Genomic DNA, 57671 nt, shown 5'->3' with positions numbered 1-57671 from the left:
GCCGTAGTCCGGGTTGACCGGGCGGTCCAGCGCCACGCTGACCGAGGCGCGCAGTTCCTGCCCGGGGCGCACCGGCACCCGGTACCAGCGGTGCTCGGAGAACGCCTCCCGGTCGCTGTAGACGCCGGGGGCGAGCAGCGGCGCGCCCTCGCAGGCCGAGCCGCCGCCGACGACCGCCGGGGCGGCGGTGTACGTGTCCCGGGCGCGGTCGACGAGCTGCTTGATCCGGCCGGTCAGCTCGTCGGCGCTCTGCGCGGCGGTGTAGGTGCCCCCTGTCGCGCCGGCGATGCAGAGCAGCTGCTTGCGGACCTTCTCGTCCGGCGCCAGGCCGAGCGTGTCGACGACCAGGCGGGTGCCCTGGGCGGCCAGCTCGCGCGCCACCTCGCACGGGTCGGGTGGGGCGCAGGTGTCCTCACCGTCGGTGATCAGCACGATCCGGCGGGCGGTGCTGCCGGTGCCCAGGTCCTGCGCGGCGGAGCGCAGCGCCAGCCCGACCGGGGTGAAACCGGTCGGGCGCAGCCCGGCGACGGCGGCCTTGGCCTGGGTACGGTCCACCGGGCCGACCGGCACGATCTGCTGGGTGTCCAGGCAGCCCTGCTTCTTGTCCTTGCCCCGGTAGGTGGCGCCGAGCACCCGGATGCCGAGCTGTGTCTCGTCCGGCAGGGCATCGACGACCTCGTTGAACGCCTGCTGCGCGACGGAGATCCGGCTGCGCCCGTCGATGTCGCGGGCCCGCATCGATCCGCTGACGTCGAGGACCAGCTCGACCTTGGGTGGTTCGGCGACGGGTTCGGTGGTCTCGTCGTCGGCCCCGGCGGGGCTCGGCCCGATCATCGCGGCCGCCGCCAGCAGTCCGATGAGGACGGCCGTCGATCGTCTCTTGTTGATCACCGGGCGAAGTGTAGTGAGATCCACTTTGGAAGATCATCCGGGTCGCGGGTGCCCGCCGGAGGCCCGTTTCCGGCGTCCGCCGGGGCCGTCACCGTCGCGCTCGGCCACCCACCGTTAGCTGCACCATGTAAACCTTTCGGCCGGTGGTGCACTCGTCGGAAATCTGACCGGCCCGCACCCGTTGTGCCGTTGCCGGAGTGTGGTTAAGCTCTGTCTTGCGCGCCCCAATCGCCCGCTTCCCCCGTGGCAGGCGATCGGGGCGCGCTTTCTTTGCGTCAGGCGCCGCGCAGTGTCACGCGCCGTGCCGGGCGCCGCGCAGGCACCCGGCACCCCGCCTCAGATCCAGCGGCCGTCCAGCCACATCCGGGCCGACCAGTCCGCGTACGGCAGCACCCGGCCCACGAAGATCGGGTAGAAGTAGGCGAAACAGAGCGCCACGAGCAACACGTACGCACCCGCGATGATCCCGCCCACCAGCCGCCTGTCGTGGACCTGTTGCGGGTCCGGTGGCGCGGCTGTGTTCGACACCGGCGCGGGAGTGGCGATCGCGCCGAGCACGTAGACCACCGCGAGCACCAGGAACGGCACCGCCGGGGCGGCGTAGAAGGAGAACATCGTCCGGCCGTCGAGGGCGAACCAGAACCACGGCAGCAGGCCGGCGGCGGCGCTGAGCAGGATCGCGCCCGCCCGCCAGTCGCGCCGGGCCAGGCCGAGCCAGGCGGTCGCGGCGATCGCCGGCAGGAACGACCACCACAGCAGCGGCGTGCCCAGCAGCAGCACCTCCGAGGCGCAGCTCGGCGCGCCGCAACTGCCGTCCCCGGACCAGTGGAACGCCACTGGTCGGCCGAGCAGCAGCCACTGCCAGGGCCAGGACTGGTACTTGTGCGGATCGTCGAGCTGGGTGTGGAAGCCGTACGCGGCCTTGTGGTACTCCCACAGGTTGATCAGCGCCCCGATGAACGGGGTGTCGCTCAGCTCCGGGTTGTTCGGGTAGCGCTCCGCCAGGCGGTAGTAGCCTTCCTGCCCGAGCAGCCAGCCCGACCAGGTCGCCACGTAGGTCACGACCATCAGCACACCGGCGGCGAGCAGCCAGGGCAGCTCGTCGAGCACGGCGTCGCGCCACGGCCGGCGTACCCCGGACGAGCGGCGGACGCCCACCTCCCAGAGCAGCACCAGCAACGCGAACGCCGGTACGAAGTAGAGCGCGCTCCACTTCACCGAGCAGGCGCAGCCGAGCAGCACACCTGCGGCCAGCCGCCACCACGGCCAGTCCCGCCAGCCCGACGACGGCCGGCCGGCCCGGCCCGGCTGCGTCGGGTCGAGCCCGCCCTCCAGCGCCCGCGCCCAGCGCCGCCGCCGGGCGTCCCGGTCGAGCACCAGCGCGCCGAACGCGGCGAGCACGAACAGCAGCAGGAAGATGTCGAGGATGGCCGTGCGGGACAGCACCAGGTGATAGCCGTCGAGCGCGAGCAGCAGACCGGCCGCGCAGCCGAGCACCGTGGAGCGGAACATCCGCCGCCCGATGCGGACCAGCAGCAGCACCGACAGGGTGCCCGCCACGGCCGCGCCGAAGCGCCAGCCGAACTCCGGCGAGGTGGTGATCAGGTGGCCCGGCACCGAGACGCCGCTGTCCGCGTCCTGGTAGCCGAAGGCCCACTCGCCGATGCCGATCATCCACTTGCCCAGTGGTGGATGCACCACGTACGAGGGGCCGTTGTCCTTGTAGTTCCACTCGAAGCCGCGGTCGATCAGCCCGTACGCGTCCTTGGCGTAGTAGGTCTCGTCGAAGATCTTCCCGGGCGGGAAACTGAGCCCCACGAAGCGCAGGATCGCCGCGACGCCCACCACTACCGCTGTCGCCAGCCACGCCTGACCTCGGCCGATGCGATCATCGACGGTGGCGAGCCGGCGCCGCACGGCGGCGGGAAGCCCGCGCCCGGCGCCGTCGCCCCGGTCGGTGGTGGAAGGGTCCGGGTTCGCGCTCTGTGCTGTCGACGCACTCGTCACCCGGCGATCGTAGGCTGCGAAGGTGCCCGGTGGCGTCTGTCGTCTCCGAAATTGGTACGACCGTCGATGAAGGAGCGCACGCCGTGGGGGAAATGTCCGAGGTAGGCCGGCTCGTGTTGCTCGGCGCGCCGCTCGGCAACCCGGCCGACGCGTCCGCCCGGTTCCGCGAGGTGCTGGCCGCCGCCGACGTGGTCGCCGCCGAGGACACCCGGCGGCTGACCCGGCTGGCCCGCGACCTGGACGTGACGGTGCCCGGCCGGATCGTCTCGTACTTCGAGGGCAACGAGGAGCGGCGCACGCCCGAACTGGCCGAGGTGCTCGCCGCCGGCTACACGGTCGCGCTGGTCACCGACGGCGGCATGCCGAGCGTCTCCGACCCCGGCTACCGGCTGGTCCGGGCCGCGCTGGACGCCGGAGTGCCGGTCACCGCCGCGCCCGGGCCCAGCGCCGTGACCACCGCCCTGGCGCTGTCCGGGCTGCCCTGCGACAGGTTCTGCTTCGAGGGCTTCCTGCCGCGTACCCCCGGGGCCCGCCGTTCCCGGCTGCGTGCGCTCGCCGCCGAGGACCGCACGCTGGTGTTCTTCGAGGCGCCGCACCGCATCGCCGGCGCGCTCGCCGACCTGGCCGAGGCGTTCGGCGCCGACCGGCCCGCCGCGCTGTGCCGCGAGCTGACCAAGACGTACGAGGAAGTGGTCCGCCGGCCGCTCGGCGAGCTGGCCGAGTGGGCCGCCGAGGGCGACCCCCGGGGCGAGATCACCCTCGTCGTGGCCGGTGCACCGGCCACGCCCGCGGTCCGGCCGGACGACGAGACGCTGCGCGCGGCGGTGGCCGAACGCGAGGCGGCCGGGCTGTCCCGGCGGGACGCGATCACCGAGGTCGCCACCGCGTACGGGCTGCGGCGGCGGGAGGTGTACGCGGTGGTGCACAGCTGAGGCGGCGGGCGCCTCACCAGGCGGCGGCCAGGAAGCCGACGGTGATCAACGCGGGCCCGGCCAGCGCGAGGCCGACCGCCCAGCGCCGCTGCCGTTCGTCAGCGAGCCGGGTCGCCCCGGTCCACCTGGCGATCCCGGCGGCGCAGCCGGCGACCAGGGCCAGCCCCAGCAGCCAGCGCAGGTGCCGTCCGACCCCGGTGTCCGCGTAGGCGGTGGACCCGTCCGGCCCGGTCATCCGCGCCCGCAGCGAACTGCCGGTGTCGGTGCGTCCGGCCGGTACGCCGCTGACCCGTACCCCGTGGGCCTGGAACCGGTCGCCGTCGGCGAGGAAGATGCCCCGGCAGCGCTGGGTGAGCCCGCCGCCCGCGCACTGCGTGATCATCACGGTGCCGCCGGTCGAGTGCCCCACCGCCAGCCAGAACGGCCCGGCGCTCACCCAGGCGAAGAACGCGGCGAGCAGGCTCAGCGTCAGCAGTACGGCCAGCCCGGCGGGCGGGCTCGGCGGCGCGACCGGGCGGGCGCGTTCCCGCCGCGCCGGGTGCGGGGCGGGACGCGGGCGCGGCTCGTCGCGCAGCGGCGTGCCGTCCCAGTGCACCTCCTCGATCGGCGCCCACCCGCCGGACGAGGCGGCCTCGCGCTGCCAGCGCGGCTGGCGTACCGGCACGCGGTTCGGCACCGCGTCCACCGGCGCTCCGGTGGTCGGCTCCACCTCCACCGGCGGGTCCGCCGGGTCGAGCCGCGGCTGCGGGGCGACGGGCCCGCCGGGCGGCGCGGGCCGCGCCGCACGCCGGGTGGCGGCGGCCGACGGCTCGGGCGCCGCTGGTCTACTGGTCACGATGTTCATTTCACACCGGTACGTCGGGCTTGTCGGGCAGCTCACGCCGCGTGTCGGCGACAAATCGGACGTACGGTCGGAGCGCGCACCCCATTGGTTCGCGGCGCACCCACGTCAATCACTAGGCTTGCTGCTCATGAGTCACGTTCTCGCCGCGGTCGCCTGGCCCTACGCCAACGGCCCGCGCCACATCGGCCACGTATCCGGATTCGGCGTTCCCTCCGACGTCTTCTCCCGGTACATGCGGATGGCCGGTCACGACGTGCTCATGGTCTCCGGCACCGACGAACACGGCACCCCGATCCAGGTGCAGGCCGACGCCGAGGGGGTCACCCCGCGCGAGCTGGCCGACCGCTACAACCGGGTGATCGCCGAGGACCTGCGGGCGCTCGGCCTGTCGTACGACCTGTTCACCCGCACCACCACGCGCAACCACTACGCGGTGGTGCAGGAGCTGTTCACCGGCCTGTACCGCAACGGCTACATCGTCCCGAAGGTCACCACCGGGGCGATCTCCCCGTCCACCGGCCGGACGCTGCCCGACCGCTACATCGAGGGCACCTGCCCGATCTGCGGCTACGACAGCGCACGCGGCGACCAGTGCGACAACTGCGGCAACCAGCTCGACCCGATCGACCTGATCGACCCCAAGTCGAAGATCAACGGGGAGACGCCGGAGTTCGTCGAGACCGAGCACTTCTTCCTCGACCTGCCCGCCCTGGCCGACGCGCTGCGGCAGTGGCTGGACACCCGCGAGGGCTGGCGCCCGAACGTGCTGCGGTTCTCCCGCAACCTCCTCGACGACCTCCAGCCCCGGGCCATCACCCGCGACCTGGAGTGGGGCGTGCCGATCCCGCTCGACGACTGGCGCGACCGCCCGGACAAGCGGATCTACGTCTGGTTCGACGCGGTCATCGGTTACCTGTCCGCGTCCATCGAGTGGGCCCGCCGCACCGGCGACCCGGAGGCCTGGCGCAAGTGGTGGTCCGCCGACGGCGAGGGGAAGGACGCCGTCTCGTACTACTTCATGGGCAAGGACAACATCGTCTTCCACTCGGTGATCTGGCCGGCGCTGCTCGGTGGCTACTCCGGTGCGGGCGCCCGCGACGGCGAGCCGGGCGAGCTGGGCCGGCTCAACCTGCCCACCGAGGTCGTCTCCAGCGAATACCTGACCATGGAGGGGCGGAAGTTCTCCTCCTCCCGCAAGGTGGTCATCTACGTCCGGGACTTCCTGGAGCGCTACGACGCCGACGCGCTGCGCTACTTCATCGCGGTGGCCGGCCCGGAGAGCAACGACACCGACTTCACCTGGGCCGAGTTCCTGCGCCGCAACAACGACGAGCTGGTCGCCGGCTGGGGCAACCTGGTCAACCGGTCGGTGTCGATGGCGGCGAAGAACTTCGGCGCGATCCCGCCGGTCGACCCGGCCGGGCTCACCGAGGCCGACCAGGCGCTGCTGGACACCGCGAAGGCCGGCTTCGCCACCGTCGGCGACCTGATCGCCCGGCACCGGCAGAAGCAGGCCATCGGCGAGGCCATGAAGGTCGTCGCCGAGGCCAACAAGTACCTCTCCGAGCAGGCGCCGTGGAAGCTCAAGGGCGAGGACGACAAGCCCCGCATGGGCACCATCCTGCACGTCGCGCTCCAGGTCGTCAGCGACGCCAACACGCTGCTGACCCCGTTCCTGCCGCACTCCGCGCAGAAGATCCACGAGCTGCTCGGCGGCACCGGCGTGCACGCGCCCATGCCGGTGATCGAGGAGGTCGACGACCTCGACGGCGGGCCGTCGTACCCGGTGCTGACCGGTGACTACACGGTCGGGGCGCGCTGGGAGTCCGTACCCCTGGAGGTGGGCCGGCCGCTCGCGGCGCCGAAGCCGGTGTTCCGCAAGCTCGACCCGTCCATCGTCGAGGAGGAGCTGGCCCGCCTGGCCGGCTGACCACGCACGCGTGACCGCGGCCCCGGGGAGATCCCCGGGGCCGCGGTCGTCCGCCAGGTCAGGCGGTCGCCATGCTCGGCTTGCCGATGAACTCCATGATGGCCTTGTTGACCTCGGTGGGATGGGTCCACGGCGTGCCGTGCGGCGCACCCTTCAGCGTGACCAGCTTGGCGTCGGACAGCATGTTCACCAGCCGCTGGCCCGTCACCGGGAACGGCAGCACGTTGTCCTTGTCGCCCTGGATGATCAGCACCGGCACGTCGATGTTCGGCAGGTCACCGCGGAAGTCGGTCTGCCAGGCGTCCACCGAGTCGTGGGTGCCCTTGGCCGACGCCTGCGCGCCGATCTGCCAGTGCGCGTGGTACGCCTCGTCGCTGACCAGCTTCCCCCGGTTCTCGCTGGCGTTGAAGAACGCGTCGCAGAACTGGGTCAGGTAGGCGAACCGGTCCTGGATGATCGCCTTCTGGAACCCCTCGAACATGCTCTTGTCGACGCCCTCCGGGTCGTCGGGCGCCTTCAGCAGGTACGGCGCCAACGGGGCCATCAGGACCGCCCGGTCCACCCGGTCCGACCCGTACGCGCCCAGGTAGCGGGTCACCTCACCGGTGCCCATGGAGTGCCCGACCAGGATGGCGTTGCGCAGGTCCAGCTCGGTCATCAGCACGTCCAGGTCGGCGGCGAACGTGTCGTAGTCGTAGCCGCTGGCCGGCTGGGCGGAGTTGCCGAACCCTCGCCGGTCGTACGTGATCACCCGGTATCCGGCGTTCAGCAGCGGACCGCTCATCTTCTCCCAGGTCGCCCCGTTGAACGGGAAACCGTGGATCAGCACGATCGGCTGACCGGAACCGTGATCCTCGTAGTACAGGTCGATGGGTGCGGAGTTCTCCGTACCGACGGTGACGAAAGGCATGTCGGGATTCCCCCTCGCGCGGGTTTCTCGGACGCCCCACGCCTTCCCGACGTGCCCCCGTCTATGCGTGCCGGGCCGGATAGGGCAGGTCCGCCACCCGGTCGTCGGTCAGCTCGGCGCCCGGCGCCCAGACCTCGTACACGCCGCGTTCCAGACACTGCGCACCCGTCGCGGCCACCGCGTCCGGATCCGGGCGGCGCAGCCGCAACCGCAGCCAGCCGCCCTCCTCCCGCAGCACCAGGCACGGCACGCCGCGCCACGCCGCCGCGCGCACCCGCCGGGCCGCCGCGTCCACCGGGTACCGGGCCGCCCGGGTCATCGCCAGCACCCGGAACCCGCCCGGCTGGTCGGCCACCGCCTCGTACTCCGCACCCGCGTACGTGCCGACGAGCCGGGTGGAGCGCGGCGCGTCGCCGGTCGGCACGTACTCCTGGTCGGCGGAAAGCCCGGGTACCGCGGCGAGCAGGTGCCGCCACTGCGGACCGGCCAGGCGCAGCCAGCCCCGCTGCTCCGCCTGGTAGGTGTAGAGCACCACCTCCACCCCCTCGGCCGGGTAGGCCAGCAGCGTGGCGTTCGCCGGCATCGGCAGGTCGGCGAAGTCCCGGGTGACGAACTCCGGTACGAGCTGCGCGCTGCTCGGCACGAACCCGGTACCGAGCACCGGCGGCCCCAGCCGGTCCCGGGGCGGCAAGGCCATGAGCCCTCGGTGCGCCGCGCCCACCGGCACGTCGTAGTCGGCCGGGTCGGCGGCCCGCCAGCGCAGCGCGTACGCCACGTCACCGCCCTCGGAGTCGCCCCGCAGCACCGCCATCCCGGCCGGCGTCCGCAGGTGTGCCACGTCGTGCTCCCGGTAGCAGAAGCCGTGCGGCAGCCAGCCGCGCACGTACCCGGCGAGCTGCCGGGCCGAGAGCACCTTGACCATCCGGGTACCGGGCCGGATCACCGCCGACGCCCGTACCGCGGCGAGCGTCGGATCGGCCGCCGCGCCCGGCTGCTGACTGAGCTGGTGCAGGTACGCCCAGCCCCGGTCGCGGTGCACCGGCATCAGCAGCGGCGCGTCCGTGTCGTCGGCCGACCCGGCGCCCCCGTGCACCGCGTCCACCTCGGTGGCGTGCACGAACCGGCGCCACGGATAGCCGCCGCCCGGCCGGGGACACCACTCGAACCCGGGTGCCTCGTCGGCGCTGAACAACTCGTACGCCGCGCCCCGGGCGATCTCCTCGGCCGGGTGCACCCGGCCGCCGTACGTCACGCGCAACCCGGCCCGGTCGGAGGCGGGCCCGCCGGCCTGGTCGGTGACGGTCACTCCGGGACGCTAAGCCCGCCAGATGTGGGGCACGTGAACAGGCGGTGGCGGTCCGGGAACGCCGCCCCGGGCCGGTGTGTGATGCTGGCCGCGATGACCGAGCAGACCGAGACCCGCAAGCAGCGCGCCGCCCGCCGGGCCGGGGAGTTCCCGCCCGCCCCCGAGCCGCTGCCCGTACCCGTGCTGGACAGCCACACCCACCTCGACATCACCGTCGGCGAGTTCGGCACGCCTCCCGGCGGCGCCCCCGGCGACGACCCGGTGGCCGCCGCGATCGACGTCGCCGCCCGGGCCGGCGTGGACCGGCTCGTCCAGGTAGGGGTGGACGTCGACTCGTCCCGGTGGGGCGCCGACGTCGCCGACCGGTACGCCCCGGTGCTCGCCACAGTCGCGCTGCACCCGAACGAGGCGCCCCGGCTGGCCGACCTGGACGAGGCGCTGCGCGAGATCGAGACGCTCGCCGGCCGGGACCGGGTCCGGGGCGTCGGCGAGACCGGCATGGACTTCTTCCGTACCGGCGACGACGGGCGGGCCGCGCAGGAGGAGAGCTTCCGGGCGCACATCGCCATCGCCAAGCGGCACGGCAAGGCGCTGGTCATCCACGACCGGGACGCGCACGCCGACGTACTGCGCATCGTCGACGACGAGGGCGCCCCGGACACCGTGATCATGCACTGCTTCTCCGGCGACGCCGACTTCGCCCGTGAGTGCGTCCGGCGCGGCTTCCTGCTCAGCTTCGCCGGCACCGTCACGTTCGGCAGCGCCGCCGCGCTGCGCGAGGCCGCCGCCGTCACCCCACCGGAGCAGATGCTCGTGGAGACCGACGCGCCCTACCTCACCCCGATGCCGTACCGGGGACGGCCCAACGCGTCGTACCTGATCCCGCTGACGGTCCGCTTCCTCGCCGAGACCACCGGCACCGACCTGGACGAACTCTGCGCCACCATCTCCGCGACCGGCGACCGCGCGTTCGGGCCGTGGTGAGAGGATGCCCGGCGTGACCGGACTCCTCGGCCCGGCGGAGATCCGGGAACTCGCCGCGCGCCTCGGCGTCACGCCGACCAAGAAGCTCGGCCAGAACTTCGTGCACGACCCGAACACCGTGCGCCGGATCGTCACCACCGCCGGGCTCACCCCGGACGACGTGGCGCTGGAGGTCGGCCCCGGGCTCGGCTCGCTCACGCTCGCCCTGCTCCCGGTCGCCGCGCACGTGCACACGGTGGAACTCGACCCGGCGCTCGCCGCCGCGCTGCCGGAGACCGCAGCCCGCTTCGCCGGTACGGCCGCCGAGCGGCTCACCGTCCATCCGGCCGACGCGCTGCGGGTCACCGCCGCCGACCTGGCCGGCCCGGCGCCGACCGCGCTGGTGGCGAACCTGCCCTACAACGTCGCCGTGCCGGTCGTGCTGCACCTGCTCGCCGAGCTGCCCACGCTGCGCCACGGCCTGGTGATGGTGCAGAAGGAGGTCGCCGACCGGCTCGTCGCCGGTCCCGGCTCCAAGGTGTACGGCATCCCGTCGGTCAAACTCGCCTGGTACGCCCGCTCCCGCGCCGCCGGCAAGGTCCCGCCGAACGTGTTCTGGCCGGTGCCGAACGTCGACTCCGGTCTGGTCGCGTTCACCCGGCGCGAGCCGCCCCGGCCGGACGTACCCCGGAAGGCCGTCTTCGCCGTCGTCGACGCCGCGTTCGCGCAGCGCCGCAAGACGCTGCGCGCCGCCCTGGCCGGCTGGGCCGGCGGCGCGGACCGGGCCGCCGCCGCGCTCACCGCCGCCGGCGTGGATCCGGGCGCCCGGGGCGAATCGCTCACCGTCGAGCAGTTCGCCGCCATCGCCGCGTCGGCCCCGGACGCCCCCGGCGGCGAGCAGTAGGCTGGCGCCGTTGCCCGACCCCTCGCCGAGGAGCTGACCGTGCCGAAGCCGTTCGACATCCGCCCACGTCCGGTGGAGTCCAGCCGGTGACCGAGGCATGGCGACCGGGGGACGAGGACGGGCAGCGGCGCGGGGCCGGCGGCCCGGTCAAGGTGCGGGTGCCCGCCAAGGTCAACCTGCATCTCGGGGTCGGACCGCTGCGGCGTGACGGCTACCACGAGCTGAACACCGTCTACCACGCGATCTCCATCTACGACGAGCTGACCGCCCGTCGCGGCGACACGCTCACCCTCACGATGGAGGGCGAGGGCGCCGGCGAGCTGGCGCTGGACGACACCAACCTGGCGCTGCGCGCCGCGCACGCGCTCGCCGGTTACGCGGGCGTCGCCCCGCACGCCCGGCTGCACCTGCGCAAGCAGATCCCGCTCGCCGGCGGGCTGGCCGGTGGCAGCGCCGACGCCGCCGCCGCGCTGGTCGCCTGCGACACGCTCTGGGGCACCGGGCTGTCCCGCGACGAGCTGGCCGGCATCGCCGCCGACCTCGGCTCCGACGTGCCGTTCCTGATCCACGGCGGCACCGCGCTCGGCACCGGCCGGGGCGAGGCGGTCAGCCCGGTGCTGGCCCGCCCCACGTCCTGGCACTGGGTGGTGGCGATCGCCGACGGCGGCCTGTCCACCCCGGCCGCGTACCGGGAACTGGACCGGCTGCGCGACGCCGGAGCCGCCGGCACGCCGCTGGGCAGCACCGACGCGCTGCTCGCCGCGCTGCGTCAGCGCGACCCGCGGGTGCTCGCCGCCACGCTCGGCAACGACCTCCAGGACGCCGCGCTGACCATGCGCCCGTCGCTGGCCGAGACGCTCAAGGCGGGCGAGGCCGCGGGCGCGCTCGCCGGCATCGTCTCCGGCTCCGGACCCACCTGCGTCTTCCTCGCCACCGGTGAAGCAGACGCGGTCCGGATCGCCGCCGAGATCACCGCCGCCGGGGTGTGCCGGGAGGCCCGCGTCGCGCACGGCCCGGTCGCCGGCGCCCGCGTGGTCTGACGCCCCGTACCCTTGACTCAGGCGTCCCGGGCCCCCGGGACGCCTGAGTCATGAAGGGTGGGTCAGTGGCCAACATCGTCAACCTGGACCGGGTGTCCAAGGGGTACGGCGCCGCGGGGCCGCTGCTCACCGACGTCTCGCTCGGCCTCGACGACGCCGACCGGGTCGGTGTGGTCGGTCTCAACGGCGCCGGCAAGTCGACGCTGCTGCGGCTGCTGACCCGCACCGAGGAACCCGACGACGGCCGCGTCACGCACCGCCGCGACCTGCGGGTGGCCTGGCTGCCGCAGCGCCTGGACCTGGCCCCCGAGCTGACCGTGCGGGACGTCGTGCTCGGCACCGCCTGGCTCGGCGAGAGCATGGGCGCCGAGCACGAGTGGGCCGGCGACGCGGGCGTGCGCGCCATCCTCGACGGCCTCGGCATGCCCCACCTCGGCCTGGACACGCCGGTCGGCCCGATGTCCGGCGGGGAACGCCGCCGCGTCGCGCTCGCCGCGCTGCTGGTCCGCGACGCCGACCTGCTCGTCCTCGACGAGCCCACCAACCATCTCGACGTCGGCGGCGTCGACTGGCTGGCCCGGCACCTCGTCACCCGCAAGGGCGCGCTCGTCGTGGTCACCCACGACCGCTGGTTCCTCGACGCCGTCTGCACCACCACCTGGGAGGTCGCCGACCAGACCGTCCGGGCGTACGAGGGCGGCTTCGCCGCGTGGACGCTCGCCCGCGTCGAACGGCAACGCGTCGCCGCCGCCACCGAGGCCCGCCGCCAGAACCTGCTCCGCAAGGAGATCGCCTGGCTGCGCCGGGGTGCCCCGGCCCGCACCTCGAAGCCCAAGTTCCGCATCGACGCCGCGAACGCGCTCATCGCCGACGTGCCGGAACCCCGCGACACCATGTCGCTGCAACGGCTCGCCACCGCCCGGCTCGGCAAGCAGGTGTACGACCTCGAACACGTCCGGCTGCACGCCGGCCCGAAGGAGATCCTGCACGACACGACCTGGCAGGTCGGTCCCGGCGACCGGGTCGCGATCCTCGGCCGCAACGGCGCCGGCAAGACCACCCTGCTGCGGATGCTCGCCGGGGTGACCGGCCCCGACGGCGGGCGCTTCGCCGCCGGGCAGACAGTCCGGCCCGCGTTCCTGTCCCAGGAACTCGCCGAACTCCCCGGCCACCTGCGCGTGCTGGAAGCCGTCGAGGAGGTGGCCCGGCGCGTGCAGTTCGGCGACCGGGAGATCAGCGCCGCCCAACTCGCCGAGATCTTCGGTTTCGACGACAAGCGGCTCTGGACCCCGGTGAGCGACCTGTCCGGCGGCGAGCGCCGCCGCCTGCAGATGCTGCGGCTGCTCGCCGGGGAACCCAACGTGCTGCTGCTCGACGAGCCCACGAACGACCTGGACACCGACACGCTCGCCGCGCTGGAGGACCTGCTCGACTCGTGGCCCGGCACGATCGTCGTGGCCAGCCACGACCGCTACCTGATCGAGCGGGTCACCGACGTCGCGTACGGCATGTTCGGTGACGGCCGGCTGGTGCACCTGCCCGGCGGAGTCGACGAATACCTCGCGCGCGCCGCCGCGTCCGGCGGCCCGGCGCCCGCCGATCTCACCCCGGCCACGGCGGCGCCGGCGCGCGAGGGCATGTCAGCGGCCGAGGTACGCGTCGCGAAGAAGGAACTGAACCGGCTGGAACGGCAGATCGCCAAGCTCGAACAGAAGGAGGCGGGCCTGCACGAGCAGCTCGCCGCGAACGCCACCGACTACGCCCGGGTCGCCGAGCTGGACGCCCAGCTCAAGGAGGTACGAGCCGAGCGGGACCGCACCGAGGAGACCTGGCTGGCCCTCGCCGAGGAGCTCCCGGGCGGCTGACCTGCCGCCGGGGTGGGGGGTGTGCGGCGTCACTGACCGGCGTACGGGAGAATCACCGGTGGAACCCTCGTCCGAACGGTCTTTTGGAGACGCAGAGATGGCCCACACCCCCGTCAACCACCCCGCGCGGCCGATCTACCGGGCGATCGGCGGGCTCGTTGGTCTGTACTTCGTCGTCTTCGGCGGCCTCGGCATCATCGCCAGCGCCGGCAACGACTTCCTCGCCCAGGACGACACCAAGGTCCTCGGCCAGGGCACCAACATGGCGTTCTCGCTGCTGTCGGTGCTGGTCGGCGTCGTGATCCTGGTCGGCACCGCGATCGGTCGCAACCTCGACGTGGCGATCAACCAGTGGCTGGCCTACACGCTGATGGTGATCGGCCTGGCCGCCCTGGCGTTCCTGCAGACCGACGCCAACATCTTCAACTTCTCGATCATGACCGACGTCGTGGTCCTGACCCTGTCGCTGGTGCTCCTGATGGTCGGCATGTACGGCAAGGTCGGCTCCGACGACGAGCACGAGGCCTGGCAGAAGGCCCGCCTGGTGCTCTGATCCCGTCTCGTACCCGAAGGCCCGGCGCAGCGCGCCGGGCCTTCGGTGTTTTCCGGACGCCGACGGACATCCCAAGCGACAATTGCCCCGAATCAGTCACATGGCTGGAGGGCATCATGGCGCACTTCCCGGTGAACCACCCCGCGCGGCCGCTCTACCGGGTGCTGTCCGGGCTCATCGGCCTCTACATCCTGGTCTTCGGCGTCTTCGGCGTCTTCCAGACCTGGGGCGAAGGGCTGTTCGGCCGGGACAGCGACTGGGCGCTCGGCCTGCGCACCAACCTGGCCTTCTCGCTGGTCTCGGTGGTGTTCGGCGCGGTCCTGCTGGTCGGGGCGTCCCGCCGCGACAACCTCGGCCACTACATGAACCTCACCGCCGGGGTGGTCTTCCTGGTCACCGGCATCCTGATGATGTCGGTGCTCCAGACCCCGGCGAACTTCCTGAACTTCTCCATGTCGACGGTCATCGTGTCGCTGCTGTTCGGGCTGGTCCTGCTCGCCACCGGCCTGTACGACAAGGTCGGCACACCCGAGCACGCCGAGGAGGAACGGCAGCGCCGCTACCACCCCATCGGGGAACGCTCTCGGTGACCGGCGCCCTCGTCGCCACGACGGGCGCCGCGGCTCATTGGAGCGTCGGGCGACCGCCGTCGGCCTGGTCCGTCCGCGGGTCGTGGAGCGCGCGAAGCGCGTCGAGTGCGACAGCGGTGAGAACGCCACGGCCGACACCGGCGCGGCCGAGCAACTCCATCCCCCGGGTGACCGCGACGAAGTAGACCGCCAGTGACTGCACGTTCGCGTCCTCCGGGAGATCCCCGTTCTCCCGGGCGTGTTCCAGGCATCCGGCGTAGACCCCGGCGAGCTGCTCGATGCCGGCTTTCGTGACGGTCGAGAGCGGGTCCTCCTCGCCTGTCGACTCGACGAGCGCGCGCGTGGTGAGTGAGACCCGCCGATCGCTGCTGCTGAACTCGATCGCCATGCGGAGCATGTGCCCCCGGATTCGTTCCAGCGGCGAAGCGCCGTCGTGCCCGAGTGCTTCCGAGACGGCGCGCGTTGCCTCCTCCCGATCCTCGGAGAGCGCCCGGAGGAACAGTTCCCGCTTCCCGCCGAAGGCGTTGTAGAGGCTCTGCTTGCCCAGGCCGGTCGCCCGCACCAGGTCGTCGAGGGTCGAGGCGGCGAGGCCGTGCACGGCGAACACCTCGCTGGCGCTGCTGACGACGTCGCTCTCGACGAACTTGCGGGGACGGGCCACGGGGGAAGCCTACGTTATTGACCATCCGGTCAAAAACTTGCTAGCGTGGGCGGCGCGCATCGGCGAGAACTGTTCCCGCGGTGGCGCGACAATCGAGGACGGGCAGAATGAAGAGCAACGAAGAGATCGTTCGCGAGGCGTACCGGCTGGCGGAAGGGGATGTCCTCGACGGGCCCGGCTTCCGCGCCCTGTTCACCGAGGACGGAACGTTCAACGACATGCCCAACGGGCTGACATTCCGCGGGGACCAGATTCCGCAGGCGCTGACCGGCTTCGCCGGCGTCTTTCCCGACGTCCACCGCGAACTGCTCGACGTGCATGCTCTCGGTGACGTCGTCGCCGTCGAACTACGAATTCAGGGCACCCACCTCGGCGGTTTCCCCACGCCGGCCGGCGAGATCCCGCCGACCGGCAACCGGATCGACGTGCCGACCGCTGATCTCTGGCATCTGCGGGACGGAAAGATCGAAAGGTTCGACTGCTACAACGCGGCGAACGTGCTGCTCGCCCAGATCGGTGCCGGCCCCGACTTCGACTCGGCGATCGCAGCCGCCGCAGGGGCGTAGTGCCACCACCGCACCGCACGGCCGAGGATCCGGCTCACGTCCCGATCGGCCCCGGCTTCGAGGCCAGGTGCGACAACCCGTTCCAGGCCAGATTCACCAGGTGCGCCGCCACCGTCTCCTTGCGCGGCTTGCGCACCTCCAGCCACCAGCGGCCGGTCAGCGCCACCATGCCCACCAGCGCCTGCGAGTAGAGCTCCGCCAGCTTCGGATCGTAGCCCCGGATGGAGAACTCGCCCGCCAGGATGTGTTCCACCTGGTGCGCCACGTCGTTCATCACGCTGCTGAAGTTGCCCGTCGCGGACATCAGCGGGGACTCCCGGACCAGCACCCGGAAGCCGCTGGTCTCCTCCTCGATGTAGGTCAGCAACGTCAACGCGGCCTGCTCCAGCAACTCCCTCGGATGACCTGCGGTCAGCGCCGTGGTGATCCGGTCCAGCAGCGAGCGGACCTCCCGGTCCACCACCACCGCGTAGAGCCCCTCCTTCCCGCCGAAGTGCTCGTAGACCACCGGCTTGGAGACCTTGGCGCGCGCCGCGATCTCCTCGATCGAGGTCGCGTCGAAGCCCTTCTCGGCGAAGATCTGCCGGGCGATCGAGATCAGCTGCTCGCGCCGCTGCGTCGCGGACATCCGTACCCGGGAGGGCTTCGCCGCCGGCACGGGCCGCCGACGGGTGCGGTCGTTGCCGGAAACGTCGGTCACCCGTCCATCCTGCCAGGCGCGACGCTCGCGGTCAGACCGGCCGCTGTCGTACGCACGTTCTAATCTGCGCCGGTGACCGACCCCCTCGCCGCCGAGGCGCGGCGCCTACGCGTGGACGAGCAGCTCTCCGTCGCCGAGATCCGGGCTCGCCTGGGCATCGGCCGCGACCGGGTGTACGCGCTGCTGCGCGGCATCCCGCCGCCGGCGTGGACCCCGCCGGCCACGCGCCCGGGACGACGCCCGTGCCGAAGCCCTGCGGCTGCGCACGGCGGGCCGGTCGGTCAATCAGATCGCGGTGCGGCTCGGGGTGGCGAAGTCGACCGCCTACCAGTGGGTGCGGCACCTGCCGCTGGATCCCGACGACGCGAGCGCGCAGCGGCGCCGCGAGCACTCGAAGGCGATGACGGAGGCGCGCTGGAGCGCGTACCGGGAGTCGCGCGACGCCGCACAGGCTGCGGAGCACGCCCGCGCCGCCGGTGTGGTCGGCGGTCTCGGCGAGCGGGACCTGCTGATGCTCGGTGCCGCGATCTACTGGTGCGAGGGAGTCAAGTCCAAGCCCTGGCGCCGGGCGGTGACAATCCAGTTCGTCAACACCGATCCGGGGTTGCTGGCCCTGTTCCTCCGATTCCTGGAGGTCTGCGGCGTGGACCGGACGGTGCCGACCTATCGCGTGAGCATCCACGAGTCGGCGGACGCCGAGGCCGCTGTGCGCTGGTGGGTGGCGCGGCTGCGGCTGCCCGCGGAGAGGTTTCGCCGTACGGTGCTCAAGCGGCACAACCCGACAACGGTACGGCGGAACACTGGCGACACCTATCACGGCTGCCTCGTGATCAGCGTGCCCCGCAGTCGTGAGCTCTACTGGCGGATCGAAGGTATGATCGCCGAGCTGTTCCGGATCGCGGGCGAAGCGCAAGGGAAGACGCTGCTCCGTAGGTCTTGACATGGCGATGGGGTGTGGGGTAACGGCAACCCGCAGGCCTTTGGAGCCTTGAGCTCCTGGTTCGAATCCAGGCACCCCAGCTCATTCGTCGGATCGCTCTCGGGCGAACGGCGTTTGTGCGGCCGGATGCGAATTGTGGCGAGCCGCGTGGTTAGCATGACCGCGAGACTGTCGCCGTCCCGACGGGAGCCACGTCGTGTCCCAGCCCCACCTCCGCACCGTTGTCGTGCTCGCCGCCGGTGAGGGCAAGCGGATGAAGTCGTCCCTGCCCAAGGTGCTGCACCCGCTGCTCGGTCGTACCCTGCTCGGTCACGTCCTCGCCGCGGCCGGTCCGCTCGGCGCGGACCGCACCGTGGTCGTGGTCGGCCACGGCGCCGACCAGGTCAGGGAGCACCTGACCGAGGTCGCCCCGGGTGCCACGCCGGTGCTTCAGGAGCGCCAGCTCGGCACCGGCCACGCGGTCCGCATCGCGCTGGACGCGGTGCCGGACGCGACAGGCACCGTCGTGGTGATCAACGGCGACGTGCCGCTGCTGCGGCCGGAGACGGTCCAGGCGCTCGTCGAGGCGCACGAGGACGCCGCCGCGGCGGCCACCGTGCTGGCCGCCGAGGTGCCGGACCCGACCGGCCTGGGCCGGATCGTGCGGGACGTGCAGGGGCACCTGGAGCAGATCGTCGAGGAGCGCGACGCCACCCCCCAGCAGCGCGCGCTGCGGGAGATCAACGCGGGCATCTACGCGTTCGACGCGGCCCGGCTGCGGGAGGCGCTGGGCAAGCTCTCCACCGACAACGACCAGGGCGAGGAGTACCTGACCGACGTCTTCGCGCTGCTGCGCGACGCCGGTGAGCCGGTGGCGGTGCACTGCGCCGCCGACCACGTGGAGACGCTCGGCTGCAACGACCGGGTCGAGCTGGCCGCGCTGCGCCGGCTGCTGCGCGACCGGGTCAATGAGGGCTGGATGCGTACCGGCGTCAGCATCCTCGACCCGCACACCACCTGGATCGACGTGACGGTGACCGTCGAGCGGGACGCGGTGATCGACCAGAACACGCAGCTCCAGGGCGCCACGACGGTCGGCGAGGGCGCGCTCGTCGGCCCGGACACCACGCTCGTCGACACGGTGGTGGGGGCGGGCGCGAGCATCGTGCGCAGCCAGGCGCTCGGCGCCGAGGTGGGTCCGCAGGCGAGCGTCGGCCCGTACGCGTACCTGCGGCCGGAGTCGCGGCTGGGCCGCAAGGCGAAGGTCGGCACGTTCGTGGAGACCAAGAAGGCGTCGATCGGTGACGGGTCGAAGGTGCCGCACCTGTCGTACGTGGGCGACGCGACGATCGGCGACCACAGCAACATCGGCGCGGCGACCGTCTTCGTCAACTACGACGGGGTACGCAAGCACCACACCACCATCGGCAGTCACGCCCGTACCGGGGCGGACAACATGTTCGTGGCGCCGGTGCGGGTGGGCGACGGCGCGTACACCGCTGCGGGTTCGGTGATCACCGGCGACGTGCCGCCCGGTGCGATGGCGGTGGCGCGTGGTCAGCAGCGCAACGTGGAGGGCTGGGTGCTGCGCAAGCGGGCCGGCACGGAAGCCGCGGAGGCGGCGCGGCGGGCCGGTGAGGGTGCGCCGGACACGGGCGGCGCCGCAAGCGAAGGTGACTGACTCCACGGCGATCGCCGGGCCGTGGGTGGATCGCTGAACCGGGGGCATACTGCAACCGAACAGTCCCCGGCCCCACCGCCGCCGGGCACCACCGACATACGGGAGCAGACGGGCCCATGGGCAGCATCGTCGCCGAAAACCGCAAGAGCCTGATGCTCTTCTCCGGGAGGGGTTTTCCGGAGCTGGCCAAGGAGATCGGTGAGGTGCTCGGCGTCGCGCCGACGCCGGCCGACGCGTACGACTTCGCCAACGGCGAGATCTTCGTACGGTACAAGGATTCGGTCCGTGGTTCGGACGCCTTCGTGGTGCAGTCCGTGACGCACGGCGTCAACACCTGGGTCATGGAGACCCTGATCATGGTCGACGCGCTGAAGCGCGGCTCGGCCAAGCGGATCACCGTGGTACTGCCGTTCTACCCGTACTCGCGGCAGGACAAGAAGCACCGTGGCCGGGAGCCGATCTCGGCGCGGCTGATCGCGGATCTGCTGAAGACCGCCGGCGCGAACCGGATCCTGACGGTGGACCTGCACACCGCGCAGATCCAGGGCTTCTTCGACGGCCCGGTGGACCACCTGTTCGCGATGGACGTGCTGGCCGAGTACGTGGAGCACAAGTACGCGGGCCGGCCGATGACCGTGGTGGCGCCGGACTCGGGCCGGGTGCGCGTGGCCGAGCGCTGGACCGACCGGCTGGGCGGCTGCCCGCTGGCGTTCATCCACAAGACCCGCGATCCGCTCAAGCCGAACCAGGTGGTGGCGAACCGGGTGGTCGGTGAGGTCGAGGGCCGGGTGTGCCTGATCGTGGACGACATGATCGACACCGGTGGCACGATCACCAAGGCGGCGGACATCCTCAAGGAGCAGGGCGCGGCGGAGATCGTGGTCGCCTCGACCCACGCGCTGCTGTCCGACCCGGCGACGGAGCGGCTGAAGAACAGCCCGATCAGCGAGGTCGTGGTGACGAACACGCTGCCGCTGCCGTCGGAGAAGCAGCTGGACAAGCTGACCGTACTGTCGATCGCCCCGCTGCTCGCGCGGGCGATCCGGGAGGTCTTCGACGACGGCTCGGTGACCACCCTGTTCGGTGGCCTGAGCTGAGCGTGCGGTCCGGTCGCCGGGAGTTCCCGGCGGCCGGGCCGATGCCCTGCGGAACCGGCGGGGCGGTGATATGGGGGACTGCCGGAGAGCCGGGAAATCCCTCGGGTAGACTGGTGCGGTTGCCACGGCGAGGGTGCCCGGCGGGCTGCTGACAAGCACCGCACGGAGGCGCCGTCATCGACGCGGTGCTCCGGGCGGTCGTTCATGACCCTAGCCCCAGCGAGCCCCTCGCCCCAGCACCGCCAGACGACAAGCCGCCGCAGCGAAGCATCAGGAGTTTCCCCGTGTCCGAGGTAAAGATCAGCGCCGAGCCCCGTACCGAGTTCGGCAAGGGTGGTGCCCGTCGTACCCGCCGGGCCGGCAAGGTGCCCGCCGTGCTGTACGGCCACGGCGAGAAGCCCAAGCACATCGCGCTTCCGGCGCGGGAGTTCGCCGCCGCGATCCGCAAGGGCGGCGCGAACCAGCTCTTCGCGATCGAGGTCAGCGACGGCACCCAGGTGCTGGCGCTGCCGAAGGCGATCCAGCGTGACCCGATCAAGGACACCTTCGAGCACGTGGACCTGCTGCTGGTCCGCCGCGGCGAGAAGGTCACCGTCGAGGTCCCGGTCCAGCTGACCGGTGAGGCCGCGAAGGACACCCTGATCGTGCACGACCACGACACGCTGTCGGTGACCGCCGACGCGACCAAGGTGCCGGACCACCTGGAGGCGTCGATCGAGGGCGCCGAGCCGGGCACCACGATCACCGCTGCCGACGTCGAGCTGCCGTCCGGCGTCGAGCTGGCCACCGACGAGGAGACCGCTGTCGCCTCGGTGACCGCCGCTCCGACCGCCGAGCAGCTCGAGGCCACCCTCCCCGAGGTCGAGGAGGCCGCAGAGGAGGCCGAGGCCGAGGTCGGCGAGGAGACCGCCGAGGGTGCCGAGGGCGCTCCGGCCGCCGAGGGCGAGGAGGCCCCGGCCGAGGCGAAGACCGAGGCCTGACCGGTCCGCAAGGCTGTGCGACAGGCGTCCCCGGTTCCGGGGGCGCCTGTCGGCGTATCGGGACGGCTGGTCGGGCGAGCGAGCGGGAAGGGGCGTCGGGTGACGGACGAGGCGGGACCGTGGCTGGTGGTCGGCCTGGGCAACCCCGGCCGGGAGTACGCGGGCAACCGGCACAACGTCGGGTTCATGGTGGCCGACCTGCTGGCGGCCCGGGTGGGCGCGAAGTTCGGGCGGCACAAGCGCGCGATGGCCGAGGCCGCCGAGGGGCGGCTGGGGTTCGGCGGCCCGAAGCTGGTGCTGCTGAAGCCGTTGACGTACATGAACCTCTCCGGCGGTCCGGTGGCCGGGCTGGCGCAGTTCCACAAGATCCCGCCGGCGCACGTGATCGCGGTCCACGACGAGCTGGACATCCCGTACGGGCAGGTGCGGGTGAAGTGCGGCGGCGGCGAGGGCGGGCACAACGGTCTGCGCTCGATGTCGAAGTCGCTCGGCACGAAGGACTACGTGCGGGTGCGGTTCGGCATCGGCCGGCCGCCGGGCCGGCAGGACCCGGCCGACTACGTACTCTCGGATTTCTCCCCGTCGGAGCGCAAGGAGCTGGAGTTCCTGGTGGACCGCGCGGCGGACGTGGTGGAGTCGGTGGTCCTGAAGGGCGTGGAGCCGACGCAGAACCTGTACCACGGGGGTTGACCGGCGGGGCGGAGCGCGGCCGGTAGCCTCGGGCGGCGGGAGCGAAGGCGGGTGACGGGAGCATCATGGGCAGTCCTCCGATGATCGACGGCGGTTTCGCCCGGTGGCTGGCGTCCCGGGCCGGTCAGGCGCTGACGGCCCTGCGCGCGGAGATGGGCTTCGCCGACGCGGGCGCGCTCCGGTCGGCCGGTGACAAGGTCTCGCACGACCTGATCCGCACCGAGCTGGCGAAGTGGCGGCCGGCGGACGCGGTGCTGTCGGAGGAGGACGAGGGCTCGCGGCTGGCCTGGACGGCGGAGGTGACGGACGCGGCGTTGTCGCGCCTGAACGCGGACCGGGTCTGGATCATCGACCCGTTGGACGGCACCCGGGAGTACGCGGAGGAGGGGCGCGCGGACTGGGCGGTGCACGTGGCGCTCTGGTCGCGTAACGCGTCGAGGCCGCACGGTCTGGTGGCGGGCGCGGTGGCGCTGCCGGCCCAGCACCGGGTGCTGGGCACGGACCACCCGCCGGCGTACCCGCCGATGACCGTGGAGGCGGCCACCGGGGGCGGCGCGCGGGTCATCCGGTTGGCGGCCAGTCGTAGCCGTCCGCCGGTTTTCCTGACCGACCTGGCAGAGGACGTCGGCGCTCATCTGGTTCCGATGGGCTCGGCGGGCGCGAAGATCGCCGCCGTGGTGACCGGCGAGGTCGACGCGTACATCCATGCGGGCGGTCAGTACGAGTGGGATTCGGCCGCTCCGGTCGCTGTGGCGACGGCCACCGGTCTGCATGCTTCCCGGATCGACGGTTCTGCGCTGAAATACAACGGGGCCGACCCGCGTCTACCGGATCTGCTGGTCTGCCGCAAGGATCTCGCGAGTCGGTTGCTTGCAGCGTTGCAGCGGCATTCCGGGTAACCTGAGCGTTCTTCTTCACGAGTCCGACCTGAAAGGTCTGGAATCCGATGTACGGATCCGTGCGAATCGAGTTCGTGTCATGACGTCCCCCGCCGCGTACCAGGTGTCGCACCTCGACGCGCTCGAGGCGGAGAGCATCTTCGTGATGCGCGAGGTCGTCGCCGAGATGGAACGGCCGGTGCTGCTGTTCTCCGGCGGCAAGGACTCGATCGTGATGCTCCGGTTGGCCCAGAAGGCGTTCGCGCCGGCCAACATCCCCTTCCCGGTGATGCACGTGGACACCGGGCACAACTTCCCCGAGGTGCTCGACTACCGCGATCAGCGGGTGGCCGAGCTGGGCCTGCAGCTCATCGTGGCGAGCGTGCCGGAGGCGCTGAACAAGGGCCTGGTCCGCGAGTCGGCCGACGGCATGCGCAACCGGATCCAGACGCCGGTGCTGCTGGAGGCGGTGGAGAAGCACCGCTTCGACGCGCTGTTCGGCGGCGCCCGGCGCGACGAGGAGAAGGCGCGGGCCAAGGAGCGGGTGTTCAGCTTCCGCGACGAGTTCGGCCAGTGGGATCCGAAGAACCAGCGTCCGGAGCTGTGGGCGCTCTACAACGGCCGGCACCACCCGGGCGAGTCGATCCGGGTGTTCCCGCTGTCGAACTGGACCGAGCTGGACGTCTGGCACTACATCGAGCGGGAGCGGATCCCGCTGCCGTCGATCTACTACGCGCACGAGCGCGAGGTGATCGAGCGCGACGGCATGCTCTACGCGGTGAACGAGTTCTTCCGGGCACGCGCCGGCGAGCAGCCGTTCAAGGCCCAGGTGCGGTACCGGACCGTGGGTGACGCCTCCTGCACCGCGGCGGTCCGCTCGGACGCCGACACGGTGGAGAAGGTGATCGAGGAGGTGGCCGCCACGCGGATCACCGAGCGCGGCGCGACCCGCGGCGACGACCGGGTCAGCGAGGCCGCCATGGAGGACCGCAAGCGAGAGGGCTACTTCTGATGAGCGTCGAGACCCTGGCCCCGGCCGAGAGCGAGACCGCGCGGCCGATGGACCTGCTGCGGTTCGCCACCGCGGGCAGCGTCGACGACGGCAAGTCGACGCTGATCGGCCGTCTGCTCTACGACACCAAGTCGCTGTTCAGCGACCAGCTCGCCGCCGTCGAGGCGGTCAGCGCCGCCCGTGGCGACGAGTACACGAACCTGGCGCTGCTCACCGACGGCCTGCGCGCCGAGCGGGAGCAGGGCATCACCATCGACGTGGCGTACCGCTACTTCGCCACGCCGCGGCGGAAGTTCATCATCGCCGACACCCCGGGGCACATCCAGTACACCCGGAACATGGTCACCGGCGCCTCCACCGCCGACCTGGCGCTGATCCTGGTGGACGCGCGTAAGGGCCTGGTGGAGCAGTCCCGCCGGCACGCGTTCCTCTGCTCGCTGCTGCGGGTGCCGCACCTGGTCCTGTGCGTGAACAAGATGGACCTGGTGGACTGGTCGCAGGAGGTCTACGAGCGGATCGCGGACGAGTTCACCGCGTTCGCCGCGAAGCTCGACGTGCCGGACCTGACGGTGGTGCCGGTCTCCGCGCTGCAGGGCGACAACATCGTCACCCGCTCGGAGAACATGCCCTGGTACGAGGGCCCGTCGCTGCTGCACCACCTGGAGCGGGTGCACATCGCCTCGGACCGCAACCTGGTCGACGTGCGGTTCCCGGTGCAGTACGTGATCCGGCCGCAGTCCACCACCGTCACCGACTACCGGGGTTACGCCGGTCAGGTGGCCTCGGGCGTGCTCAAGCCGGGCGACGAGGTGATGGTGCTGCCGTCGGGCTTCACCAGCCGGATCGCCGCGGTGGAGACCGCCGACGGCCCGGTCGACGAGGCGTTCCCGCCGATGTCGGTGACGGTCCGGCTGACCGACGAGCTGGACATCTCCCGCGGCGACATGATCTGCCGGCCGAACAACGCCCCGACGCCCGTGCAGGACATCGAGGCGATGGTCTGCTGGATGGACGAGACGCGGCCGTTGCAGGTCGGCGGCAGGTACGCGATCAAGCACACGACCCGCTCGGCGCGGGCGATCGTGCGCGGGCTGCACTACCGGCTGGACATCAACTCGCTGCACCGCGACGAGACGGCCGGTGAGCTGAAGCTCAACGAGATCGGCCGGGTCCGGCTGCGCACCACGGTTCCGCTGCTCGCCGACGAGTACCGGCGCAACCGCACCACCGGTGGCTTCGTCATCATCGACGAGTCGACGAACCGTACGGTCGGCGCCGGCATGATCGTCGAGGCCGGCTGACGTACGTGACGAGAAGGCCCCCGGCGCTGCGCCGGGGGCCTTTCGCGTTCAGTCCAGGCGGGTGACGCCGCCGGCCGGGAGCACGGTGAGCGTGCCGGGTGCGGTGAAGCCGCGCTTCGCGTACGCCTGGGTGACGGCGGCCGCCACCGCGTCGGCGGCGCCGGCGTCGACCAGGGCGAGCACGCAGCCGCCGAAGCCGCCGCCGGTCATCCGTGCGCCGTGCGCCCCGGCGGCCAGCGCCGCCTCGACCGCGGTGTCGATCTCCGGCACGGTGATCTCGAAGTCGTCGCGCATGGAGGCGTGCGAGGCGGTCAGCAGCGGACCGGTGTCGCGGACCCGCCCGGCGCGCAGCAGCGCGACGGTGTCGAGCACCCGCTGGTTCTCGGTCACCACGTGCCGGACCCGGCGGCGGGTCTCGTCGTCGTCGAGGCGCGCCAGCGCGGCGTCGAGATCGGCGACGTCGACGTCGCGCAGCGCGGTCACGCCGAGCGTCGCGGCGGCCCGCTCACAGCTCTTGCGGCGGGCCGCGTACTCGCCGTCCGCGTGCCGGTGCGGGGCCCGGCTGTCGATCACCAGCACGGCCAGCCCCGCGCCGTCCAGGTCGAACGGGATCTGCTCGACGTCCTCGGTGCGGCAGTCGAGGAACAGCGCGTGCCCGGCCCGGCCGCGGATCACCGCGGACTGGTCCATGATCCCGGTGGGCGCGCCGACGTAGTCGTTCTCGGCCCGCTGGGCGAGCCGCGGCCACCGCCCGGCGGGCAGGTCGAGCCCGCCGAGGTCGACAAGGGCGGCCAGCACCGCCGACTCGATCGCCGCCGACGAGGAGAGCCCGGAGCCGACCGGCACGTCGGAGGCGACGGCGAGCCGCGCGCCCGGCACGTCGTGGCCGCCGGCGCGCAGCGCCCACACCACCCCGGCCACGTAGGCGGCCCACCCGTCGACCCGGCCGGGCTCGTCGGCCTCCGCCGCGCCGAACTCGACCGGTTCGTCGTCGAGTTCCGACCAGACGGTCCAGCGTCCGCCGGGGGCGGGCGCGGCGGCGACCACGGTACGCAGCGGCAGCGCGAAAGGCAGCACGAAGCCGTCGTTGTAGTCGGTGTGCTCACCGATCAGGTTGACCCGGCCGGGAGCCGCCCAGCGGCCCGCCGGCTCGGTGCCGTACCGCTGCCGGAAGCCGGCGGTGGCGCGGTCGGCGACGGTCATGAGGGCTGCCTCGCGACGTGGGCCCGGTAGAACGCCCAGGCGTCGCCGACCATGTCGTGCAGGGTCGGCTTGGCCGGCGTCCAGCCCAGCTCGTCGCGGGCCAGCGCGGAGGACGCGACCAGCTCGGCCGGGTCGCCCTGGCGGCGGGGGGCCACCTCGACCGGCACCGGGTGCCCGGTGACCTCGCGGACCACGTCGACCACCTGGCGGTTGGTGAAGCCGTTGCCGTTGCCGAGGTTGTAGATGCGGTGCCGGCCCGGGGTGGCCGCGTCGAGCGCGAGCAGGTGGGCGCGGGCCAGGTCCTCGACGTGGATGTAGTCGCGGACGCAGGTGCCGTCGACTGTGGGGTAGTCGTCGCCGAAGAGCTGGAGCTTCTCCCGCCGCCCGGCGGCCACGTCGAGCGCGATCGGGATGAGGTGCGTCTCCGGGTCGTGCCGTTCGCCGATGGCCAGCCCGTCGCGCAGGTACGCCCCGGCGACGTTGAAGTAGCGCAGCGAGACGGCGGCCAGGTCGTGCGCGATCGCCTCGGAGGTGAGCGCCATGTCGACGGCCAGCTTGGTGGCGCCGTAGGTGCTGGTGGGCGCCTTGACGGCGGTCTCCGGGATGGGCAGCTCGGTGGGGTTGCCGTAGACGGCGGCGGTGGAGGAGAAGACCATCCGGGGCACCCGGGCGGCGCGGACCGCGTCGATGAGCGCGATCGAGCCGACCGTGTTGGTGTGCCAGTACAGCTCGGGACGGATCATCGACTCGCCGGCGGCGATGAGGGCGGCGAAGTGCAGCACGCCGTCGAACCCGGCGTCGGGGGTGAGCACCTGGGCGGCCTCGTGCACCGGCAGCTCGACATGGGTGGCGTCGGGGGCGAGGGCTTCCCGGTGACCGGTGCGCAGGTCGTCCAGCACGGTCACCTGGTGGCCGTGGTCGAGCAGCATCCGGGTCACCACGCTGCCGATGTAGCCGGCGCCGCCGGTGACGAGCAGTTTCACGTCGGTCCTCCTGCCTGGGCCGCGTCCCGCGGCGGCCGTCCCGCGATCACCCTACGGCTGAGGGCTGTGTCGCGGCTGTCGAGTCGAGTCCGCCTCCATTCCATCATAATCCTTCATGATTGAACAGATCCGAACATTGGGCCGAGCGTACGGTGGTCGCTGTCTACCATCCTTCTCATGCGGGAGGGTGGTGGTCCCGGGCCCCGGCGGCGACCGTCGGGGCGGCCCCGACGCGAACCCGGCCCGCTGGCCCGCACCGTGGCCCGTCTCGTGGTGCGCGGTGCCGACGGCGCCACCCGCCTCGTCACCGCCCTGCTCGGGGCCAGCCCCACCGCCGGGCGCGAACGGATCAGCGAGGCCGAGCTGCGGGATCTGGTCGCCGCGAACACGCTGCTCGACCCGGACGAGCGGCGGATCATCGACGAGGTGCTGGTGGCCGGCGCCCGGCTCGTCCGCGAGGTGATGGTGCCCCGCACCGAGGTGGTCTTCCTCAGCGCGGCGCTCCCGCTGACGCAGGCCCAGCGGCTGGTCCGGGCCGACCCGCACACCCGCTACCCGGTGGTGGACGGCACCCACGACGACGTGGTCGGCCTGGTGCACCTGCGGGACGTGCTGCTGCGCCCGGACGCGGACCGGCTGCTCCTGGTCGGCGACCTGATCCGGGAGGTGAAGCGCCTGCCGGACAGCAAGCGCGTGCTGGCGGCGCTCACCGAGATGCGCCGGGAGGGCCACCACCTGGCCGTCGTCGTCGACGAGTACGGCGGCACCGCCGGCATCGTCACCTGCGAGGACCTGGTCGAGGAGCTGGTCGGCGAGATCCGCGACGACGAGCACGGCCCGCTCGAACCGGAGCCCGCCGGCCTGCCCGCGGTCGTCGACGGCCGGCTCAACCTGACCGACTTCGCCGAGCGCACCGGGGTGTCGCTGCCCGCCGGGCCGTACGAGACGGTGGGCGGGTACGTGATGGCCGCCCTGGGCCGGCTGCCGGTGGCGGGCGACGAGGTGCCGGTGGCTGTCGACCCGGACACCGGATCGGTTCCCGCCGATCCGGCGGGCTGGCTGCTGCGGGTGCTCACGCTCGACGGCCGCCGCGTGTCCCGCCTGGCGGTCTCCGCCGCGCGGCTGCCCGAGCCCCGGCGTGAGATGAACGGTCCGCTTCCGCCCGTACCCGCCCGATCCACCGGCCCGTCATGACGGACGCCGGGGCTTGCTGACAGAATTGCCGCCATGTCCGACGTACCCGCCCGCCCGCGCGTCTTCTCCGGCATCCAGCCGACGGCCGACTCGTTCCACCTCGGCAACTACCTGGGCGCGCTGCGGCACTGGGTGGCGTTGCAGGACAGCCACGACGCCTACTACTGCGTGGTCGACCTGCACGCGATCACCGCCGGGCACGACCCGTTGGTGCTCAAGCGCCGCAGCCGGGTCGCCGCCGCGCAGCTGTTCGCGCTCGGCCTGGACCCGGAGCGCAGCACGCTGTTCGTGCAGTCGCAGGTGCCCGAGCACTCGCAGCTCGCCTGGGTGCTCGGCTGCATCACCGGCTTCGGCGAGGCCGGCCGGATGACCCAGTTCAAGGACAAGTCGCAGAAGCAGGGCAGCGAGCGGGCCAGCGTCGGCCTGTTCACGTACCCGATCCTCCAGGCCGCGGACATCCTGCTCTACCAGGCGAACGCGGTGCCGGTCGGCGAGGACCAGCGGCAGCACCTGGAGCTCTCCCGCGACCTGGCGCAGCGGTTCAACTCGCTGTTCGGCAGCACCTTCACCGTGCCCTCCCCGCACATCGTGAAGGACACCGCGAAGATCACCGACCTGCAGGACCCGACGGCCAAGATGTCCAAGTCGTCGTCCTCCCCGGCCGGCATCATCGACCTGCTGGAGGACCCGGCCCGCTCGGCCAAGAAGATCCGCTCGGCGGTCACCGACACCGGCCGCGAGATCGTCTTCGACGCCGAGGGCAAGCCGGGCATCACCAACCTGCTGACGATCTACTCCGCGCTGTCCGGCCGGTCCATCGACGACCTGGTCGCCGCGTACGACGGCAAGGGCTACGGCGACCTGAAGAAGGACCTCGCCGAGGTGGTGCGGGAGTTCGTCACGCCGATCCAGGAACGCACGAACGCCTACCTCAACGACCCGGCCCAGCTCGACAAGCTGCTGGTGCGGGGCGCGGAGAAGGCCCGGGCGGTGGCCGCCGGGACGCTGCGGGACGTGTACGAGCGGGTCGGCTTCTTCCCGCCGGTGCGGTTCGAGTAACGGCCCGGACGGGCGGAGACGGGTGACGCAGCCGGTGGCCGGAGGGGTGGCGCGCGACGTGGCGGGCAGTGACACGGCGCCGGGCGGCGCGGACACGATCCAGATCGGGATCGCTGTCGACGTCCCCGAGCCCTGGGGCGGGATGCTCACCCGCCGCCGGGTCGAGGCCGGCGACCCGCTCGCCGTCCCCGCGCACGTGACCCTCCTCGGGCCCACCGAGATCCCGGTACGCGCGCTGCCCGCCGTCGAGGACCATTTGGCCCGGGTCGCCGCCGCGCACCTGCCGTTCACGCTGCACCTGCGCGGCACCGGCACGTTCCGCCCGGTCACCCAGGTGGTCTTCGTGGCGGTGGCGGCCGGGATCAGCGAGTGCGAACTGCTCGCCGCCGCCATCAACTCCGCTCCCGAGCTGCGCCGCGAGCTGCGTTTCCCGTACCACCCGCACGTCACAGTGGCGCAGGACGTGCCGCCCGAGGTGCTCGACAAGGCGTACGAGGATCTGGCCGACTTCTCCGCGTTGTTTCAGGTGGACGCGTTCACGCTGTTCTCGCACAGCGGGGCGACCCGGTGGCAGCCCCGCCGCGACTTCCGGCTCGGCGGCCGGAGCTGAACATCCGACCGGCCGGGCCACCTCCGTCACGGGCGGAGATCGGCGAGGATGACGGGGTGAACGTCTTCGGCCGGATCGAGGCGGCGGTGGGGCGCCGCATCGACGCGGCCCGGAGCCGCTCGTCGGCCTTCGACCACGTCTGGCGGGCCGGGACGCTCTACGCCGACCTGCTCGCCGGGCGGCTCGCCGCCGCCATCGCGTACTACGGCTTCTTCGCCGTGTTCGCGCTCGCGCTCGTCGCGTACTGGATCTTCGGCGCGGTGCTGCGGGACAACGAGGAGGTCAGCCGCGGCGCGGCCCACTTCCTGGAGGAGAACCTGCCCTTCCTCGATCCGGCGCAGATCGCCGAGAGCAGCGGCACCGTCGGCGTGGTCGGCCTGGTCATCCTGGTCTTCACCGGCATCGGCTGGGTGGAGGCGATCCGCTCCTCGCAGCGGCTGATGTACGGCTTCAACCAGCAGCCCGGCAACCTGGTGGTGCGGCGCCTGGTCGACCTGGGCGTGCTGGTCGCGGTCTTCGTGCTGCTGTTCGTCTCGGTCGCCGCCGTGGACGCGCTGGAGTCGCTGCTGCGCTTCCTGCTGCGCAGCACCGGCTCGGTGGGCCTGACCACGATCAGCGCGGTGCTGAGCGTGCTCGTCAACGCCGTGCTCGCCGCCGCGCTGCTGCTCGCAGTGCCCCGGCTGCGGATGAGCCGGCGCCGGCTGCGCCCGGCGATCCTGACCATCGCCGTCGGTATCACCCTGCTGAACACCGTGGGGCGCTACTACGTGGTACGCACCGAGCGGAACCCCGCGTACACGGTGGTCGCCACCGCCGTGGGCCTGTTGCTCTACCTCTACCTGCTCAACCAGTTGGTGCTCTTCGGCGCCGCGCTCGCCGCGACCAGCCGGTACGGCCGGGTGGTGGACCTGGCCGAGGGCGGCGCCCGGGAGGTGGACGTGGAGGCGGACGTGCTCGACGAGGAGACCGAACCGGGGACACCGGGGGGAGCGGGATGAGCGCGCGGATCCGGATCGACGCCGAGTCGGCGGTGCCGCCGTACGAGCAGGTGCGGGCGCAGTTCGCCGCGCGCATCGGCGACGGGCGGCTGCCGGTGGGCACCCGGCTCCCGGCGGTGCGGCAGCTCGCCGCCGACCTGGGGCTGGCGGTGAACACCGTGGCGCGGGCGTACCGGGAACTGGAGAGTGCCGGGCTGGTGGAGACGCGGGGCCGGCACGGCACGGTGGTGGCCCCCGGCCGGGACGACGCCACCGACCGGCTGCAGCGGGCCGCCGCCGGGTACGCCGCCGAGGCGCGTCGCCTGGGTGTCGCGCCGGAGCGGGCGGTCGCGCTGGTCCGTGCGGCGCTGGACGCCGGTACGCGTGGCTGAGCGTGGTCCCCGAAGCGGGGAGAGTCCGATGATTGCGTTCCCCGGTCCGGCACGCGGCGACCATGATGGGCCGGTGGGCGCACTCGTGACACTGGACCTGCCGGACGACTCCCCGATCCGGGGTCTGCCGTGGATCATCACGTTCGGCCCGCTCGGCGCCGAGGACGACTGGGAGCCGGTGGTCTGCGGCCCGTACGAGCGACAGCACGCGCTGGCGCTCGCCGAGGCGGTGGTGGCCGACGAGCAGCTGATGGCGGTGGTGGAACCGCTGCTGCCGGCGCTCACGCCGGAGGAGATCCGCGGCGAGATCGCCGCCGCGCAGATCGCCGCCGAGGACGAGGCGGCCGAGATCGACCAGGCGGACCTCTACGGCGACTTCGAGGACGTCATCGACGAGGAGCTGGAACGCGCCGCCGACCGCGAGCCGGAGCCCGAGCCGGCGAAGGCGCCCGACCGGGAGGAGATCCGGGCCGGGTTCGCCCGGATCGCCGCGCTGCTCACCGCCAAGGGCGGCTGAGAGCGCGCTCGCTCCCCGATGGACACCGGCCCCCCGGGAGCGTGCTCCCGAGGGGCCGGGGCCACCTCACCCCCCACCACAAGGGGTCGGCAGCCCAGCCGCCCGTCGGCGCGGGGCACAACGGACGGCCAGGTCGTTGGCGGGTTACCCGGCTCAGCGCCGTTCGAACCACGCAGCCGCGTCCACCGGCAGGACGTACCCGTCGCCCCGCTCGGTGAGGTCGGCGCTGGCGACGAGCGGGCGGCCGTGGCCGCTCACCGTCACGTCGGCGCCACTGATGTTCACCACGCACGTCACCCCGGCGTCGCCGGCGGTGCGGCGGAACGCGAGTACGCCGGGCTCGGTCTCCAGCCAGGTGATGCCGTCCAGGCCGGCCAGCGCCGGGTGCTCGTGCCGGACGCGCAGCGCGGTCCGGTACAGCTCCAGCGTCGAGCCGGGCGCACCGGCCTGGGCGGCCACCGACAGCTCCCGCCAGGTCGCCGGCGCCGGCAGCCAGCTCAGCTCGCTGCCGTCCGGCCCGAAGCCGTACGGGGGCAGGTCGCCACCCCACGGGATCGGCACGCGGCAGCCGTCGCGGCTCTCCCCGGTACGCCGGAACGCCGGGTCCTGGCGCAGCTCGTCCGGGAGGTCCAGCACCTCCGGCAGGCCCAGTTCCTCGCCCTGGTAGACGTACGCGCAGCCGGGCAGCGCGAACATCAGCAGCGCGGCGGCGCGGGCGCGGCGCAGGCCGACCTCGCCGTCGCCGTACCGGGTGACGTGCCGCTGCCGGTCGTGGTTGGAGAGCACCCAGGTGGTCGGCGCGCCCACGATCGTGGACTCGGCCAGCGCCGTGTCGATCACCTTGCGGAACGAGTCGGCCGACCAGGTGGCGTCGAGGAAGTCGAAGCTGAAGGCCTGGTGCAGCTCGTCCGGGCCGATGTAGCGGGCCAGGCGCTGCGGCGTCTCGGCCCACGCCTCGGCGACAGCCATCCGGCCGCCCGGGTAGCTGTCCAGGATCGGCCGCCAGGCGCGGTAGATGTCGTGCACCTCGTCCTGGTCGAAGTACGGCAGCCGGCCCTTGCCCAGCAGTTCGGACTGGCGCTGGCCGGTGGTCATCGAGTTGAAGCCGACGTCCGGCAGGCCCTCGGCCTTGATCATGCCGTGCGCCACGTCGATCCGGAAGCCGTCCACGCCCCGGTCCAGCCAGAAGCGCAGCACGTCCTCGAACTCGGCCCGCACCTCCGGGTGGCGCCAGTTCAGGTCGGGCTGGGCCGGGTCGAACAGGTGCAGGTACCACTGGCCGTCGACCACGCGGGTCCACGCCGGCCCGCCGAAGATGCTCTCCCAGTCGTTCGGCGGCAGCTCGCCCTGCTCGCCCTTGCCGTCGGCGAACAGGTAGCGCTCGCGCTCCGGTGAACCGGGCCCGGCGGCGAGCGCGGCGGTGAACCACGGGTGCGCGCTGGAGGTGTGGTTCGGCACCATGTCGACGATGATCCGCAGGCCGAGCGCGTGCGCGTCGGTGATCATCTCGTCGAAGTCGGTCAGGTTGCCGAACAGCGGGTCGACGTCCCGGTAGTCGGACACGTCGTAGCCGGCGTCGACCTGCGGCGACGTGTAGAACGGCGTCAGCCAGAGCGCGTCCACGCCGAGGTCGCGCAGGTACGGCAGGCGCTGCCGGATGCCCTGGAGGTCACCCACGCCGTCGGCGTTCGCGTCGGCGAAGCTGCGGACGTACACCTGGTAGACGACAGCGGACCGCCACCAGTCGTCGTCGGCGGTGCGAGGGGTGGTGCTGGGGGCGGAGGTCATCGCTGTCGATCCCGTTCTGTGGCGGCTTCTGGTGCGGCGCAGGGTGTCTGAGAAGAATGCCGCCATCAGACTGCAAGAGTCAAGCATTCCTTGCGCAAGAAATGGCAGCCATCACCCGCGCCGGCCCCGTCCTCGTCTCCCGAATCCCGAGACACCCACACCCGCGACCCTCCGGCCGGCCCTCTCACTTCGACGTCGATCATGAGGTTAACCCCGACATTCCGGACCTCAGCCCTCGCCAACCTCATGATCGCCACCCGATCCGGCCGCCCTTGATCAACGGGGGAGGGGAGGGGAGGGTGCGCGCGGCGTGGGCGCGGCCGGGGGTGGCTCGCGTGATCATGAGGTTGGCGGCATTCGGCGTCCGATTTGTTGCCGTCAACTTCATGATCGACGGGAAGAGGCGCGGGGGTCAGGCGGGGATGGGGAGGGACGGGGTGGGGTTGGGGGTGGCGGGGCGCTGGCGCTTCGGGGGGTCGGCGGGGCGGGTCACCGCGGTGGAGCCGCGTACCACCAGCTCGGGGCGGAACAGGTACTCGGAGTTCGGGGACGGGTGACCGTTGATCTCGTCTACCAGGGCCCGCACCGCGGCCACCGCCATCGCGGCCACCGGCTGGCGCACTGTGGTCAGCGGCGGGTCGGTGAACGCCATCAGGGGGGAGTCGTCGTACCCGACCACGGAGATGTCGCCGGGCACCGACAGCCCGCGCTGGCGGGCGGCCCGGATCGCGCCGAGCGCCATCAGGTCCGAGCCGCAGACGAGCCCGGTCACGCCGCGCTCGATGAGCCGGCCGGCGGCCGCCTCGCCGCCCTCGACGCCGAACAGTGACAGCTCGGTCAGCTCGGTCAGTTCGCCCTCGGTGATGTCGGTCAGGCGCCCCATCGCGGCCTTGTAGCCGGCGACCTTGCGCTGTACCGGCACGAACCGGTCCGGGCCGGTGATCAGGCCGATCCGGCGGTGCCCGAGCGCGACCAGGTGGGCGACGGCGAGTTCGGCGGACTCCCGGTCGTCGCAGGAGACGAACGGCGCGGGGATGCCGGGCGCGTACCCGTTGATCATGACGATCGGCAGCGGCCGGGCCAGCAGCGTGCGGTAGCGGTCGTGGTCGGCGGCGGTGTCGGCGTGTAGGCCGGAGACGAAGACGATGCCGGAGACCTGGCGGTCCAGCAGCATCTCCACGTACTCGTCCTCGCGGACGCCGCCGGGCGTCTGCGTGCAGAGCACCGGTGTGTAGCCGGTGGGGGCGAGCGCGGACTCGATGATCTGGGCGAACGCCGGGAAGATCGGGTTGTCCAGTTCCGGCACGACCAGGCCGACCAGTCCGGCGCTGCGCTTGCGCAGCCGGGCCGGTCGTTCGTAGCCGAGCACATCGAGGGCGGTGAGGACGGCCTGCCGGGTCTCGGGGGCCACACCGGGGCGGTCGTTGAGCACCCGCGACACCGTGGCCTCGCTGACTTCAGCCTGTTGGGCGATGTCGGACAGTCGAGCGCGCATGTGCGGCACTTTAGCCCAACGGCAAAGTCTTGCGTACACTTCTGCAAGCCCTTCCATTCTCTGCAACCTCTTGCTAACGTCCCCGCAACATGCGAGAGCAGCGGCGCAGCATCTCGGCGCCGGTCAGCAAGAACTTTCAGAGGTTTCCACTGGCGGGCCGCCCTTCCCCCGGCGAGCCGCCATGACGACAGGAGTACCGATGCGCATCCGTACCGCGGGTGTGGTCGCCGTCCTCGGCCTGGCGCTCGCCGCCTCCGGCTGTGGTGACAGCGGCAGCGACGACAAGCCGGCCGCCGGCGAGTCCAAGGCGACCGGCGGCAAGCTGGTCATCTGGGCCGACGACAAGCGCACGGCCGCCCTCAAGCCGTTCGCCGAGGAGTTCGGCAAGGAGAACGGGGTGACCGTCGAGGTCCAGGCCGTCTCCAAGGACCTGCAGACCAACTTCGTCACCGCCTCGCAGCAGGGCAGCGGCCCGGACGTCGTGGTCGGCGCGCACGACTGGATCGGCAACCTGGTCCAGAACGGCGCCATCGACCCGGTGCAGCTCGCGGCCGAGCAGAAGTCCGGCTTCAACGAGACCGCGATCAAGGCCGTCACGTTCAACGGCCAGCTCTACGGCGTGCCCTACGCCACCGAGAACGTCGCGCTGATCCGCAACACCGAGCTGGCCCCCGAGGCGCCGAAGACGATCGAGGACCTGGTCGCCACCGGCAAGAAGCTCAAGGCCGAGAAGAAGGTCAGCGAGATCCTCTGCCTGCAGTCCGGCCAGAACGGCGACGCGTACCACATCTACCCGCTCTACACCTCGGGCGGCGGCTACCTGTTCGGCACCGCGGCCAACGGCGACTACGACCCGAAGGACCTGGGCGTGGGCAAGCCGGAGTCGATCGCTGCCTTCCAGAAGATCGCCAAGCTGGGTGAGAAGGGCGAGGGTGCGCTGAAGCGCTCCATCACCGGCGAGAACTCCATCGCCACCTTCACCGGCAAGAAGTGCGCGTTCCTGGTCTCCGGCCCGTGGGCCGTGGCCGACGCCAAGAAGGCCAACATCGCGTACGACATCTCCCCGGTCCCCGGCTTCGCCGGTGGCAAGGAGGCCCAGCCGTTCGTGGGCGTCCAGGCGTTCTACGTGGCCGCCAAGGGCAAGAACAAGGCCCTGGCCCAGGAGTTCGTCACCAACTACGTGACCAAGCCCGAGCTGGCCGTCGCGCTGTACAAGGCCGAGCCGCGCCCGCCGGCGCTGACCGCCGCCTTCGACCAGGTCAAGGGCGAGGACCCGGACCTGGCCAAGTTCTCCGAGGCCGGTAAGAACGGCCAGGTCCTCCCGGCGATCCCGGCCATGGCCGCGATCTGGGACCCGTTCGGCAAGGCGGAGGCCGCCATCATCGGTGGCGCCGACCCGGCCAAGACGATCACGGCCGCCGGCAAGACCATCCAGGGTCAGATCAAGTAATGAGCGCGCCGCTGTCCGGCCCGGGGTCTGCACCGCAGGCCCCGGGCCGGGAGCCCGTACGCCGTGGGCTCCCGCGCACGTCCCGTACCGCGCGGCAACACGCGCCGATCACCGCGACCGGCCTCGTCGTCAAGGTGGTCCTGCTCGGCCTGGTGGCCGGGATCGCGATCTGGGCGGCCTTCCCGCTCATCGAGGCCGAGCACTGGCTCGCGCTGGGCGTCCTGGCGGTCACCACCGCCGGCCTGTTCTACCTCTACCTGAGCCGCCGGCACATCCCGGCCAAGTACCTGGTCCCCGGCACGCTCTTCCTGATCGCGTTCCAGATCTTCCCGGTGCTCTACACCGCGAGCACCGCGTTCACGAACTTCGGCGACGGCCACCGCGGCAGCAAGGACGACGCGATCGTCGCCGTGCAGACCTCCTCGGTGAAGCAGGTACCCGGCTCGACCGAGTACAACCTCACCATCGCCACCACCGGCGACCCGGCGACCGGCTCGCTGGTCTTCCTCCTCAGCGACCCGAAGACCAAGGAGGTCTTCGCCGGCGACGCGGACGGGCTGCGCAAGCTCGACGCCGCCGACGTCGAGGTGAGCAGCCTCAGCGGCAAGATCACCGCCGCGGACGGCTACACCCTGCTGAACATCGGGCAGGCCAGCAGCCGCAGCGACGCCGTCACCGCGCTCATCGTGCCCACCGACGAGGGCGCCATCCGCTCCAACGGCCTGACCCGGGCGTACGAGGGCAAGGCGGCGCGGGCGTACGACGCCGCGTGCGACTGCGTCAAGGACAGCGAGACCGGCAAGACGTGGACCGCCGACGAGAAGTCCGGCTCCTTCGTCGCCGCCGACGGCGAGCGCCTCGCCCAGGGCTGGAAGGTCGACGTCGGGCTGAAGAACTTCAGCACCGTGCTCACCGACCCGAACATCTCCGGCCCGTTCTTCGGCACGCTCGCCTGGAACTTCGCGTTCGCGATCGGTTCCACCGGCCTGACGTTCCTGCTCGGCATGGCCATCGCGCTCGCGCTGCACTCACCTCGGATGCGCGGGACGAACTTCTACCGGGTGCTGCTGATCCTGCCGTACGCCATGCCGTCGTTCGCCATGCTGCTGATCTGGCGGGACATGTTCAACACCGACTTCGGCCTGCTCAACAACCTGTTCGGGCTGAACGTCGACTGGTTCGGCGGCAACTGGTCGGCCCGGATCGCGGTGCTGCTGGTGCAGTTGTGGCTCGGCTACCCGTACATGTTCCTGGTCGCCACCGGCGCGTTGCAGGCCATCCCGCGGGAGCTGACCGAGGCTACCTCGGTCGACGGCGCGTCACCCTGGCAGTCGTTCCGCGCGGTCACCCTGCCGCTGCTGCTGGTGGCGCTCTCGCCGCTGCTGATCGCGTCGTTCGCGTTCAACTTCAACAACGTCAACGCGATCCTGTTCACCACCGAGGGCGGCCCGTTCGCGCCGGACAATCCGCGTAACGGCGCCACCGACCTGCTGATCACCTACACGTACCGGCTCGCGTTCGGCGCACAGGGCGCCGAGTTCGGCCTGGCCGCCACCGTCTCGATCTTCATCTTCGCGATCGTGGCGACGGTGTCGGCGATCAGCTTCCGGCGGACCCGCAAGCAGGAGGAGGTGTACTCGTGACCACCATCGCGGAGACGCCCACACCCACCGCGACCCGTAAGCCGGCCCGCCGCTCGCGTGGCCGCTGGTTCGCCCAGGTGGGCTGGCGGCACCTGGTCGGGATGCTGGCGGTGGCGTTCAGCCTCTTCCCGATCCTGTTCGTGATCTCGGCGGCGTTCAACCCGCTCGGCACGCTCTCCTCCACCGAGCTGCTGCCGACCGGGGCGTCGCTGGAGAACTTCACGAACCTGTTCGACAACACCGCGTTCGGCCACTGGTTCCTCAACTCGCTGCTGCTGGCGGGCGTGGCCAGCTTCGCGTCGATCTTCCTGTCGTCGCTCGCGGCGTACGTGTTCTCCCGGATGCGTTTCGCCGGGCGCCGGGTCGGCCTGCTCGCGTTGCTGCTGATCCAGATGTTCCCGCAGTTCCTGGCGATCGTGGCGATCTTCCTGATCTTCACCACGCTCACCGACCTCTACCCGGCGATCGGGTTCAACACCCCGTGGGGCCTGTTCCTGCTCTACATGGGTGGCGCGCTCGGCGCGAACACCTGGCTGATGAAGGGCTTCTTCGACACGCTGCCGAAGGAGCTGGACGAGTCGGCGACCATGGACGGCGCGTCGCACGTGCAGGTCTTCTTCCGGATCATGCTGCCGCTGGTGGCCCCGATCCTGGCGGTGACCGGCCTGCTCGCGTTCATCGGGTCGATCAACGAGTTCATCATCGCCAACGTGTTCCTCACCGAACCCGAGGCGAAGACCCTCGCGGTCGGCATGTACGGCCTGGTGGCCGGCGAGCGCAACAACAACTTCGGGATGTTCGCGGCGGGCACGCTGCTCACCGCGATCCCGACGGTGCTGGTGTTCCAGCTGCTCCAGCGCTACATCGTCTCCGGACTCACCTCCGGAGCGGTAAAGGGCTGAGCCTCCTCGGCTCACGCTGCGGCAAGGGCGTCGTGTCGGCGTACACCGGAGCGGTTCTCGGGCGGACCGCCGCGGTCGGGTGAACCGGCCGCGGCGGGTGCCCGCCCCCTCTCCCTGTCGGTACGACGCGAAAGGCAGCACCATGTCCCTTCAGCCGCACCACGACGGCTCCGCCACCTACGTCCCGGAGCAGGAGCCCGCGCTCGGGCAGACCGTGCCGGTCTTCGTCCGGGTGCCGGCCGGTTCCGGCGTCTCCCAGGTACACGTGCGCACCACCGGCGACGGCGAGCCGCGCTTCGCCGAGGCACGGATCGACTTCACCGACGGCGGCGACGTGTGGTGGCGGGCCGACGTCGAGGTCCGCAACCCGGTCAGCAACTACCGCTTCCTGCTCGACGGCGAGCGCGGCACCCGCTGGCTCAACGCGGCCGGGCTGTCCGGCCACGACGTGCCGGACAACGGCGACTTCAAGCTGGTCAGCTACGCCCCGCCGCCGGCCTGGGCCCGCGACGCGGTGATCTACCAGATCTTCCCGGACCGGTTCGCCCGCTCGGCCGCCGCCGACGGCCGGACCGTGCCGGACTGGGCCATCGGATGCGACTGGGACACCCCGGTCGTCGGCCGCGGCCCGGAGACGCCCCGCCAGTTCTACGGCGGCGACCTCGACGGCGTCACCGAGCACCTGGACCACCTGGACCGGCTCGGCGTCAACACCGTCTACCTCACGCCGGTCTTCCCGGCGCGCTCCAACCACAGGTACGACGCGTCGAGCTTCGACACCGTCGACCCGCTGCTCGGCGGCGACGCGGCGCTGGCCCGGCTCGCCGACGCGGTGCACGCCCGGGGCTGGCGGCTGCTCGGCGACATCACCAGCAACCACACCGGCGACGCCCACGACTGGTTCACCGCCGCCGTCTCCGACGTGAACGCGCCGGAACGCGAGCTGTACTACTTCGACCTGCCCGGCTCGGACTACGAGTCGTGGAACGGGGTGAAGTCGCTGCCGAAGCTGAACTGGGGCAGCGCCGAACTGCGCCGCCGGTTCGCCACCGCCGAGGACTCGCTGCTGCGCCGGTGGCTGCGCCCGCCGTACGGGCTGGACGGCTGGCGGGTCGACGTGGCGAACATGACCGGGCGGCGGGGTGCGGACGCGTACACCCACGAGGTGGCGCGGCTGCTGCGCGAGGTGGTCGCCGAAACCCGCCCGGACGGGCTGCTGCTCGCCGAGCACGGCCACGACCACACCGGTGACCTGGACCGCGACGGCTGGCACGGGACGATGAACTACGTCGGCTTCACCGACCCGGTCTGGTCCTGGCTGCGCCACGGCGACGAGCCGGTGCCGAACTTCCTCGGCACCCCGGGCGGGGTACGGCGGCGCGACGCGGGCGCGGTGCTCGCCACCATGAACACCTACCGGTCGCTGGTGTCGTGGCGCTCGTACACGCACTCGTGGCAGCTGCTCGGCTCGCACGACTCGGCCCGGATCCGCACCGTGGTCGGCGACGCGGCCCGGCAGGAGGTGGCGGCCGGACTGCTCGCCACCATGCCCGGCACGCCGGTGGTCTTCGCCGGGGACGAGCTGGGCCTGACCGGCACGAACGGGGAGGGCTCGCGTACCCCGATGCCGTGGCACCGGCGCCAGAGCTGGGACCGGCGCACGTTCGACGCGTACCGGTCGTTGCTGACGCTGCGCCGCGACGAGCCGGCGCTGCGGCACGGCGGCCTGCGGTGGGTGCACGCGGACGCGGACACGCTGGTCTTCCTGCGCGAGGCGCCCACGTCGACGGTGCTGGTGCTGGCAAGGCGAGCCGCAGGCACCCCGGTCCACCTGACCGGCATGGGCGCCGCAGACAACGTCTACGGCGACGCCCCCGCCCTCCACCCCGACGCCGACAACAAGGTGATCCTCCCCGCCGACGGCCCCACCTTCCAGGTCTGGCGCCTGCGCTGATCCCGCTTCCCCGCCCCGTCGATCTTGCGGTTTCGGCCCGCGCCGTGCGGCCTTCGTCCCTTATATCGGGTCGGAAACTGCAAGATCGCGGGGAGGGGGTCACGGTATGACGGCAGGTCGGCGGGGCGACTACTACGTTGCGTCGTTGGTGAGGGAGGATGGGGCGCGTGGAAGCTCTTCGACTGATTCTTCTCTACGTCCATCTGATCGGGTTCGCGCTGCTGCTCGGCGGTGGGATCGCCCAGTACGTCTCCGGCAAGCTGCGCATCAACGCGGCCATGCTCTGGGGCGCGATCATCCAGGTCCTCACCGGCATCGGGCTGTCCGCTCCGCTGCGCGACGGGGACGAGCCGGCCCCGGCGAAACTTGTTACCAAGTTGGTGCTCGCGCTGCTCATCTTCGTCATGGTCTTCTTCTCCCGTAAGCGGGAGACCGTCAACCGTGGCCATTTCCTCGCGATCGTCGGGTTGACGCTGGTCAACGCAGCCGTCGCGGTGTTCTGGCGTTAGTTCGCCAGCAGTCGGGGAACCTCGGGAAAACGGACGTTCGCGACACCGCCACGCACGCCTACCGGCCGGATAAGTGACGTGCCCCACGCAAGGGTTACGCCGGGGTAACGGACGCTCAACAGTCGTGCACGATTGTCGGCCGGTGGGTGGGCGCGGGCGTACGCTCCCGTCCGTAACGTGGGACGCCGGCGGCACACCGCAGGCCGGCGAAGGGCTGCACACCGCGCACGACGCGGTGTGCAAGGGGAAGGAGACGTCTTGCGCTCTGTGCGTGGGATGCGGATCGCCTCCGCCATCGTGGCGGGTGGACTCGTGCTGGGCGCTGCCGCGTGTGGTGAGGCTCCGGACGACGACAACAACGCCGGCGGCGACGGTGGCAAGAAGTTCAGCGCCTGCATGGTGACCGACGTCGGCGGCATCGACGACAAGTCCTTCAACGCCTCGGCCTGGAAGGGCCTCCAGGAGGCGCAGAAGGAGAACGACAAGATCGAGATCAAGAACGTCCAGTCGAAGGCCGAGGCGGACTACGAGGTCAACCTGACCGGGTTCGTCAACCAGAAGTGCGACTTCATCCTGGCCGTCGGTGGCCTGATGTCGGACGCCACCAAGGCCGCGGCTGAGAAGAACCCGAACCAGCAGTTCGGCATCGTCGACGCCAACCCGGGTGTCTCGAACGTCTACCCGATGCAGTTCGACACCGCGCAGGCCGCGTTCCAGGCCGGCTACCTGGCCGCCGGGATGAGCAAGACCGGCAAGGTCGGCGCCTACGGCGGTCTGCCGATCCCGCCGGTCACCATCTTCATGGACGGCTTCGCCGACGGCGTGGCGTACTACAACAAGACCAAGAGCAAGAACGTCCAGGTTCTCGGCTGGGACAAGGCCGCCCAGAAGGGCTCCTTCGCCAACTCGTTCGAGAAGCAGGACGAGGGCAAGAAGGTCTCCGACGCGCTCGTCGCGCAGGGCGCCGACGTCGTGATGCCGGTCGCCGGTGGCGCCGGTCTCGGCACCACCTCCGCGGCCAAGGCCTCGGGCGGCAAGTACTCGGTCGTCTGGGTCGACATCGACGGCTGCGAGAGCACCCCGGACTGCTCGGCGATCCTGACCACGGTCGTCAAGAACATCCCGGAGGCCGTCAAGGAGGCCGTGCTGAAGGCCGCCGGTGGCGAGAAGCTGCAGTCCACCCCGGGCTTCGTGGGCACGCTCGCGAACACCGGCGTCTCGATCGCCCCGTACCACGACTTCGAGAGCAAGGTCCCGGCGGACCTGAAGGCCGAGGTCGACAAGATCAAGGCGGACATCGCCGCCGGCACCATCACCGTCACCTCGAAGGCCCAGCCGACCAAGTGACGGTTCCGCCGGCCGCCGCGGTGCGATCATCGGCAGCGGAGGCCGGCGGACACCAGGTTTGACGATCCGGCCGTCCCGGCGCAACGGGGAAGGTACCCCCAGCGCCGGGGCGGCCGATCAGCTTGACTCCCCCCGACATCCCCACCCGGCGTGGTGGCGGCGCGGCAGGTCGCTACGCTGCACCATCGCTCGCACTCCAGGAGGTTGCGCTGAGACTCGAACTGCGCGGCATCACCAAACGGTTCGGTGATCTGGTCGCCAACGACCACATCGACCTGACGGTGGAGCCTGGAGAGATCCACGCCCTGCTCGGCGAGAACGGCGCCGGCAAGTCGACCCTGATGAACGTGCTCTACGGCCTCTACCAGCCGGACGAGGGCGAGATCCTGGTCGACGGCAAGCCGCTGAAGCTGAAGGGTCCGTCGGACGCGATCGCCGCCGGGATCGGGATGGTGCACCAGCACTTCATGCTGGTGCCGGTCTTCACCGTGGCCGAGAACGTGATGCTCGGCGCCGAGCAGGTCAAGGGGCCCTTCGCCGGGATCCTCGACCGGCGGCGGGCCCGGCGCGAGGTCGCCGAGGTCTCCGAGCGGTACAACCTGCGGGTCGACCCGGACGCGGTGATCGAGGACCTGCCGGTCGGCATCCAGCAGCGGGTGGAGATCGTCAAGGCCCTCACCCGCGACGTCGACCTGCTGATCCTCGACGAGCCCACGGCCGTGCTCACGCCGCAGGAGACCGAGGAACTGCTCACCGTCATGCGGTCGCTCAAGGCTGCCGGCAAGTCGATCGTGTTCATCACCCACAAGCTGGGCGAGGTGAAGGCGATCGCCGACCGGATCACGGTGATCCGGCGCGGCAAGACCGTCGGCACCGCCGAGCCGAGCGCCAGCCGGGACGAACTGGCCGCGCTGATGGTGGGACGCAGCGTCCGGCTGACCGTGGACAAGAAGCCGGCCACCCCCGGCAAACCGGTCCTGGAGGTCTCCGGCCTGGTCGTGGACGACGACCGGCAGGTACGCGCGGTCGACGGCGTCGACCTGACCGTGCACGCCGGTGAGGTGCTCGGCGTCGCGGGCGTACAGGGCAACGGCCAGACCGAGCTGATCGAGGCGATCATGGGCCTGCGCCCGGTGCTCGCCGGCACGATCAGCCTCGACGGCGAGCCGACGCACGGCTGGTCGACCAAGAAGGTGCTCCGCGCCGGCGTCGGCTACGTACCGGAGGACCGCAGCGTGGACGGCCTGGTCAAGGAGTTCTCCGTGGCGGAGAACCTGGTGCTTGACATCTACGACCGGCCGCCGTTCGGCAAGGGCCTGTCGCTCAAGCCCGAGGCCATCGCGAAGTCGGCGCGGGAGCGGATCGAACAGTTCGACGTCCGTACCTCCTCGGCCGACGCGGCGGTCGGCACGCTCTCCGGCGGCAACCAGCAGAAGGTGATCGTGGCCCGGGAGCTGTCCCGGCCGCTGAAGCTCTTCATCGCCGCCCAGCCCACCCGGGGCGTGGACGTGGGCTCGATCGAGTTCATCCACAGCCGGGTGATCCGCGAGCGGGACATCGGCACCGCGGTCATGGTGGTCTCCAGCGAACTGGACGAGGTGATCGGCCTGGCCGACCGGATCGCGGTCATGTACCGCGGGCGGATCATCGGCATCGTCGGCCCGGACACCCCGCGCGAGGAGATCGGCCTGCTGATGGCCGGCATCACCCCGGACGCCGCCACCCCGGACGCCGCCACCGCGACCGAGGACGGCCCTGGCAACGAGGACGAGGCATGACCAACCCGAACCCCGTCTCGGGCTCGCCGGACAAGGAGCCGGCGACCGAGGCGCAGGAGTCGCTGAGCGAGGCCCGGGCGACGCCGACGCAGCCGGCGGCTGACACCGAGCAGACGGTGCCCGCCACCGCGACCGCGAAGAAGCCGGAACCGGCCGGGGAGTCCCGTCCCGGCATGGGCCGGATGTTCCTGGACAACCTCTGGGCCGCGAACACGTTCACCGTGACGGTGCTCGCGGTGCTGCTGGCCATGGTGGTCGGCGCGGTGCTGATCATCGTGTCCGACCCCGAGGTGCTCGCCACCTACAGCTACATCACCGCCCGCCCCACCGATGCGCTGAACGCCAGCTGGACGGTGGTCAGCGAGGCGTACGCGAACCTGTTCAAGGGCGCGATCTTCGACCCGGACGCGGTCGGCTTCACCGCCGCCCTGAGCCCGATCTCGGAGACGCTCACCTACGCCGCGCCGCTGGTCTTCACCGGCCTGTCGGTGGCGCTGGCCTTCCGCGGCGGCCTGTTCAACATCGGCGCCCAGGGCCAGGCCACGATCGCCGTCATCCTGGCCGCCGTGGCCGGCTTCGCGCTGCCGCTGCCGCCCGTCGTGCACCTGCTGGTGGCGCTGATCGCCGGCGCGCTCGGCGGCGCGCTCTGGGGCTTCATCCCCGGCATCCTCAAGGCACGGGCCGGCGCGCACGAGGTGATCAACACGATCATGCTCAACTACGTGGCGGTCTACTTCCTGTCCTGGATCATCGTCCAGAACGGGGTGCAGAACCCGAACCGGGCGGACGCCATCAGCAAGCCGGTCGAGTCCACCGCACAGCTGCCCCGCCTGCTCGGCGAGGACCTGCGGGTGCACGCCGGCATCCTGCTCGCGGTGGCGGCCACCTGGTTCATCGCCTGGTTGCTCAACCGCTCCACGCTCGGCTTCGAGCTGCGTGCCGTGGGTGCGAACCCGGACGCGGCCCGGACCGCCGGCATCAGCGTCACCAAGACGTACGTGCTGGTGATGGTGTTCGCGGGCATGCTGGCCGGTCTCGGCGGCTCGACCATGGTGCTCGGCACCACCGCCACCGCGCTGACCCCGCTGGTGATCGCGCAGATCGGCTTCGACGGCATCCTGGTCGCGCTGCTCGGCCGCGTGAAGCCGTGGGGCGTGCTGCTGGCCGCGCTGCTGTTCGGCGCGCTCCAGGCCGGCGGCAACCGGATGCAGTCGTACTCCGGCATCTCGCTGGAACTGGTCACCGTGCTCCAGGCGCTCATCGTCATCTTCATCGCCGCGCCTGCCCTGGTGAAGACGATCTTCCAGCTCCGGGCGGCCCGCGCCGCCCGGTTGCAGACGAGCCTCGCGAAGGGCTGGTGAGCATGTCCACCACCGCTGTCCCCGAGGTCGCCGTTACCGCGGTCGACGAGGGTTTCTGGACCCGTAACCGGAAGATCGGCGCGGTCCTGCTGGCGCTCGGTGTGCTCGCGGCGGTGCTGTTCGGCGCGCTCGCGACCGACCAGCACGCGCGGTTCACGCTCAGCGAGACCGAGGGCGGGGCCGCCCTGGAGATCAACGGTACGGTCGGCGCGATCCTGTTCGGGCTGATCACCGCCGCGGCCGGAGGCGCGCTGCTGGCCGGGGTGCCGAAGCGCTGGTTCACGCTGCTGCTCGGCGCCGGGCTGGTCGCCTTCGTGCTGAGCTTCCTGTGCTGGCAGGTCTCGGCCGCCCCCGAGGGCCGCAACTTCATGCCGCTGGTGAACGTCGTCCGCGGCACGTTCATCCTGGCCCTGCCGCTGATCTTCGGCGCGCTCGCCGGTGTGCTCTGCGAGCGTTCCGGCGTGGTGAACGTGGCGATCGAGGGCCAGCTCCTGATGGGCGCCTTCTCCGGCGCGCTGTTCGGCAGCATGTCCGGCAGCGTCTGGGTGGGCCTGGTGGCCGCCGCCATCGGTGGCGCGTTCATCTCGTTCCTGCTGGCCGTGTTCTCCATCCGCTACCTGGTCGACCAGGTGGTCATGGGCATCGTGCTCAACCTGCTGGCGGTCGGCATCACCGGCTTCCTGTACGAGCGGCTGATGCAGACCGACGCGGCGAAGTACAACAGCGCCCCCCGGTTCGGCAACTGGGAGATTCCGCTGCTGTCCGACATCCCGCTGCTCGGCCCGGCGCTGTTCCGGGGCAACATCTTCCTCTACGTCGGCCTGCTGCTGGTGCTCGTCATCCACCTGGCGTTGTTCCGTACCCGGTGGGGCCTGCGGACCCGCTCGGTCGGCGAGCACCCGACCGCCGCGGACACGCTGGGCGTGAAGGTGCTGCGGCTGCGCTACCGCAACGTGATCCTGGCCGGTCTGGTGGCAGGTGTCGGCGGCGCCTCGTACACGCTGGCGCTCTACTCGTTCACCAAGAACATGATCGGCGGTAAGGGCTTCATCGCCCTGGCCGCGCTGATCTTCGGCCGGTGGAGCCCGACCGGCGCGCTGCTGGCGGCGCTGTTCTTCGGCTTCGCCGACCAGCTCGCCACCTACCTGGGCGCGATCGGCAGCAGCATCCCGAGCCAGTTCCTGGCGATGCTGCCGTACCTGGCGACGATCCTGGCCGTGGCCGGGCTGGTCGGCAAGGTCCGGGCGCCGGCCGCCGACGGCAAGCCGTACATCAAGGGCTGACCGCCCGCCGCGACACAGTGCCCGGCGGGGCGACCCGCCGGGCATCGTCGTCTCCGGCCGCACCCGCGACCGATCGGCGTTGATTGGGCAGAATGGGGGTTGTGATGGAGATCGACTGGGAGCGGCTGCGTACCGCCGCCACCGAGGTCATGCGGCACGCCTACGTGCCGTACTCGAAGTTCCCGGTGGGTGCCGCCGCGCTCGTCGACGACGGCCGGGTCGTGGTCGGCTGCAACGTGGAGAACGCCGGCTACGGCGTCACGCTCTGCGCCGAGTGCGGCGTGGTCTCGCAGCTGCACGCGACCGGCGGTGGCCGGATCGTGGCGCTGTCCTGCGTCGACGCCACCGGTGAGCCGCTGATGCCGTGCGGCAGGTGCCGGCAGCTGCTCTGGGAGCAGGGCGGGCCGGAGTGCCTGGTCGAGGCGAAGGGCGGACCGCTGCGGATGGCGGAGCTGCTGCCGCACGCCTTCGACGTGGCCGACATCGAGGCGGTGACCGGCGAGCATCCGGTGCCTGTGGTGCCGGACCGGCTGGCCGCCTGGCGGGGCCGGGGCACCGTGTTCGTGCACCCCGACCTGTCGGCCGGGCAGCAGGTCTGGACGACGTACTGGGAGCGGTCGTCGGGGGAGACCACTGACGCCGAGACCGGCGTGCTGGAGGAGGGCTCGACCTGGGACGACCCGGCCGAGGCGATCGAGTGGGGGCTGGCGCGGACGCCGCGCGTGGTCGTGGTGGACGCTTCGGGGACGATCTTCTGGGCTGGTGAGGGTGAGCCGCCTACGGAGATTCCGGTCCGCTGGGGTTGAGCTTGGGGAATCGGGCCGACCGCGCCCGGCTCCGGGCGGTCAGGCTTGATCCCTCCGCCGGTCACGGTCGGCCCGATTCCTCGACGGTCACCCTTCGCGGGTTGAGCGCGACCATCCCGATTACTGATTGGATCATCAGAAGTGAGTGCTTTCACGGCGGTTGACGTCATCCGGGCCAAGCGGGACGGGGCTGTGCTGAGCGACGGGCAGATCGACTGGGTGGTCGACGCGTACACCAAGGGCCTGGTCGCCGACGAGCAGATGTCGGCGCTGGCCATGGCGATCCTGCTGCGCGGCATGACCGCGCCGGAGATCGCCCGGTGGACCGCCGCCATGATCGCCAGCGGCGAGCGGCTCGACCTATCGCCGGTGTCCCGGCCGACTGTGGACAAGCACTCCACCGGCGGCGTCGGTGACAAGATCACCCTGCCGCTGACCCCGCTGGTGGCCGCGTGCGGCGCGGCGGTGCCGCAGCTGTCCGGCCGGGGCCTGGGCCACACCGGCGGCACGCTGGACAAGCTGGAGTCGATCCCGGGCTGGCGGGCGGCGCTCACAAACGACGAGTTCATCGCCCAGCTCCGCGACGTGGGCGCGGTGATCTGCGCGGCCGGCGACGGGCTCGCCCCGGCCGACCGCAAGCTGTACGCGCTGCGCGACGTCACCGGCACCGTCGAGGCGATCCCGCTGATCGCCAGCTCGATCATGAGCAAGAAGATCGCCGAGGGGACCGGCGCGCTGGTGCTCGACGTGAAGGTCGGCTCCGGCGCGTTCATGAAGAACGTCGACGACGCCCGCGAACTGGCCCGCACCATGGTCGAGCTGGGCGGCGCGCACGGCGTCCGGACGGTCGCCCTGCTCACCGACATGTCCACCCCGCTCGGCCTGGCCGTGGGCAACGCGGTCGAGGTGACCGAGTCGGTGGAGGTGCTGGCCGGCGGCGGTCCGGCCGACGTGGTGGAGCTGACGCTGGCGCTGGCCCGGGAGATGCTCGACGCGGCCGGCCTGCCGGACGCCGACCCGGAGGCGGCACTGCGGGACGGCCGGGCGATGGACTCCTGGCGCACGATGATCCGGGCGCAGGGCGGTGACCCGGACGCCCCGATGCCGACGGCGAACGAGGTCGAGCTGGTCACCGCGACCGAGGACGGCTGGGTCGCCGAGATCGACGCGTACGCGATCGGGGTGGCCGCGTGGCGGCTCGGCGCGGGCCGGGCCCGCAAGGAGGACCCGGTGAGCATCCCGGCCGGTGTGGTGCTGCACAAGCGACGCGGTGACCGGGTACGTGTCGGCGACCCGCTGTTCGAGCTGCGGGCCGAGCACGCCGAGCGGATGCCGGCCGCGCTGGACGAGGCGCGCCGCGCGGTGCGGGTGGCGCCGGACGCACCGGACGCGACGCCGCTGGTCGTCGAGCGGATCGGCTGACCGGGGACGGCCGTGGTGCCGGCCCGGCGGGAGCCGCTATCCTCCCAGGCCAGGGGGGATCGGCCGGCGACGAGCCGAGGTGAGCAGACAGGGGCTTGACCGTGCGCGTACCCGCTCCCGACCCCCGGGCCGTCCGGGAGGCGAGCCTGGACGAGTTGTCCCGGCTGGGTCTTCCGCTGCCGCCGCCGCAGTTCCCGCTGGTGTGGGAGCCGGGCGACGGGATCGAGCTGCGTCCGACCCCGGAGATCGAGGCCCGGATCGCGGTGCTGCACGTGATCCTGGCCCGCTGCTTCGGGATGCCCGCGCAGGCGGCGATGGGCTGGCTGCTGGAGTCGCACCTGGTCGACTCGGTGACGCCGCCGGAGTGGCAGTTCGTGATGGGCGGCCGGGGCGACCACAGGTCGTTCGTGCTGCACCACGACGCGTTGTTCTCGCTGGCCTGGGTGCTCGGGCTCGCCAAGGAGCTGGACCCGACGGTGCCGGTGGACGAGCGGCTGGTCGAGCGGATGCCGAACCTGGTCGCGGGGGAGACGTTCGGCCAGTGGCGGGCCCGGATCCTGGCCGCGCCGCAGCATCCCGGTGACGCCGCGGCGCTGCTCGACCTGCACTACTGCCTGGACTGGGCGTACCTGGAGACCGAGAAGGCCGGCGGCGCGCTGCCGGGCCTGGTGGACGCCAACGCGATCGGGCAGCGCCGGTGGGCGCTGGAGTGGGCGGTGGTGCTGCGCGGGCCGTACCACGACGAGCCGCCGGGCTGGGAAGAGGTCGACCTCTCCACCTGAGCCGCGTCAGCGCGGGCGGTGCACGCCGAGCCGGACGGAGAGCGTGACCGGCACCGGGTCGGGCAGCGCGGCGATGCGCGCGGCGAGCCGTTGCGGGTCGGCGTGCCAGGCGCTCGGTCCCATCCCGACGAGCGTGGTGACCTCGGCGCGGGTCAGCGCGAGCCGGGCCCGGTGCCCGGTCGCGGACTCCTCGGCGAAGTGGGCGCCGAGGCTGCCGGCGACCCGGTCGGCCTTGTCCGGGTCCACCCGCAGCAGGTCCAGCGCGTCGACGAGTTCGGTCAGGTGGTCGGCGGCCGGGGTGACCACCAGCAGCGCGCCGCCGGGGTCGAGCACCCGGTGGAACTCCGGGCCGTTGCGCGGCGCGAACACGTTCAGCAGCACGGCGGTGGACCGGTCGGCCAGCGGCAGCCGCTGCCAGGTGTCGGCCAGCGCGGCGGCGGCCCGCGGGTGCGCCCGGGCCGCGCGGCGCAGCGCCGGCTTGGAGACGTCCAGGGCCAGGCCGGCGGCGTCCGGCAGCGCCGCCAGCACCGCCGCGAGGTAGTGCCCGGTCCCGGCGCCGGCATCCACCACCAGGGGGTACGGGTCGACGTCCGCGACGCGTACCGCTGTGGTCGCCAGCGCGGCGGCGACGGCGTCGTAGTGGCCGGCGGCGAGGAAGTCGGCGCGGGCGGCGACCATCTCGGCGCTGTCGCCGGCGTGCGGGGCACGGCCGGCGAGCAGGTTCACGTACCCCTGCCGGGCGATGTCGAAGCTGTGCCCGCGCGGGCAGCGCAGCGCGCGTGCGGTGCCGGCGGTGGTCTCGGTGAGCGGCTCGGCGCAGACCGGGCAGCGCAGCCGGGCGAGGACGCGGTCGTCCACGGCTCAGCCCTCCGCTTCCGGCCGGCCGGTGAGGTGGCGGATCACCCGCTGGCTGAGCGTGCCGAGCGCGGCCACCTCGGCCGGGGTGATGCGGTCGATCAGGTGCCGGCGGACGGCCGCGACGTGCCCGGGTGCGGCGGCTTCGACGGCCCGGCGCCCGGCCGGGGTGAGCACGACGACCGAGCCGCGGCCGTCGGTGACGCACTCCTCCCGGCTGACCAGGCCGCGTTGCTGCATCCGGGAGATGTGGTGGGACAGGCGGCTGCGGGACCAGAGCATCCGGTCGGCGAGTTCGCTGAGCCGGAGTCGTTGTTCTGGGGTCTCGGACAGGTCGCTCAGGACGTCGTAGTCGGGCTCGGAGAGACCGGCGTCCTGCATCAGCTCCCGGGCCAGTTCCAGGTCGAGCAGGCGGCGCATGCGGCGGTAGCCGCGCCAGGCGCGGTCCTCCTGCTCGTCCAGCCAGCGCGGTTCGTCCACGGGCCGATCCTACCGGTGTTGTTGACATGTCACCAAGTTGCGGCCTAGGTTGATGACATGTCAACCAAACTGCCGTCCCGGCTGGTGCGGCTGTTCGCCGGCCTGGCCCTGTTCGGCGTCAGCGTCGCGCTGATGGTCCGCGCCGACCTCGGGCTCGCGTCCTGGGACGTGCTGCACCAGGGCCTCGCCGACCGCACCGGCCTGCCGATGGGCCTGCTGGTCAACGGCGTGGCGCTGCTGGTGCTGCTGCTGTGGATCCCGCTGCGGCAGCGCCCGGGCGTCGGCACCGTGGCGAACGTCGCGCTCGTCGGCCTGGCCCTCGACGCGACGCTGGCGCTCCTGCCGCCGGTCGCCCCGCTCGCCGGCCGGATCGGCCTGCTGGTCGCGGGCGTCCTGCTCAACGGCCTCGCCACAGCGCTCTACATCGGCGCCCGTCTCGGCCCCGGCCCGCGGGACGGGCTGATGACCGGCCTGGCCGCCCGTGGCCTGCCGCTCGGCCCGGCCCGCACCGGGATCGAGGTGACGGTGCTGGCCGTCGGCTGGCTGCTCGGCGGCGCCGTCGGCCCCGGCACCCTGCTCTACGCGATCGGCATCGGGCCGATCGTCGCCTGGTTCGTTCCCCGGCTCACCACCCCGGCCCCGGCCGCCGCCCCGACAGGAGTGACCTCACCATGCCCCGCCTGACTGTCGTCGTCGCCAGCACCCGCCCCGGCCGGGTCGGCCGTCGCATCGGTGACTGGTTCACCGCGGCCGCCGTCCGCCACGCCGGCTTCGACGAGGTACGCCTGCTCGACCTGGCCGAGATCGGGTTGCCCTTCCACGACGAACCGCACCACCCGTCCGAGCGGGTCTACCTGCACGAGCACACCCGCGCCTGGAGTGCCGCGATCGACGCCGGGGACGCCTTCGTCCTGGTGATGCCGGAGTACAACTACGGCTTCAGCGCGCCGCTGAAGAACGCGATCGACTACCTCTACCACGAGTGGCAGCACAAGCCGGTGGGCTTCGTCAGCTACGGCATGACCTCCGGGGGCCTGCGCGCGGTGCAGATGATCAAGCAGGTGGTGACCACGCTGAACATGACCCCGGTCAACGACCAGGTGGTCGTCTTCCTGCGGCAGGCGCTGGACGAGGCGGGCGAGCTGCGACCCGACCCCGGCCGCGAGGAGGCCGCCGCGCTCATGCTGGATCAGCTCGCCCGGCTGGCCGTCGCGCTAGCGCCGCTGCGGGTGAACGCGTGAGCGCGAGGAGTGAGCCGGGTTTGCGAGCCCCGCAGTCGCGAACGAAAGGCGGCACGGTGAGCGCCGGGAGCGAGCCGGGGTCGCGGCTCTGGGAGCTGTTCGGCGAGCGCGGGCGCGGGGTGCTCGCCACGCTGCGCCGGGACGGCCGCCCCCAGCTGTCCAACCTCGACTACCTGGCCGAGCCGGGCCTGATCCGCTGCTCCACCACCGGCGACCGGGCGAAGGTGCGCAACCTGCGCCGCGATCCCCGGGCGAGCTTCCACGTGACCACCGCCGACGGCGGGGCGTACGCGGTAGCCGAGGGCACCGTGACGCTCACCCCGCCCGCTGCGGCCACCGACGACGCGACGGTCGACGAGCTGGTCGAGGTCTACCGGCGGATCCGCGGCGAGCACCCGGACTGGGCCGACTACCGGGCCGTCATGGTGGCCGACGGGCGGGTGGTCCTGCGGCTCGCGGTGGAGCGGGTGTACGGCTGGCGACCCTGACCGCCCCGGTCCACCGCCGCGCCCGTACGGGGGATGACTAGGGTCTGAGCATGGTCGCAATCTCGTACGAGGACATCGTCAAGGTCCCGAAGGCGCTGCTGCACGATCACCTCGACGGCGGCCTGCGGCCCGCGACGATCGTGGAACTGGCCGCCGAGGTCGGCCACGAACTGCCCACCACCGACCCGGCGGCGCTCGGCGTCTGGTTCACCGAGGCGGCGAACTCCGGCTCGCTGGAGCGCTACCTGGAGACGTTCGCGCACACGGTGGCGGTCATGCAGACCCCTGCCGCGCTGCGCCGGGTCGCCCGCGAGTGCGCGCTGGACCTGGCCGCCGACGGCGTGGTCTACGCCGAGGTGCGGTTCGCGCCCGAGCAGCACCTGGAGCAGAACCTGACCCTGGACGAGGTGGTCGACGCGGTGGTCACCGGGTTCCGGGAGGGCAGCGCGCTGGCCGCCGAGGCGGGCACCCCGATCCGGATCGGCACGCTGCTCACCGCGATGCGGCACGCGGCCCGCTCGCAGGAGATCGCCGAGCTGGCCGTGCGGCACCGCGACACCGGTGTGGTCGGCTTCGACATCGCCGGAGCCGAGGCGGGCTTCCCGCCCACCAGGCACCTGGACGCGTTCGAGTACCTCCAGCGGGAGAACTTCCACTTCACCATCCACGCCGGTGAGGCGTTCGGCCTGCCGTCGATCTGGCAGGCGATCCAGTGGTGCGGCGCCGACCGGCTCGGCCACGGCGTCCGCATCGTCGACGACATCACCCCGGGCAACCCGCCGGTGCTGGGCCGGCTGGCCGCGTACGTGCGGGACAAGCGCATCCCGCTGGAGCTGTGCCCGTCGTCGAACGTGCAGACCGGCGCGGCGGCCTCGATCGCCGACCACCCGATCGGGCTGCTGCGCGACCTGCGGTTCCGGGTGACTGTGAACACCGACAACCGGCTGATGAGCGGCACCTCGATGTCGCGGGAGATGGCGCTGCTGGTGGAGGCCTTCGGCTACGGCTGGAAGGAACTCCAGTGGTTCACCATCAACGCGATGAAGAGCGCCTTCATCCCGTTCGACGAGCGGCTGCGGATCATCGACGAGGTGATCAAGCCGGCGTACGCCGAGCTGATCGGCTGATCACGACTGGCGGGGGTGGCCGGAGAGCAGTGCGGCCACCCCGCGCAGCACCTGCCCGGCCCGGGCCGCCTCGGCGCCCAGCCCGGTCTGCCGGCGCAGCACGGCCGGCTCGGCGCGCAGCAGCGCGACCCCGCGCCGGAGCAGCACCCGGGGCGCCTTGCGCTGCTCGGCGAGATCCCGGGCGAGGCGGCGCAGGAACGTCGCGCCGCGCGGGCGGCGCAGCGCGTACGCCCCGGCGAGCAGGCCCAGCCGGCGGCACTCGGCCACGATCTCGGCCGCGAAGATCCCCTCGGCGACGAAGATTGGCGATCCGTCGACATCGAATGGCCGGGTGGCTACCCGACGGTCTGCGCCGATCGCATAAACCGGCACTTCGGCCTTGCCCTCACGAGCCAGTCGGGCGATTGTTTGCACCGCCGTGTCCGAATCCCAGGACAAGGGGGACTCCCAATCCACCTGTCCGTTTCGGCGCGGACACGTAGGGTCATCGCCGTCCTTGTAGAAGTCGTCCAGGCAGAGCACCGGAAGTCCGGTTCGCTGGGCTATGTATGACTTTCCGGACCCGGAGGGGCCGGCGAGCAGGACGACGCGGTGCGGGTGTTCCATTACCTTCAGTGACTCCGGCCAGACGGATTGCTATCAAATTGCATCAACATCTCATCACACCTCCGGTGAGGGACAACCTGGTCTTTCTCTTTGCGGAGCGGCGTGATGGAATCTCGGAGGTCCGACCCGCCGGGTCGGTCGCTCGGCGTTGCCCTCAGGGTGGCGCTGGGCGCGGTAATGCGAGGGCGGTGACGTGAGCAAACGGCCAACGACGGCGGGCTCCTTCCTGTCGCGGCTGCGCCGGCCGATGAGTCGGCTGCGCGACATGCCGATCTGGTCCAAGCTCGGTCTGATCATGATCGTGCCGACCATCGCCACGGTCGTGGTGGGCACCAGTGGTCTGGTCGACCACCTGGAGACGCTCAACAATGCCAACCGGGCGGGGGATCTGGCCAACCTGATCGGCTACTCGGGTGACCTGGTCGACACCGTGCAGGACGAGCGGGTCGGCGCCGTGCTCTTCCTCGGCGCGAAGGAGTTCCAGACCCGGGCGCAGTACCAGGAGGGTTACAACCGCGCCAACCAGCGGGTGGACCAGGCGAAGTCGCCGTACCTGCGGCAGCGTGGCGAGATCGACGACCTGCCCCGCAACTTCGTCGGGCTGCTCGACACGATCGACACCCAGCTGAAGGATCTTCCGGCTACCCGCAGCCAGGTGCTGAACGGCAAGCTGAAGATCAATGACGCCGACCAGGCGTACCGGCAGCTGATCGAGGATCTGCTGGCCATCCGCGACTCGGCCACCCAGCTCGCCGGTAACAACGACCTGAGCGACCGGATGCGCGCGGCGGCCGCTGTGGCCCGGCAGAAGGAATACCTGACCCAGCGCCGGGTCGTCGTCCACCAGGCGCTCACCCAGAACCAGTACACCGCCGCGCTGCGCGAGCAGTTCATCGCCAGCGGCACCGGCCAGTCGCAGTCGCTGGCGACCTTCCAGTCGGTCGCCACCGAGCCAGACAAGCTGTTCTACGAGCAGACCGTCTCCGGGCCCGACCTGCGCAAGGCCGACCGCTTCACGAGTTTCGTCTCGGGCAACAACAACGGCTCGATGGAGAACGCCCCGTTCGGGTCGGACCAGTGGGACCAGACCATGGTCGCCAACGCCAAGCTGATCCGGACCGTGGAGGCCCGGCTCGACGGCAACGTGGTCCGCCAGGCCGACGCGCTGCGCTCGGACACCCAGCGCCAGGTGTTCCTGGAGACCGGCCTGCTGCTCACCATGCTGCTGCTGGCCATCCTGTTCGCGTACCTGGTGGCCCGCTCGATGGCCCGGTCGCTGCGCGACCTGCGCCAGGGCGCCCTGGCGGTGGCTCAGTACGGGCTGCCACAGGCGGTCGCCCGGCTGCGTGACCCGCAGGTCACCGGCCAGCTCTCCCCGGTGCAACTCGCAAACCAGATCGCCGAGCCGCTGCCGGTACGCAGCAAGGACGAGTTCGGCCAGGTGACCGAGGCGTTCAACGCCGTTCACCTGGAGGCCGTCCGGACCGCCGCCGAGCAGGCCGCCCTGCGGGCCTCGGTCGCGACCATGTTCGTCAACCTGGCCCGCCGCTCGCAGATCCTGGTCGACCGGCTGATCGGCCACCTCGACCGCCTGGAGCGCGGCGAGGAGGACCCGGACCGGCTGGCCGAGCTGTTCCAGCTCGACCACCTGGCCACCCGGATGCGCCGCAACGACGAGAACCTGCTGGTCCTCGCCGGTGCGGACTCCACCCGTGTGCAGCGCGAGCCCGCCGCCCTGATCGACGTGTTGCGCGCCGCCCAGTCCGAGGTCGAGCACTACACCCGGATCGAGTTCGGCGTGATCGACCGGGACATCGAGGTCGCCGCCCACGCGGTCAACGACCTGGTGCACCTGGTCGCCGAGCTGTTCGACAACGCCACCGCCTTCTCCCCGCCGGACTCGCAGGTCATGGTGGAGGCCCGGCGGGTCGGCGACCGCGCCTCCCTCTACGTGGAGGACCGCGGCATCGGCATCAGCCCGGAGCAGCTCCGCGACCTCAACGAGCGGCTGGCCACGCCGCCGCAGGTGGACGTCGCGGTCTCCCGGATGATGGGCCTGGTCGTGGTCGCGCGGCTGGCCGCCCGGCACGGCGTCCGGGTCGAGCTGCGGCCGGGCGCCGACCGGGGCACCGTCGCCGACGTGACGCTGCCGACCTCGGTCCTGGTGCCGCGCGCCCTGGCCGGCCGTGGCCTGCCCGG

General features: G+C 71.9%; 53 protein-coding genes, 1 tRNA gene and 1 pseudogene (2 of these 55 cut by a window edge). 41 read left to right on the top strand and 14 right to left on the bottom strand.

Going from position 1 to position 57671, the window contains the following annotated elements; translation table 11 throughout:
• Positions 1–891, bottom strand: partial view of a VWA domain-containing protein gene (locus IRY44_RS01575; RefSeq protein WP_194798680.1) — the 5' portion only. 402 nt of this gene lie to the left of the window's left edge; 891 of the gene's 1293 nt are visible here — the first part of the coding sequence; it begins with the start codon at positions 889–891; its stop codon lies beyond the left edge, outside the window.
• A gap of 336 nt (positions 892–1227) precedes the next feature.
• Complete coding sequence (locus IRY44_RS01570; protein ID WP_194798679.1) at positions 1228–2898, bottom strand: dolichyl-phosphate-mannose--protein mannosyltransferase; 1671 nt, start codon at positions 2896–2898, stop codon at positions 1228–1230.
• A gap of 92 nt (positions 2899–2990) precedes the next feature.
• On the opposite strand from IRY44_RS01570, the gene rsmI reads away from it, so the two are divergent.
• Entirely contained in the window at positions 2991–3830 is an 840-nt protein-coding gene (rsmI, locus tag IRY44_RS01565) for a 16S rRNA (cytidine(1402)-2'-O)-methyltransferase (RefSeq protein ID WP_228531347.1), read from the top strand.
• A 13-nt stretch (positions 3831–3843) separates the two neighbouring features.
• Here rsmI and IRY44_RS01560 read toward each other — a convergent pair whose 3' ends face one another.
• Positions 3844–4674 (bottom strand): hypothetical protein, encoded by an 831-nt coding sequence (locus tag IRY44_RS01560; RefSeq protein WP_228531245.1) that lies wholly within the window; start codon positions 4672–4674, stop codon positions 3844–3846.
• A gap of 127 nt (positions 4675–4801) precedes the next feature.
• Here IRY44_RS01560 and metG point away from each other — a divergent pair, with 127 nt between their 5' ends.
• Positions 4802–6604 (top strand): methionine--tRNA ligase, encoded by a 1803-nt coding sequence (gene metG, locus IRY44_RS01555; RefSeq protein WP_120573982.1) that lies wholly within the window; start codon positions 4802–4804, stop codon positions 6602–6604.
• Between the two features lie 58 nt (positions 6605–6662).
• Here metG and IRY44_RS01550 read toward each other — a convergent pair whose 3' ends face one another.
• Complete coding sequence (locus IRY44_RS01550) at positions 6663–7514, bottom strand: alpha/beta fold hydrolase (protein WP_194798677.1); 852 nt, start codon at positions 7512–7514, stop codon at positions 6663–6665.
• Positions 7515–7575: 61 nt separating this feature from the next.
• The gene (locus tag IRY44_RS01545) at positions 7576–8820 is read right to left on the bottom strand and encodes a hypothetical protein (protein ID WP_194798676.1); all 1245 of its coding nucleotides are present in this window, start codon (positions 8818–8820) and stop codon (positions 7576–7578) included.
• An 81-nt stretch (positions 8821–8901) separates the two neighbouring features.
• On the opposite strand from IRY44_RS01545, the gene IRY44_RS01540 reads away from it, so the two are divergent.
• From IRY44_RS01540 to IRY44_RS01515, 6 genes are all read left to right on the top strand, one after another.
• Positions 8902–9804, top strand: coding sequence for a TatD family hydrolase (locus tag IRY44_RS01540; protein WP_194798675.1), 903 nt, complete (start codon positions 8902–8904; stop codon positions 9802–9804).
• A 13-nt stretch (positions 9805–9817) separates the two neighbouring features.
• Positions 9818–10687, top strand: a complete 870-nt coding sequence (gene rsmA / locus IRY44_RS01535) for a 16S rRNA (adenine(1518)-N(6)/adenine(1519)-N(6))-dimethyltransferase RsmA (RefSeq protein WP_194798674.1) — start codon at positions 9818–9820, stop codon at positions 10685–10687.
• Between the two features lie 86 nt (positions 10688–10773).
• Entirely contained in the window at positions 10774–11727 is a 954-nt protein-coding gene (locus tag IRY44_RS01530) for a 4-(cytidine 5'-diphospho)-2-C-methyl-D-erythritol kinase (protein ID WP_194798673.1), read from the top strand.
• 65 nt (positions 11728–11792) lie between these two features.
• Positions 11793–13592, top strand: coding sequence for an ABC-F family ATP-binding cassette domain-containing protein (locus IRY44_RS01525; RefSeq protein ID WP_194798672.1), 1800 nt, complete (start codon positions 11793–11795; stop codon positions 13590–13592).
• A gap of 97 nt (positions 13593–13689) precedes the next feature.
• On the top strand, positions 13690–14145 hold the full coding sequence (locus IRY44_RS01520; RefSeq protein ID WP_194798671.1) for a DUF4383 domain-containing protein: 456 nt from the start codon (positions 13690–13692) through the stop codon (positions 14143–14145).
• 116 nt (positions 14146–14261) lie between these two features.
• Positions 14262–14735 carry a DUF4383 domain-containing protein gene (locus IRY44_RS01515; RefSeq protein WP_194798670.1) on the top strand — a complete coding sequence of 158 codons (474 nt, stop codon included), beginning with the start codon at positions 14262–14264 and terminating at the stop codon, positions 14733–14735.
• A gap of 34 nt (positions 14736–14769) precedes the next feature.
• Here IRY44_RS01515 and IRY44_RS01510 read toward each other — a convergent pair whose 3' ends face one another.
• Positions 14770–15396: a TetR/AcrR family transcriptional regulator gene (locus IRY44_RS01510; RefSeq protein WP_194798669.1), complete on the bottom strand. Its 627-nt coding sequence runs from the start codon at positions 15394–15396 to the stop codon at positions 14770–14772.
• Positions 15397–15503: 107 nt separating this feature from the next.
• Here IRY44_RS01510 and IRY44_RS01505 point away from each other — a divergent pair, with 107 nt between their 5' ends.
• Positions 15504–15962, top strand: coding sequence for an ester cyclase (locus IRY44_RS01505; protein ID WP_121686223.1), 459 nt, complete (start codon positions 15504–15506; stop codon positions 15960–15962).
• A gap of 34 nt (positions 15963–15996) precedes the next feature.
• Here the strand turns inward: IRY44_RS01505 and IRY44_RS01500 are convergent, their stop codons facing one another.
• Positions 15997–16662 (bottom strand): TetR/AcrR family transcriptional regulator, encoded by a 666-nt coding sequence (locus IRY44_RS01500; RefSeq protein ID WP_194798668.1) that lies wholly within the window; start codon positions 16660–16662, stop codon positions 15997–15999.
• Between the two features lie 307 nt (positions 16663–16969).
• Here IRY44_RS01500 and IRY44_RS01495 point away from each other — a divergent pair, with 307 nt between their 5' ends.
• The 9 genes and pseudogenes from IRY44_RS01495 to IRY44_RS01455 all read left to right on the top strand — a co-directional run bounded on the left by IRY44_RS01495 (position 16970) and on the right by IRY44_RS01455 (position 25220).
• Positions 16970–17602 carry a resolvase gene (locus tag IRY44_RS01495; protein ID WP_255532902.1) on the top strand — a complete coding sequence of 211 codons (633 nt, stop codon included), beginning with the start codon at positions 16970–16972 and terminating at the stop codon, positions 17600–17602.
• Between the two features lie 8 nt (positions 17603–17610).
• Positions 17611–17682 (top strand) — tRNA-Gln (locus IRY44_RS01490).
• A gap of 116 nt (positions 17683–17798) precedes the next feature.
• Positions 17799–19322, top strand: a pseudogene (gene glmU, locus IRY44_RS01485) (bifunctional UDP-N-acetylglucosamine diphosphorylase/glucosamine-1-phosphate N-acetyltransferase GlmU); the annotation flags it as partial.
• 56 nt (positions 19323–19378) lie between these two features.
• The gene (locus IRY44_RS01480) at positions 19379–20359 is read left to right on the top strand and encodes a ribose-phosphate diphosphokinase (protein WP_013283956.1); all 981 of its coding nucleotides are present in this window, start codon (positions 19379–19381) and stop codon (positions 20357–20359) included.
• 284 nt (positions 20360–20643) lie between these two features.
• Complete coding sequence (locus IRY44_RS01475; RefSeq protein WP_194798666.1) at positions 20644–21339, top strand: 50S ribosomal protein L25/general stress protein Ctc; 696 nt, start codon at positions 20644–20646, stop codon at positions 21337–21339.
• A 99-nt stretch (positions 21340–21438) separates the two neighbouring features.
• Positions 21439–22029 (top strand): aminoacyl-tRNA hydrolase, encoded by a 591-nt coding sequence (pth, locus tag IRY44_RS01470; RefSeq protein WP_043326805.1) that lies wholly within the window; start codon positions 21439–21441, stop codon positions 22027–22029.
• Between the two features lie 65 nt (positions 22030–22094).
• The gene (locus IRY44_RS01465; protein ID WP_194798665.1) at positions 22095–22928 is read left to right on the top strand and encodes an inositol monophosphatase family protein; all 834 of its coding nucleotides are present in this window, start codon (positions 22095–22097) and stop codon (positions 22926–22928) included.
• A 79-nt stretch (positions 22929–23007) separates the two neighbouring features.
• A complete protein-coding gene (gene cysD / locus IRY44_RS01460) occupies positions 23008–23919 on the top strand; it encodes a sulfate adenylyltransferase subunit CysD (RefSeq protein ID WP_013283960.1) in 912 nt (303 codons plus the stop codon).
• Positions 23919–25220, top strand: a complete 1302-nt coding sequence (locus IRY44_RS01455; protein ID WP_194798664.1) for a sulfate adenylyltransferase subunit 1 — start codon at positions 23919–23921, stop codon at positions 25218–25220. The genes cysD and IRY44_RS01455 overlap by 1 nt, the downstream gene beginning before the upstream one ends.
• A 48-nt stretch (positions 25221–25268) precedes the next feature.
• Here the strand turns inward: IRY44_RS01455 and galK are convergent, their stop codons facing one another.
• Positions 25269–26423 (bottom strand): galactokinase, encoded by a 1155-nt coding sequence (gene galK / locus IRY44_RS01450; protein WP_194798663.1) that lies wholly within the window; start codon positions 26421–26423, stop codon positions 25269–25271.
• Positions 26420–27406, bottom strand: coding sequence for a UDP-glucose 4-epimerase GalE (gene galE, locus IRY44_RS01445; protein WP_194798662.1), 987 nt, complete (start codon positions 27404–27406; stop codon positions 26420–26422). Before galE ends, galK begins: the two co-directional genes overlap by 4 nt.
• Positions 27407–27583: 177 nt before the next feature.
• On the opposite strand from galE, the gene IRY44_RS01440 reads away from it, so the two are divergent.
• The 6 genes from IRY44_RS01440 (at position 27584) to IRY44_RS01415 (ending at position 32155) form a co-directional block, all read left to right on the top strand.
• Positions 27584–28600 (top strand): hemolysin family protein, encoded by a 1017-nt coding sequence (locus tag IRY44_RS01440; RefSeq protein WP_194798661.1) that lies wholly within the window; start codon positions 27584–27586, stop codon positions 28598–28600.
• 33 nt (positions 28601–28633) lie between these two features.
• Positions 28634–29659 carry a tryptophan--tRNA ligase gene (gene trpS, locus IRY44_RS01435; protein WP_194798660.1) on the top strand — a complete coding sequence of 342 codons (1026 nt, stop codon included), beginning with the start codon at positions 28634–28636 and terminating at the stop codon, positions 29657–29659.
• 22 nt (positions 29660–29681) lie between these two features.
• On the top strand, positions 29682–30269 hold the full coding sequence (locus IRY44_RS01430) for a 2'-5' RNA ligase family protein (RefSeq protein WP_120571708.1): 588 nt from the start codon (positions 29682–29684) through the stop codon (positions 30267–30269).
• A 56-nt stretch (positions 30270–30325) separates the two neighbouring features.
• Positions 30326–31267, top strand: coding sequence for a YhjD/YihY/BrkB family envelope integrity protein (locus IRY44_RS01425; RefSeq protein WP_194798659.1), 942 nt, complete (start codon positions 30326–30328; stop codon positions 31265–31267).
• A complete protein-coding gene (locus IRY44_RS01420) occupies positions 31264–31638 on the top strand; it encodes a GntR family transcriptional regulator (RefSeq protein ID WP_194798658.1) in 375 nt (124 codons plus the stop codon). The genes IRY44_RS01425 and IRY44_RS01420 overlap by 4 nt, the downstream gene beginning before the upstream one ends.
• A gap of 73 nt (positions 31639–31711) precedes the next feature.
• Entirely contained in the window at positions 31712–32155 is a 444-nt protein-coding gene (locus IRY44_RS01415; protein WP_194798657.1) for a hypothetical protein, read from the top strand.
• Between the two features lie 153 nt (positions 32156–32308).
• On the opposite strand, the gene IRY44_RS01410 is transcribed toward IRY44_RS01415, so the two are convergent.
• Positions 32309–33943 (bottom strand): glycoside hydrolase family 13 protein, encoded by a 1635-nt coding sequence (locus tag IRY44_RS01410; RefSeq protein ID WP_194798656.1) that lies wholly within the window; start codon positions 33941–33943, stop codon positions 32309–32311.
• A 412-nt stretch (positions 33944–34355) separates the two neighbouring features.
• On the bottom strand, positions 34356–35438 hold the full coding sequence (locus tag IRY44_RS01405; protein WP_194798655.1) for a LacI family DNA-binding transcriptional regulator: 1083 nt from the start codon (positions 35436–35438) through the stop codon (positions 34356–34358).
• Positions 35439–35637: 199 nt separating this feature from the next.
• On the opposite strand from IRY44_RS01405, the gene IRY44_RS01400 reads away from it, so the two are divergent.
• From IRY44_RS01400 to IRY44_RS01345, 12 genes are all read left to right on the top strand, one after another.
• Positions 35638–36888, top strand: a complete 1251-nt coding sequence (locus IRY44_RS01400) for a maltose ABC transporter substrate-binding protein (RefSeq protein ID WP_194798654.1) — start codon at positions 35638–35640, stop codon at positions 36886–36888.
• A complete protein-coding gene (locus IRY44_RS01395; RefSeq protein ID WP_194798653.1) occupies positions 36888–38531 on the top strand; it encodes an ABC transporter permease subunit in 1644 nt (547 codons plus the stop codon). The genes IRY44_RS01400 and IRY44_RS01395 overlap by 1 nt, the downstream gene beginning before the upstream one ends.
• Positions 38528–39433 (top strand): sugar ABC transporter permease, encoded by a 906-nt coding sequence (locus IRY44_RS01390; RefSeq protein WP_194798652.1) that lies wholly within the window; start codon positions 38528–38530, stop codon positions 39431–39433. Before IRY44_RS01395 ends, IRY44_RS01390 begins: the two co-directional genes overlap by 4 nt.
• A 142-nt stretch (positions 39434–39575) precedes the next feature.
• Entirely contained in the window at positions 39576–41387 is a 1812-nt protein-coding gene (locus tag IRY44_RS01385; protein WP_194798651.1) for a glycoside hydrolase family 13 protein, read from the top strand.
• A gap of 167 nt (positions 41388–41554) precedes the next feature.
• Entirely contained in the window at positions 41555–41896 is a 342-nt protein-coding gene (locus IRY44_RS01380; protein ID WP_030501184.1) for a hypothetical protein, read from the top strand.
• A gap of 276 nt (positions 41897–42172) precedes the next feature.
• Positions 42173–43243, top strand: a complete 1071-nt coding sequence (locus IRY44_RS01375) for a BMP family protein (RefSeq protein WP_194798958.1) — start codon at positions 42173–42175, stop codon at positions 43241–43243.
• A gap of 122 nt (positions 43244–43365) precedes the next feature.
• Complete coding sequence (locus tag IRY44_RS01370) at positions 43366–45021, top strand: ABC transporter ATP-binding protein (RefSeq protein ID WP_305070316.1); 1656 nt, start codon at positions 43366–43368, stop codon at positions 45019–45021.
• A gap of 173 nt (positions 45022–45194) precedes the next feature.
• Positions 45195–46382, top strand: coding sequence for an ABC transporter permease (locus IRY44_RS01365; protein WP_370584831.1), 1188 nt, complete (start codon positions 45195–45197; stop codon positions 46380–46382).
• A gap of 2 nt (positions 46383–46384) precedes the next feature.
• On the top strand, positions 46385–47665 hold the full coding sequence (locus IRY44_RS01360) for an ABC transporter permease (RefSeq protein ID WP_013283980.1): 1281 nt from the start codon (positions 46385–46387) through the stop codon (positions 47663–47665).
• 104 nt (positions 47666–47769) lie between these two features.
• Positions 47770–48471 (top strand): cytidine deaminase, encoded by a 702-nt coding sequence (locus tag IRY44_RS01355; RefSeq protein ID WP_194798649.1) that lies wholly within the window; start codon positions 47770–47772, stop codon positions 48469–48471.
• 141 nt (positions 48472–48612) lie between these two features.
• On the top strand, positions 48613–49893 hold the full coding sequence (locus IRY44_RS01350; RefSeq protein WP_194798648.1) for a thymidine phosphorylase: 1281 nt from the start codon (positions 48613–48615) through the stop codon (positions 49891–49893).
• A 101-nt stretch (positions 49894–49994) separates the two neighbouring features.
• On the top strand, positions 49995–50675 hold the full coding sequence (locus IRY44_RS01345) for a DUF4272 domain-containing protein (RefSeq protein WP_194798647.1): 681 nt from the start codon (positions 49995–49997) through the stop codon (positions 50673–50675).
• Positions 50676–50681: 6 nt separating this feature from the next.
• Here IRY44_RS01345 and IRY44_RS01340 read toward each other — a convergent pair whose 3' ends face one another.
• Positions 50682–51533: a putative RNA methyltransferase gene (locus IRY44_RS01340; RefSeq protein WP_194798646.1), complete on the bottom strand. Its 852-nt coding sequence runs from the start codon at positions 51531–51533 to the stop codon at positions 50682–50684.
• A 3-nt stretch (positions 51534–51536) separates the two neighbouring features.
• Positions 51537–52010: a MarR family winged helix-turn-helix transcriptional regulator gene (locus tag IRY44_RS01335; protein ID WP_194798645.1), complete on the bottom strand. Its 474-nt coding sequence runs from the start codon at positions 52008–52010 to the stop codon at positions 51537–51539.
• Positions 52011–52067: 57 nt separating this feature from the next.
• On the opposite strand from IRY44_RS01335, the gene IRY44_RS01330 reads away from it, so the two are divergent.
• From IRY44_RS01330 to IRY44_RS01315, 4 genes are read left to right on the top strand one after another with little or no spacing between them, the layout of a single operon-like run.
• The gene (locus IRY44_RS01330) at positions 52068–52694 is read left to right on the top strand and encodes a YitT family protein (protein ID WP_194798644.1); all 627 of its coding nucleotides are present in this window, start codon (positions 52068–52070) and stop codon (positions 52692–52694) included.
• A complete protein-coding gene (locus IRY44_RS01325) occupies positions 52682–53251 on the top strand; it encodes an NADPH-dependent FMN reductase (RefSeq protein WP_194798643.1) in 570 nt (189 codons plus the stop codon). The genes IRY44_RS01330 and IRY44_RS01325 overlap by 13 nt, the downstream gene beginning before the upstream one ends.
• Before the next feature lie 56 nt (positions 53252–53307).
• Positions 53308–53739 (top strand): PPOX class F420-dependent oxidoreductase, encoded by a 432-nt coding sequence (locus tag IRY44_RS01320; RefSeq protein WP_194798642.1) that lies wholly within the window; start codon positions 53308–53310, stop codon positions 53737–53739.
• Between the two features lie 50 nt (positions 53740–53789).
• Positions 53790–54866: an adenosine deaminase gene (locus tag IRY44_RS01315; RefSeq protein WP_013473969.1), complete on the top strand. Its 1077-nt coding sequence runs from the start codon at positions 53790–53792 to the stop codon at positions 54864–54866.
• Here IRY44_RS01315 and IRY44_RS30555 read toward each other — a convergent pair whose 3' ends face one another.
• On the bottom strand, positions 54867–55133 hold the full coding sequence (locus tag IRY44_RS30555) for a hypothetical protein (protein WP_228531240.1): 267 nt from the start codon (positions 55131–55133) through the stop codon (positions 54867–54869). It lies immediately after the preceding gene.
• A 532-nt stretch (positions 55134–55665) separates the two neighbouring features.
• Between IRY44_RS30555 and IRY44_RS01305 the strand changes: the two genes are divergently transcribed.
• Positions 55666–57671: the 5' portion of a nitrate- and nitrite sensing domain-containing protein gene (locus IRY44_RS01305; protein ID WP_194798641.1), read on the top strand. Its footprint extends 1639 nt past the window's final position; only the first 2006 of its 3645 coding nucleotides appear in the window; its start codon is at positions 55666–55668; its stop codon lies beyond the right edge, outside the window.

Source organism: Micromonospora sp. ANENR4, assembly GCF_015354395.1.
In the GTDB taxonomy this organism is placed as follows: Bacteria; Actinomycetota; Actinomycetes; order Mycobacteriales; family Micromonosporaceae; genus Micromonospora; species Micromonospora aurantiaca.
This window is presented reverse-complemented; position numbering and strand designations above follow the sequence as displayed.

What these genes read in the sequence shown, in the direction of transcription:
- rsmI (WP_228531347.1), top strand. Translation starts at nt 2,991, where the DNA reads ATGTCCGAGGTAGGCCGGCTCGTGTTGCTCGGCGCGCCGCTCGGCAAC.
- IRY44_RS01560 (WP_228531245.1), bottom strand. Translation starts at nt 4,674, where the DNA reads ATGAACATCGTGACCAGTAGACCAGCGGCGCCCGAGCCGTCGGCCGCC.
- metG (WP_120573982.1), top strand. Translation starts at nt 4,802, where the DNA reads ATGAGTCACGTTCTCGCCGCGGTCGCCTGGCCCTACGCCAACGGCCCG.
- IRY44_RS01550 (WP_194798677.1), bottom strand. Translation starts at nt 7,514, where the DNA reads ATGCCTTTCGTCACCGTCGGTACGGAGAACTCCGCACCCATCGACCTG.
- IRY44_RS01540 (WP_194798675.1), top strand. Translation starts at nt 8,902, where the DNA reads ATGCTGGCCGCGATGACCGAGCAGACCGAGACCCGCAAGCAGCGCGCC.
- IRY44_RS01520 (WP_194798671.1), top strand. Translation starts at nt 13,690, where the DNA reads ATGGCCCACACCCCCGTCAACCACCCCGCGCGGCCGATCTACCGGGCG.
- IRY44_RS01515 (WP_194798670.1), top strand. Translation starts at nt 14,262, where the DNA reads ATGGCGCACTTCCCGGTGAACCACCCCGCGCGGCCGCTCTACCGGGTG.
- IRY44_RS01505 (WP_121686223.1), top strand. Translation starts at nt 15,504, where the DNA reads ATGAAGAGCAACGAAGAGATCGTTCGCGAGGCGTACCGGCTGGCGGAA.
- IRY44_RS01480 (WP_013283956.1), top strand. Translation starts at nt 19,379, where the DNA reads ATGGGCAGCATCGTCGCCGAAAACCGCAAGAGCCTGATGCTCTTCTCC.
- IRY44_RS01465 (WP_194798665.1), top strand. Translation starts at nt 22,095, where the DNA reads ATGGGCAGTCCTCCGATGATCGACGGCGGTTTCGCCCGGTGGCTGGCG.
- cysD (WP_013283960.1), top strand. Translation starts at nt 23,008, where the DNA reads ATGACGTCCCCCGCCGCGTACCAGGTGTCGCACCTCGACGCGCTCGAG.
- IRY44_RS01455 (WP_194798664.1), top strand. Translation starts at nt 23,919, where the DNA reads ATGAGCGTCGAGACCCTGGCCCCGGCCGAGAGCGAGACCGCGCGGCCG.
- galK (WP_194798663.1), bottom strand. Translation starts at nt 26,423, where the DNA reads ATGACCGTCGCCGACCGCGCCACCGCCGGCTTCCGGCAGCGGTACGGC.
- IRY44_RS01440 (WP_194798661.1), top strand. Translation starts at nt 27,584, where the DNA reads ATGCGGGAGGGTGGTGGTCCCGGGCCCCGGCGGCGACCGTCGGGGCGG.
- trpS (WP_194798660.1), top strand. Translation starts at nt 28,634, where the DNA reads ATGTCCGACGTACCCGCCCGCCCGCGCGTCTTCTCCGGCATCCAGCCG.
- IRY44_RS01420 (WP_194798658.1), top strand. Translation starts at nt 31,264, where the DNA reads ATGAGCGCGCGGATCCGGATCGACGCCGAGTCGGCGGTGCCGCCGTAC.
- IRY44_RS01410 (WP_194798656.1), bottom strand. Translation starts at nt 33,943, where the DNA reads ATGACCTCCGCCCCCAGCACCACCCCTCGCACCGCCGACGACGACTGG.
- IRY44_RS01405 (WP_194798655.1), bottom strand. Translation starts at nt 35,438, where the DNA reads ATGCGCGCTCGACTGTCCGACATCGCCCAACAGGCTGAAGTCAGCGAG.
- IRY44_RS01400 (WP_194798654.1), top strand. Translation starts at nt 35,638, where the DNA reads ATGCGCATCCGTACCGCGGGTGTGGTCGCCGTCCTCGGCCTGGCGCTC.
- IRY44_RS01395 (WP_194798653.1), top strand. Translation starts at nt 36,888, where the DNA reads ATGAGCGCGCCGCTGTCCGGCCCGGGGTCTGCACCGCAGGCCCCGGGC.
- IRY44_RS01385 (WP_194798651.1), top strand. Translation starts at nt 39,576, where the DNA reads ATGTCCCTTCAGCCGCACCACGACGGCTCCGCCACCTACGTCCCGGAG.
- IRY44_RS01375 (WP_194798958.1), top strand. Translation starts at nt 42,173, where the DNA reads ATGCGGATCGCCTCCGCCATCGTGGCGGGTGGACTCGTGCTGGGCGCT.
- IRY44_RS01365 (WP_370584831.1), top strand. Translation starts at nt 45,195, where the DNA reads ATGGGCCGGATGTTCCTGGACAACCTCTGGGCCGCGAACACGTTCACC.
- IRY44_RS01360 (WP_013283980.1), top strand. Translation starts at nt 46,385, where the DNA reads ATGTCCACCACCGCTGTCCCCGAGGTCGCCGTTACCGCGGTCGACGAG.
- IRY44_RS01355 (WP_194798649.1), top strand. Translation starts at nt 47,770, where the DNA reads ATGGAGATCGACTGGGAGCGGCTGCGTACCGCCGCCACCGAGGTCATG.
- IRY44_RS01330 (WP_194798644.1), top strand. Translation starts at nt 52,068, where the DNA reads ATGTCAACCAAACTGCCGTCCCGGCTGGTGCGGCTGTTCGCCGGCCTG.
- IRY44_RS01325 (WP_194798643.1), top strand. Translation starts at nt 52,682, where the DNA reads ATGCCCCGCCTGACTGTCGTCGTCGCCAGCACCCGCCCCGGCCGGGTC.
- IRY44_RS01315 (WP_013473969.1), top strand. Translation starts at nt 53,790, where the DNA reads ATGGTCGCAATCTCGTACGAGGACATCGTCAAGGTCCCGAAGGCGCTG.